Below are 48,863 nucleotides of genomic sequence, written 5' to 3'. Positions count from 1 at the left end.
ACTGAGCTAATGACCCGCTCTTTTTGCCGCATTTTGAGTGGGGTAACCATTCGTTTGCTGCGGGCGCTTATAATACTTATTTATAAAATGAGTGCAACCGAAAATGTCTCTTTTTTTCAGTTTTTATGCCTAGGTGAGCAAAATTAAAGCGTTTGTGCTCAAACTACATGCAAATACAAGATTCGCCGAGTATTTCTATGTAGTTTGAGCTTTAAATACACCGCTTAAATGCGCCCTAATTAGCTAAACGCTCGGTTGCAAGTTTTGCAGCAGTTGTACTTGGATATTGGTTAATTAGATCACCCAATATTTTTTGTGCCTCTTGATTTTGGCCTTGCTCTTGTAAAAGCGTGCCTAATTTTAACATGGCATCTGGTCGTTTGTTTGAGTTAGGAAACTCATTAACCACCACTTTAAAATGCTCACTTGCTTTTACACCATCATTTTTAATGGTTAGCAACTGCCCAAGCCAATAATGTGCATTAGAGGCATACACAGAATTAGGATAGGTTGTTAAAAATGTTTGAAACTCAGGAATAGCTTGGTCGTAGCGTTTATCTTTCATTATTAGCGCTACTGCACGCTCATACGCCTCGTTTTCAGATAAGTCACTGCTATAGGTTTGTGCGTCACTCGATTGCGTGTAATCGGTTGCAGGCGCAGCAGCAGGTTGTGTATACGCTTGGCTTACGCGGTTTTCTATTTCTTGATAAAGCTCACGCTGGCGCTGAAGTACTTTTTCAAGTTTATAACTTTGCTCTTCAGTAACACCGCGAATTTGGCTTACTTCATCTTGAAGCAGGTTAAGTTGTTGCTGTAATTCAACTTGTAATAAGTTTCGCGACTGCATCATGTTTTCTAGTGATGCTAAACGCTTCTCTATGCTCGACTGTGAACTTGCAGCTTCTGAAACAGGAGCGGGAGCAGCCAAAACTTGGGTGCTCCCGCTCAATATCATGGCTGCCAAAATAATTTTCGGCTTCATAATATCTCTTATCTTAGTAAACTAGTACCGCACGGCGGTTTTTAGCGAAAGCTGACTCAGTGCGAGATTTAACCATTGGTTTCTCTTCACCGTAGCTAACTACTGACATTTGGCTAGCAGAAACACCTAAGCTTTGTAGGTATTTTTCTACAGCTTGACCACGATGCTCACCTAGTGCAATGTTGTACTCAGGCGTACCGCGCTCATCAGCGTGACCTTCAATTAATACTTTTACTGAAGGGTTTTGAACTAAAAACTCAGCATGTGCGCGAAGTAATTCTGCGTACTTGTTCTCAACAGTTGCTTTGTCGAAGTCAAAGTAAATGATTTGCTCTTGACGAAGCGCTTCATACTTTTGACGAAGTTGCTCTTCTGCTTGTTGTTCAGGTGAAATTGTTGCTACTTCAACTGTGTCCGTGTTTGTTGATTGCTCAACTGCACTTTGGTTTGATTGGTTAGCTGCGCCTTCATCAATATCTGAAGATGAGCTACAAGCGGCTAATGTCATTACTGGCACAGCGATTAGCAGGCCTTTAAGTACTTTGTTAAGTTGCATTGAGTAGATTCCTATTTTGAGTAAACCAGCAAATATTACTGTAAATATGGCGACCAAGCTGGTGCCTTTACTTGTCCGTCTAGCACGGGTAAACGTGCTTTAAAGCGACCGTCCATCGATACCAGCGCGAGTACCTGTTTATTATTATGAAGCGTGCTATATATGATCATCGAGCCGTTTGGCGCTATGCTCGGAGATTCATCAAGGCGAGTTCGTGTTAATACTTGAAACGCACCTGTAGCCAGCTCTTTCTTAGCAAGATGGTACTGCCCGTTGGTACGGTTAACCATCACTAATTCTTTACTATCTGGCGTTATAGAACCCGCTAGGTTCATATCGCCGTCGAAGGTCAATCGTTGTGACCTACCAGTTCTTAAATTTAACTTATAAATCTGGGCATTACCACCCCTTTCAGATGTAAACACAATATCCTGGCCATTTGGGTACCAAGATGGTTCAGTATCTATACTACGGTGGCGTGTAAGGCGTGTTTCTTTACGTGTTGCTAAATCTAAAACATACACTTCGGTTGCACCTGTTTTGTCTTTAGAAAGCACCAATAACATTTTTTTCCCATCTGGTGAAAACTGCGGTGCACCGTTAATACCACGGTAGCTTGTAATCAGTTCACGCTTACCTGAGTAGAGATCTTGAATGTAAATTTGGCTTTGGCGGTTTTCAAACGTTACATACGCAAGCTTAGTACCATCTGGTGACCAAGCTGGTGACATTAACGGCTCTTTTGAGCGCAATAATACTTGCTCGTTAAAGCCATCGTAGTCGGCAACCACTAACTGGTAAGGTTTTGGTTGATCTTCGCGTACAATTACATACGCAATTTTAGTTAAAAACGCGCCTTTTTCACCGGTTAGCTTTTCGTAGACTACATCGCTTATGCGGTGTGAATAACGGCGAAAGCCACTTTCACCAATTACGCTTTCACGTGCTTCTAAAATGTGGTCTTGGCTTTTTACAAGTTTACCGTTGCTCATCATTTGCGTTTGGCCGCCGGTAATTTGCCCACGTATCACATCTACCAATTCGTAGCGTACTAGGTAACGTCCATCAGTTTGCTGATCAACTTCGCCAACGACAACCGCTTCTACACCTTGGTTTACCCAAGCTGCGTAGTCTATATCGCCATCTTTATTAGGAAGTTGCGGCATTTGTGCTACATCTACCGGTTTAAACTTACCACTGCGCATTAAATCGGCAGCAATAACATCGCTCAATTTTTGCGGAATTGGGCCAACACCATTGTATTTAAAAGGCACGATGGCAATAGGACGTGCGCCGTCTACACCTTCAGTTATTACAATTTCAAGTGCCGCATTTGCCACACCCTGAAACCCTAATAATATAACTACAAAGGCTATTTTAATTTTGCTGAACATATCATTCCTTTAAAATTCTGGCTTGATTGTTAAATTAATATTCTTAAGTTGCTCGAATACATCTTTGTCTTTAGATACAGGTAATGTGTCGGCCATGCGCACAGCTCTAAGTGCTGCTTCACACACTAACTTATCACCCCCTAACGATTTAACCTGCGTGACTAAACCATTAAACCCAAGACGAATATTTACTCGGCACTGTTGATTTTTCATTTTTTCATCAATCAGTAAGTTTTGCTGAATACGCGCCATAATTAAGGCTCTATACTTATCAACTTCGCTTACTACTTGCTGTTGGCGTATTTTACTACGTGCAGCCTGCTCTTTTGCAAGTTGTTCTTGCAGCATTTGCTCTTGCAGCGCTTGCTGACGTTTGCGTTCGGCTTCTTTGGCACGCGCTTTGGCTTCTGCTTCACGTTTTTTACGCTCTGCTTCGGCTTTTTTCAGTGCCTCTTCTTCTGCTTTACGCTTATCTGCAGCCGCTTTGGCTGCATTTTCAGCCTCTTGCTTTTGCTTTTCGGCTTGTTTTGCCTTAGCACGTTCTTTTTGTTCAATTTCACGCGCTTTTTTAGCTTCAGCCTCAGCTTGTGCTTTTTCTTTCTCTTTTGCTTTACGCTGTTGCTCTAGCTTTTTAATATTACGGGCTTCGGCTTCACGTTGTTTACGTGCATTGGCGGCTCTGCGCTCTAAGTCGCGAATGCGCTTATCTTCAGCACGTTTTTTAGCGTCTTCTTTTTTTTGCAACTCGGCAATTTTTTGCTCAACTTGCTTTTGATCTACAGTGACCGCAGACACTGCATTATCAGGCTCAGGAATAGCCGAATTAAGCGTCACTTCCATTACTTTAGGTGCTGGAGGGTGTATATTCGCAGTTGCCCACAAAAAGCCCCCCAAACCTAAATGTAAAAGCACTGACTTGATTATAGAACTATTCATGTTACTACTGTTTCCCCTCAAAGGATTCTGTCATTAAACCCACAGATGGTACGCCAGCATTCTTTAAAAAGTCCATTAATAACAATACTTCTTGGTACGAAACCTTACCAGAGCCTTTAATCATTACTGGTACATCAGGGTTTTTCATTAGCTGAAGCTTAATAACCGCTGCCACATCCAGTGCTTCCATTGGCTCCTCTGGATCAGTTCCTATGCTTACATAGTACTTACCTGCAGAGTCAATAGAGGCAATAATGGGTGGCGTGTCTTTAGTGTCAACTAAATCCGACTCTTCCATTTTTGGTAAATCAACTTTTACACCGTGAGTAATAAGCGGTGCTGTTGCCATAAATATAATTAGCAATACCAACATTACATCAATGTAAGGTACTACATTAATTTCTGCGACCGGACGGCGCTTCTTACGCTGATACATTCGCTTTAGTCTCTATTTGGGTAGCTGCTTGACGGTGTAAAATATTGGCAAATTCTTCCATAAAGTTGATGTAGTGTGATTCTAGTTTTTCAACTTTATTAGCAAAGCGGTTATACGCAATAACAGCCGGAATAGCCGCAAATAAACCCATTGCTGTTGCAATAAGTGCCTCAGCAATACCTGGCGCTACCATTTGTAAAGTTGCTTGTTTAACTTCACCTAGTGCAATAAAGGCATTCATAATACCCCACACCGTACCGAATAAGCCGATATATGGGCTAATTGAACCTACTGTCGCTAAAAACGATAAGCTCGATTCTAGTTTTTCAATTTCACGCGATAGAGCCACACGCATTGAACGATGCGTACCTTCCATAACAATGCCTGCGCTTTGAAATGTGTTCTTTTTATGGCGCGCAAATTCTTTAAAGCCTGATGTAAATAACGCTTCAATACCATGAGATTGGCCACTGCGTGATGAAATTTCGTTGTATAATTTGCTTAAGTCGATACCTGACCAAAATTTTTGTTCGAATTTTTTTGCATCAGACAAGGCATCGCTAATTGCTTTTTTGCGCTGAAAAATAATTGCCCATGACATTACAGACATTGCTACAAGTGCTAGCATAACTAACTGCACAAGCAAACTGGCTTCTAGAATTAGATCTAAAAAGTTAAGCCCTGATCCCACGTTAAACTCCTAAATAATTTCAAAAAACGTCAATTTGGTTATTTTATGTAAATAAGACCATTGTAACGGCCATAAGTTGCATCTAGTGTATCGAGTCAAGAGTTTACTGACAACGGTATTGCTATGAATTGGCAACAAAAAACGTTAAACATACGGTTAATCACTTGTTTGTTTCTAAAACGCGACTGCCACGCTAAGTAAAGTACAACTAAATACAATAAAAGTGCGTAAATATACGCAGAAAACTTGATAAAATGCTGCGTTTATTCATAAAAAGTGCATAAGCACGCAAAAGCTATTCATGTCATTGTGCATGTACTAATTTAACTAATAGTGTAACAATACAGCTCACACCAATTATTTATTAATTTTCAGCAGCTTATAAAGTTAACGAATAATTAACGCACAAGTTTCGAACAACTAAAAAATTCATCAGATTAGTTTTTTTTATCTGAAATTTTAAATTTTCTAGTTTGAACAAAAAGCACATATTCCGTATTATTCTCCCATACCGAGCTTACGCACTGAATGAAAGATTTTTCATTAAGCCAAGTTCTTAGTAATAGGATTTTTAATCGTATTACATTGTTTTACTCTTTTTGGATAAAACCTAATTAAGTAAAACGTAGTTCCCTGGATTACTTCCTTCAACTTGTTGTTTGCCCGCATTATATGCGGGCTTTTTTTTGCCTAAACTTTCGCGCTTCTTACTTAACCTGAATACTGAATAAAAGCGCATTTCTAAAAGCCGCGTTTTCGCTAAAAGCTTCTCACTAAAAAAACTTATATCAGCCTAATTTAAGATGTCAGTAAGTCTCTTTATAAAAATACAATGTACTTAATTTAAATAACCACACTTTTAAGCTCTCAAAAAGTAGCAAATAAGTGCCGTGATAAATTCAATGGTACGCAGCATAGCCACGCCAGTCTTAACGTTAAGTGAATTACAAAATGAATTTAATTTATTGGTTACATTTGCAACAAAGTGGATGAAAGCTGATTAACTATTAAGAAAATTTTACAATTAAGGGTAGGTACAACCCGCTACATTGACTGTAACGGGCTAAATGAGGTTAATCTTGTTTAGGGAGTAAACCAAAGTGATGGTACGCATTGTCTGACACAATTCGCCCGCGCGGTGTGCGCTGTATAAAGCCTTGTTGAATTAAAAACGGCTCAATTACATCTTCAATGGTTTCTTTTTCTTCGCCGATGGCGGCGGCTAAATTATCTAGCCCTACAGGTCCGCCCATAAATTTTTCGATAATGGCAAGTAAGTATTTACGGTCCATGTAATCAAACCCGCTTTTATCTACGTCAATCATATCTAACGCCTGCTCGGCAACCGAGGCATTCACAGTGCCATCAGATTTTACTTGCGTGTAATCGCGTACACGGCGCAATAGACGGTTAGCTATGCGCGGTGTGCCTCGCGAGCGCTTTGCAATTTCGGTGGCTCCATCATCGCACATTTGTAAATCTAAATAATGCGCTGAGCGCCCCACTATATATGATAAATCAGCAATAGAATAAAACTCTAAGCGCTGCACTATGCCAAAACGGTCTCTTAGTGGTGAGGTAAGAGAACCTGCACGTGTGGTTGCGCCAATAAGCGTAAACGGCGGTAAGTCTAATTTAATAGAGCGTGCTGCTGGGCCTTCACCAATCATAATGTCGAGTTGATAATCTTCCATCGCGGGGTAAAGGATTTCTTCAACTTGTGGGCTGAGTCTGTGTATTTCATCAATAAACAGTACATCGCCCTCTTCAAGGTTGGTAAGCAGTGCAGCAAGGTCGCCGGCTTTTTCAAGCACTGGCCCTGAGGTGGTTTTAATACTTACATTAAGCTCGTTGGCGACAATATTAGCAAGCGTGGTTTTACCTAAGCCTGGCGGGCCAAATATTAATAGATGATCGAGCGCTTCACCACGGCTACGGGCAGCCTCTATAAATATTTCCATTTGCTGCTTAACATGCGGCTGACCTTTGTAGTCGGCTAAAAGCTTGGGCCTTATTGCGCGGTCTATGGTGTCTTCGTTGGTTTTTTCGCTCGCGTCAATTAAACGATCAGCTTCAATCATGGGTTACTCACAACATTGATTTTAAAGATTCTTTAATAAGAACCTCAGTAGACATATCGGGTTTGCTTACCGATTTTACTGCTTTTTGCGCTTGTGGCAATTTATAACCTAACGCAACAAGTGCCGATACGGCATCGTCAGCGGCATTATTGGCAATAGTTGCATCGCAAGCAGGCTCTATTACGGCATTATCGCTAAATGGCGTAAATAAATCATTACCCCAATCTTTTAAGCGGTCTTTCATTTCAAGCACTAAACGCTCAGCGGTTTTTTTACCCACACCCGGTAATTTAACCAAGGTTGTGGCATCTTCGTTGTTTACACAACTTACAAATTGTTGCGCCGACATGCCCGACAAAATCGCTAAGCCGAGTTTAGGCCCCACGCCATTTGCCTTTAGTAATTCTCTAAAAAGCGCACGCTCGGTTTTATTATTAAAGCCAAATAATAGTTGTGCGTCTTCGCGTACTACAAAATGCGTGTACACAATGGCGTTTTCGCCAACATTGGGTAAGTCGTAAAAACAGGTCATGGGCATTTGTACTTCGTAGCCTACGCCGCTTACTTCTAATAAAATTTCGGGCGGCTGCTTTTCAACTAAAATGCCATTTAAACGGCCAATCATATTTATTTCCTTAAACGTCCTCTAACGGTTTTGCTGGCGCTACCCGCTAGTTTGATTAAATTTTGTTCTGAGTGAGCATGACATATTGCAATAGCAAGTGCATCGGCCGCATCGGCTTGCGGTGTACCTGGTAATTTTAAAATATTTTTGACCATGTGTTGTACTTGCGACTTATCGGCGCCGCCATTACCTACCACGGCTTGTTTAATTTGCCGTGCTGAGTATTCAAATACGGGTAAGTCGGCCATAGAGGCGCCCACAATAGCCGCGCCTCGGGCTTGGCCTAGCTTTAGCGCTGCATCCGGGTTATGCGCCATAAATACTTTTTCTATTGCAAAGGTTTCGGGCGAGAACTGCTCTATTATTTGTGTGATCCCTTGGTAGATCATTTTTAATCGTATGGGGAACTCATGCTCAGCTAATTTTATACACCCACTGCCTAAATAGGTAAATTTAGCACCTTGGTGAGCAACTACACCATAACCCGTTAAACGTGAACCTGGGTCTATCCCTAAAATAATGGCCAAACAGCACACTCATTATTGTTGTTTTTCAATAACGGTAATAATGCCAGAGCACTGTATAAATTACCAGTGGCGAGTAAAAACAAAAACGCCCGCAACTTAGTGCGGGCGTTTAGCGTTAAAAGTTATGGCTTAGGCTAAAGCACGTACTAAGCCTTGGGTATTTTGTTTAAGTTTACGGGCAATCATTAAGTAGCCAAGCGCCGCCACAAACACCCCGCCCGATACCGGCCCTATTAGCCATATTTCAGGGTGCAGCTTACCAGCTAAGTCAAACATTTGCTGCTGAACAATTAGCAAAGCTACATCACTAAATAATGCGGCTACAAACCCAGCTAAACCACCTAATAGCAAAAACTCATAAAGGGTCGCATTTTTTATTAATCGCCCTTTGGCGCCTAAAGTTCGCAGTATTACAATTTCTTGCATTCGCTCACCTAGGCTCGCTTGCACCTGCGATATAAGCACTAATGCACCACACAACACCACAATAGCAAGCACAAAGCCAATCGCTAACGACACCTGCTCAATGGTTGATTGAATTTGCTTTACAAAGTTATCTACATCAATGGCGGTAATGGTTGGATACGTGCGCAGTAACTGGCTAAACGCTTTCTTTTGCTCAGGCTCTATACGCACAGATGAAATATACGTTGCCGGAAAATCTTTTAGCACGTCGGGGCTTAAAATAATAAAAAAGTTAGGTTTTAGCGTAGCCCAGTTTACTTTACGTACGCTAGTTATTTTAGCGTCAAATGATTGCGCACCAATTAGAAATGTTAAAGTGTCGCCTATTTCTACATCTAAACGCTCCAGCATTGATTCCTCAACCGATGCTTCACCCACCGCGCCTTCGCCAAACCACTGTCCTTGCACAATTTCGTTTTGGGCTGGCACGTTTTCAAGCCACGTTAAGTTAAGCTCACGGCCGATGCCTGAACGTGCTTCTTCATCTTTTTTCTCGTTATCTTGCAACGATACTTTACGCGCAACAAGCTCGCCATTTACCGCATTTACGCGCCCACGAATGGTCGGGTAAAAATCAGATACTAAAATATCGTTTTCTGCTAGGTAATTGTTTACAGGCTCAAGTTCGTTTTGCGTAATATTAACTAAAAATGCATTTGGTGCATCGGCGGGTAATTGAGACTGCCAATCTGAGATCATGTCATTTTTAAGTACAATCAAAAACAGCAGCAATTTTATCGCCAACGAAAAGCTAATAAGCTGCACCGCATTTACGTTGGCACGCTTTTGTATTGAAGCAATAGCTAACGACCAGCTATTACCTGGTTTTAAGCCTAATTTACGGCCACCACCAAAAATTAATTTTGAAATAACAAACAACACCGCAATCAGAGCCAGTGTAGAAACAAACAAAATAAGCGTTATTTTAATGTTGTTACTAAATAACCACATTAATAAAAACACCGTAAGGGCACTTAAACCTAAGTGCACACGGCTTACGGCTAGTCTGTCGCCTAAATTACGGCGCAATACTCTAAGCGGTGGAATATCAAATAAATCAAGCAGTGGCTTAATAGAAAACATAACTGCACATATAACACCTGTGCTAATGGCCACCAGCCAAGGTTTAAAACCCGCTGCAGGTAAACTCATATCCATGCTTTTTGCTAAATACCCGGTGGCAATTTCTTGTAAACCGTAACCTATGGCTAAGCCAATGATAACCGCCATAGTGCAAACCATGAGTAAATGCATAAAGTAAATTTTACGAATTAATGCGCGGCTTCCGCCAAGGGTTTTCATCATAGCTACGGGGTCGTATTGGCGCTCACAATAACGCTTTGCCGACACAGCAATGGCAACTGTGGCTAAAATAATGCCCAGTAAGCCAGCTAGTAATAAAAAACTTTCTGCTCGGTTTAAGCTATTTGATATAGGCGATTGCCTGTCTTTGACGCCGTACCAGCGTTGATTTTCGGCCATTTGTGGCTTTAACCACTCATAAAACCGCGTTATGTCTGACTCATCGCCTGCATACAATTGGCGGTAGTTCACTCGGCTGCCAGGTTGTATCACTTCTGTTTTTGCAACATCAGCAATATTTATGAGTACTCTGCGACTACTCGAAAATACATTAAACGGGGCATCAGGCTCTTCAACTACCACTTTTTCTACATTGAATACGGCAGCACCTAGCTCTACTTGGCTACCAATATCAATATTTAAGCTGTAAAAAACCGATTCACTTAGCCACACATTACCAGGCTTTGGTCCGCCCTGGGCTACTTGCGTTTCGCCAAGCAACGATGATTTAACTTTTAATTCGCCTTTTAACGGGTATTCGTTTGATGCCGCTTTTACCGAGGTAAACTGCATCTCGTCGTTGGCAAATAACATGGTATCAAAGTAGACCATTTGCGCAGTTTGTAAGTTTTCTTGTTTGGCTTTATTAATAAACGCCGTATCTAATTTGTGGGCACTGGCTAGCACTCTATCAGCCGCAATAAACGCACTACTTTTTTGTGCTATGCTTTGTGCTATTCGCTCTGTCACCATAGACAGCGTGAACACTGTTAGTACTGCAAGCGCAATCGCGGCACTAATTACGGTTAGTTCGCCGCGGCGAAATTCGCGGGCAAATAATTTAAGTGCTAACTTAGCCCACATTCGCTACGTCCTCTTTTGAGTTTTTAACTAACTGCCCCGCTTCAATTTGTACAATATGCTGGCACTTTTGCGCGAGTGCTTCATCGTGAGTTACTAAAATTAACGTTGTGCCGTGCTGCTGGTTTAAATCAAACAATAACGACTCCACCATTTTGCCGTTTTTACTGTCTAAATTTGCAGAAGGCTCGTCGGCAAATAAAATTTTAGGTGTGCCAATAAAAGCCCGGGCAATAGCCACACGTTGTTGCTCACCACCCGAGAGTTGCGATGGGTAATGATCTATACGGTGGCTTAGCCCTACTTTTTCTAACAATGCAAGGGCTTGCTCCTTGGCGTCGCTTTCGCCAGCAAGCTCTGCTGGCAGCATCACGTTTTCAAGGGCAGTTAAGCTTTGTACCAACATAAAAGATTGAAATACAAAGCCGACTTTTTCAGCTCGTAATGCCGCGCGTTGCTCTTCATCTAATCTATGAAGTGGCTCGCCATCAAGGATAATTTCACCACTGCTGGCTGTATCTAGGCCCGCTAATAAACTTAATAACGTGGATTTTCCTGAGCCCGATGTGCCCACAATAGCAACTGACTCACCATGCTTGACATTAAAGCTGATGTCGCTGAGGATGGGCAACTCACCTTCGAAGGTAGAAACTACTTTAGACAAACCATTTACTTGAATAATATTTAATTGAGAAAGCGCTGACATATGACTCATTCAATCCTACGTTTTGTATTCGTTTTATTTTTAGTTATCAAACCACTTAGTGCGGCGGCCGACAACACGATTTTAATACTTGGAGACAGTTTAAGTGCAGCCTATGGACTTAAACAAGAGCAAGGCTGGGTTAAATTGTTACAAGATAAATACGATGCAGAGCAGCGTAATATAGAGCTAATTAATGCCAGTATTAGTGGCGAAACAACCGGCGGCGCTTTACGCAGGCTAGATGCCTTACTCGCGCAATACCAACCAAGCCATGTGCTTATTGAGCTAGGTGCTAATGATGGTTTGCGTGGTTTTCCGGTAACAAAAATGCAGGCCAACTTAACGGATTTAATCGAAAAAAGCCAAGCTGAAAATGCTATGGTCGCGCTAATGGAAATTTACATTCCCCCTAATTACGGGCCGCGTTACAGTAAAATGTTCACAGACAGTTTTACACAAGTAAGTGAAAAAACAAATGCTCATTTACTTAACTTTTTTATGCTTAATGTGGCAGATAAGCCAAACTTAATGCAAAGAGATCAATTACATCCAAATAAAGAAGCTCAACCGCTCATACGTGATGAAATGTACGACTCGATCAATCAATGGCTAAATAAAGATTAGGGCCTGTTGTTGTTTGGTGGTTGGATTTGCGGCAGCTTGCTGTTTTGCCAAGACAAAGCCTATGAAGTTGCGCTTTTAAATATAGTTTTTTAGCTTATTTGCGCAATAAACGCGCAAACAAACAATCACTTATTGATTTTTAATAAAATATACGTACTATTGCAAACAACGTCGGTATGTAGCGCAGCTTGGTAGCGCACTGTCATGGGGTGGCAGGGGTCGAGAGTTCGAATCTCTCCATACCGACCATTATTTCCTCTTTAATATCCTGCACTTACACTAAATTGAAATATAACTTCTAAAAGCTCATTTGTATTATTAGTTTTTACTTTCCTCCAAAAATACTCCCTTAAGCATAAGAAATATTTATTCGCCAGATCTAATAAAGATTGAGCAGTAGCTAAAATTGAATTCGCATATTACGATGCTTATGTGATTAGATAATAAAAATACTTAGGGAGAAACGATGTCAGGAGTTCTAAAAATTGTAGATGGGTACTTCTAACAGCATTAACTGCTGTACTGACCATATACGATAACATCACTGGAATATTTTAACGGCCGCTTAAAATGTAAACCAAAGTTTTGAAAATGCCTCATTAAAGGCTCATGACACGACATAGAAAACACTGAAGTTTATAAAATTAATCGCAGAGCATTAATCACTTTATCGAAACTCGGAACGTAAAGCTTTCCTAGATGCTACACTTTAAACTTTAGTGATTTTGCTCTGTTAATAATCAGTTTTTAAAGCCTCAATTATTTTTTTTATCGCTTTTTGAGTTTGCGTTAACATTTCTTTCAACAAAGATAATACTTCACTATCTATTTTATAATTATCAATTTTAAAAATTAGATCTATAGGCCAATTAATCTTTCTTTCATAAATTTTTGCTTCAGCATCTGTTAAAGTACCAAGAAAAGTAAAAAGAAGCTCCGATGGATTAATACTCCACATAACATCAGCTCTACATCCAGATACTGTCAATGAACCAATAGGCGGAAAGTCTGGTATCATTTTACTAATTGTCTCATAACTCATTGTTTTATAATCAGCAACTGGTGTTGGAAACCTATGCTTACCGGTATTATTTAACTCGTGCATTAAATGAAGAATACTATTGCCATTTTCCTTATAAGGCTTTATGGATAAGATGGCTTCCTTGAAATCATCTCCAACCTTATTACCATGACTTCTATTAATTGCATTATGCAAATCATCGACATGATCTCTAAATGGAAATTGAATCTGTCTTTGTTCTTTATCACTAGTAACTAGTGGAGAGACAACTTCCCAGTATATAAGATCAAGAGATGAGCGGAGGTTACTTATAACATCACCGATAATACCTTTGATTTCAGCTAAGTATTCAATATCAGCTTTGGATGCGGTCCACCTTTGCCCCGTTGATGTATTCCGAATGGGCCACTCAGACAGCAAATCAACCAAAGTCTACACCGAATTCGGCAAGCAAATAGAATGGGTTCAAGTACCCAACTTAACCGTAAGTTTGGATTAAAATATAATAGTGATTTTCACTTTAATTATAGTTTACTAATACAACCTTAGTTGTAGGCATGCTCATTAATGTAATTGAAGTTACTTATTTCAAGTGAAATATTTTCTTTAAAATCAATATATTGTTGAGCTACCTCTGGAGATATAATTTTATTAGACTCAGCAAAAATTACACTCAAGTTTTCATTTAGTGTTTCAAGTTTGGTATAGTTGTTACCAACATTTTTAATATTAAACTCTTTAGCTTTTAAAATCTTTTCTCTATATTCGACAGAATAATTCAGGTTAATTTTAGAAACGACATCACCGATATCAATATTAATTTTATCGTTTATTAGATCAAGAAGCTTATTGTTATAATCATTCTGTTTAGAAGAAAAAGGTAAACCTTGATTGTAGCTTTCTTTCATTGATGAAAGGAAACTATCATAATTCAAAAGCAACTCATTTATCTCTTCATACTTTTTGAATTTTTTTTCAAAATCAGACAAAAGGGCTTTTCCACTTAAAATATAATGTTTGAACGCAGAGTCAATGAATCTCGCATAATTCACACAATCTCCAAATGCTGATTCATTGAATCGCTCTAAAATAAGATAGTTGTTACTTCTTGTAAAATTATTAACATCATTGTTCTGAAACGAGATGTATAAATGCTCTAGAATTTCATACCTTTCTATCAAACGCTTATATTTCAGGAATTTAAATCTCTCTTTTTTATTTCGCTTAGCTGAGTTTAATGCCAACAAAAGCACTAGTTCATTTGATAAAAATGATCTAAATATTCGTGAATACTTTCTTTTATCATCTGGGCAGTTTTCATCTACAAACTTTAATACTTGATATGCTACTCGTAAATAACTATTTATCTGAGGGCTTTCATTAATATCAGCTGAAGCCGAATTTTTTTCTTTTACTAACCATTCATTACCTAATTTATTTAAAGTATCATCAACAATAGAAGCTTTACTATCCCCCTTTAAAGTTATTTTATGTGCAATATCATTATGTTGTTCTAACAACAAATTAAAGGTATTTTCAAATGACTGTTGTTTGAAAGTTTTTACAACATAATACAAACATCCTATGGCTAAAAAAGGGGAAAGTAATCCACCTAAATAACTTCCAAACGCTCCCCAATCCTGTGGGTTTTTGGATATAGCATTATTCGAAAAATTTAGTACGTAAGGTGTAACTATAAAAAACAACATAATCAATATATATATTGTTATTTTATAGCTTTCTCTTAATTTGAAATATGACAATTAAAACCTTTTTATATAGTAAGTTAATGAGTGCTTTGTGCCTTAAACGTTTGATAACACTTAAATGAAAGCACTACAGCAAAGAATAAAGCTAAAAGAAATGGAATATAAAAAATGATGGAAAACTTCTCAAATAGCGCGGTAATTACAGTTGTGTGTTCTTTAGTACGGAGGCCATATCCCCAATTAAGTAAATAACCAGTCAGTAACCACAAAAGCATTGAAATAAATGCACCAACTTGCCAAAAATAGCCTGTTATTTCGAAGAGCATATTTATGAATTCTGAAGAGTTATTTTTTCTACGAGCCATGCTGTCCCTGCAACTAAAAATATGATTTGTCTAAATTTAAGACACTCTGCCACCTAAAGCAAGAGCTAATAGATGACATAATGATCAAAAGTGCTAACAGCAAAACTATTAGTGCAATAACTTAAAAGCCCGAAAATTTATAGTGGGATTCAAAGATCATTCAATATAAAATTAAAATACCTGTAATTAATACCCACACTTAAGGCTTTAGACTTAATTGTTTGTGCGGTTTTTTGAACTTATCTTGTAATTGAAGTGCTACCTTTTCAATTTCAGGTTCTATGTGTTTTCGCCTGAATATATCGAGTACCACTTCAAACACTTTGTATGAGTCTAATAAGTCATCTTCAGTTATTTTATCAGCATGCGTCGCTTCATTCCCTACAAGCCGAAGTGATTGAAGCCAGCGCGCCTCTAAAGGGAATTCATCAGCCATAGCCTCAATGTTTTGATAGAGATTTCTCTCTTGTGTATAACCTAACTCTAAGCATAGCTTTTCAACCGCCCTTCTTAGCCTATTACCCGAAGAACAAGTGTCAGAAAAAAAATGATTAAACGAACTTAATAACTCTTCATTTATAGAGGTCGGTGTTGTATCGCTCAATGGAAACAAGGGTAAAGGCGGGTTGAAGCTTTCAACTTTAATTTGTCTAACCGATGTATCATTATTTGGTATTTTAGCCAAGCCAGTAGATGACACATTTTCATTACACATACCACACTTGAAAAATGCAATAAATTGCGAAGGTTGGTACATTGCCCCATCAGCGGCAGTGAGAACAAGTGCTGCTAACTTAAAGAAGCTATTATCTTCTTTATTTGCGAAATCCATTAACTCATTGTCTTTAAACTGTTCCTGATAAGCTCTTCTTGCTTGCCAAGATAATTTCCTAGCAGTAAAGCTTTCAGTATCTAATTTAAGATTCATACTTTTACAGTATGGGCATGGTAAAGCGGGATAGCTCTCTAGAAAATGTAGTTTGGACACGTTAGCCCATAATTGCTTATTAAACATAGAGTTTCCTAAAATATTTTAATTTACCAGCCATGCTACCTATTATCTACTTGGAACACCCAATATTCTTAATATTTCATTTTTAACGCTTCGTAGCTCATGAGCTGGTAACGAATCAGGCGCTTTGTTAAATATACTATACCCTTTAGCATATCTTTCTCTATAGCTATCATAAGCATCTGAGGTATAGCTATTCATCAAGTACATATTAGGCTTACCCGATAAACTATTAAATAATCTCAATAGCTCCTCTTGATCTAATTCGTTTTCTTCTTGCTGTTTAAAATAAATATCTCTCTCTTCTTCATAATCATCTGCACTTTCATCAAACAAACCGTAGTAACCAGGACTGAATGCATAATGGGTTGATACTGCAACCATCAATAACGCGAGTTTAGTTTTTTCATTTTTTTTCTCTGAAAAGCTTTTAGCTAAATTTCTCAAGTTATAAAAAGCTCTTACATTGCGATCTTTAATTTCATTAATTTTCGCAGGCCCTATTATCAAATCAGGCTCTAAAACATCAAAGTACTTTTCAGCCATCATAAAACCAATATCGATAAATACGAAATCATAGTTATCTATTATCGGCTTTAAGCCATTAGGAGAAGTAGAGTAAGGTATATTTACCAAGTCATTCGTAGAATTCAAATTATTTGAGCTTTCAATTTCTATTGTTCTGGGGAATGGGTAGTTATGTTTAATAGACATTTCACCAAACATCGCACAGCCATTACGATCAGATATAACAAGCACTTCATAGCCATCAGCCATTAGCGCGGTGCTAATATCAATAGTAAGCAATGTATGCCCAGCTCCTCCTTGGCCACCATAAAAACTAACAAGTTTCCCTAATTTACCTTGCTTGTTAGGTGGGTAAGGTAATCCGTGCTTCAAACAAAACAACTCAAGTGTTGCTGGCGGTATGTTCAAACTGCTACTAGCAGTCACCGGCGCTTCATACCTTTGCCATAATCGCTGGTTTTTATAAACACTATCTGCTGCTTGTTGACTCGATAAACCTAATTTTTTACGTAACTCTCTTAAATTTTCGGGGGTTATTCGCTCCATTTAATACGTCCTTTTTAATATAAAATACAAAATACGAACTTCAAGACGCAGTTTGTACCATAGGACGTATATTTTGTCACTTTGTAATGAACAAAATTACTTGTATCTTTTCCTCAACAAAACAGCAGGAAATACCAAATGCAAAACAACAAAGCGCTACAACTTAAAAACGAACTAGATAAAAGCATCTACCAAGCAGAAGCCGCAATTAACGCGCTATGTATTGAAGATCACTTTGAAGCAATGGATAAAGACACCCTAGCAGGGATGTTATGGGTGTTATCAGATAACCTTGAAAAGATAAAACGAAGTGTGAGAGGTATTACAATATATAAAAACTCGCTTAATTAGCGGGTTTTTGATTCTTTTACTTTCATTAAATTAGAAAGAGCTACTATTGCATCATTTAGCTCTTTTTCTATTACCTGAGTGTCTCGATTTGTATTACTAGCCTCTAAGAGCTCTTTTTTCAAAAATTTAATACTTTTTTTCAAAGTTCCCCTTGCTCTCATTGTTTCAGCACTTTGAATATCGAGTAAAGCAAATAACCAATCCCCAGCATAAATAATAGGTGTTATTACTAAAGGTGTACAACTAGTAGCAAAATCTAAATAAGACTCCCCTGCGCAAACTTTTTGTATGATTATCAACCCAAGCGTGTTAGCGCCAGCTATAACAGAGGCTAACATTCCCTTAGAAGTTTTCATTAAAGTTACTCTTAGCTCTTAATAGTTTTTTAATTAGCTCTTGGTTGTCTTCCAAATCAATTTTTTCAATTCGAACTAAACCTTCTTCATCAGTAATTTCGATAAACAAATACTTTGGAGGGAATAACTTCGCTGTTATCAACTTACCTATGTTGTAAAACACATACCCGCAGTAAGGTAGACATAATAAAATGCCTACCATCGCAATTAATTGTATATATGCTTCAGTTTCACTCATTATCTTTTATGATCTTCGCTTCTGGCCTAGTTCTATGACGTAAAATACGTTTTACTTCTTTGCTATAAATTGGGCTATTACCTGTTCTGTGTTTTTTAGTCGTCTTAATAATCGCGCTGAATAAATCATCTTTGACAAAGTTTTGTTCATTACCTTTAATTCTAGCTAAAATTTGATCAACGTTATCCGTTTTAAAGTCGCTGCCAGTTGTGTAGTTAGCAGTAGCGCAAGCAGTAAGAAATAAAGCACATAATATTAAAAATCCATATTTCATAATTTTTCCCTTTTATTTGAATGAACCATAAAAATATACAAGCATGTGAATATTTACAACTATTTAATTAGTTAAGCTACACCCTATTGTTTACTAGGTTTAAAACATCGACTATCAAATTATAAGAAGGTGTTAAATAGAATCGCTAACCACACCTAGAGGAATAGCAACCGCTCTCATAAGTAATGAGTTACAAACTTTGGTATTCCCAATTATTTATTTTACGCCTGGTAAAGCATGATAGTGAATACTACTAGAGGGCAATCCATACCGACCATTTAATCCCCTATTTTCTCTTTTTCACTGTCATTTTTCTGTATTACCTTGTATACCTAGCATTAAATACTATGTGTTTAAGGATGACTTATGAAAAAACGTATTGTGTTTCCTCTGCTTTTATCTCTTTTTATTTCAAGCTTTGCGTTTGCCCAAGGTAGTTTTCGACTAAAAAACGGAAACCTATTAAGTGTGGGTAAAACTAAATCCGACATTGTAGCTCTGGTGGGTGCACCACTTTATAAAGATGTGCTTAATGAAGCTGTTGATATCGGCAAAGGTGACAATTTAGTTAAAACAGAAGAGTTTACTTATAAGCTAAAAGGCTCGATTGGAGGGATGTACATCGTATTGATCCGCTTTGAAAATAATATTGTGACCAGTATTAGCTCAAAACAAGTTGGCAGGCTTTAAATATTTTAGAGTTCGTTATAAAAAGTTAAAAGCGCCATACGGCGCTTTTAAGGTTTTAGTGTGAACGCCCTACGCCGTTGCGCACCATGTCTTTGCCGTTTTCGAACACTTCAGCTGTAACGCCTCGCGCTAGTAATAACTGTTGCTTATCGTCAAAGACCGCAACAAAATGGCTGCCGTCTTTGTTACTTGTGGCCATACCTACACCAGCCACCCCTTTTAAACCTAAGCCGCCGTTTTCTACCATAACTAAAAAGTTCTCTAGTTCTGCTAGGTTGTCGATTATGTCGTGCTCGTTATTCATAAATTGCTCTTTATAAAATCTGCTTGGTTAATACCTATTCGTAGAATATAACTAAGTGAATAGGTAATAAATTTCTTGGGCGCTATTTTAAAGCTCATTACATTAAACTTAAACCTTTATATAAAGCTTATGTGTGTAGCGCTTATGGTTAAAAGCGTTCTACATTTAATAATAAATTACTTAGCGCGCAGCCATACGGCTGGGTATTAACGCGGTAATAGTGGGTGTTTTTTGTGGCCGTTAAATTTATTAAAAGGTCATCTTGTTGCCCTACCGCACTTTGCTCTTGACTTAAGCACATGGCTTGTGTGAGCGAGCGTAGTTTTGAATCGGTTAAAATATTGGCAAAACGCTGCACCGGTAAAGGCGGTATTTTAACAGGTGCTAATGCTTGGCTAATGGTGCGCTCGCTAAGCTTAAAGCCCGCATTAGTAATATCTATTACACTACGAGCAGGCCAGTACGAGTAGTTATAGTTGTTTGCTTTTTGCTGCGTACTTAAATGCACCACGCCACTTTGCCCTATTACCGTCATTAAATTTCCTTTTTGGGATTTTATAACGACTAAGGCTGTGTTTTCATCAATGCCAAAACCGTGCTTAATAACAGCGTTTTGCTTAACGTTATTTAATGTACTCGCTAGGTTTAGCGTTTGATTTTGCTCACTAAAGCGAGTGCTCAGTGACCCATAGGTAAACGTGTTTAACCCCTTAATTACAGTAGGCTGCGGGGCACTTTTTGCTTTTAATACCGTTTCGCTTTGATGCTGTGAAAGATAGACATTTTCACTTTGTATTTTGCTTCCTGCACCTAGCCCTACAATAACAGGGCGAGTTTTAATCGCGTTCGTCCAAGGGTAGGCAATATTATTTTCATCATACAGTGCTTTTAAAGCATTTTTAGCCGTGCCGTCGCTAAATAAAACACCGGTGCTGGTGTTTATTAAATTAACTAACGCCTCAACCCCTTTATTACACAGTGTATGCTCAGCCTTTGTAAGCTCAGGGTAAACATTACTGCGATTATACAGGTTCATTTGTGAGTGACGCAGCGCCGGTAAATCACTACAGGTATTGTTAGTAATTGCTTTAGCAAGTGCAGGTGTAAGCGGTAACCATTGGCTGGTTACACCTTTTGGTAAAAGCGTTTTAAGCGCCTCTACCTGTGCGTATGGGTCGCGCTGGGCTGCGCTAATAATTAATAAGGTGGGTGTTGGGTTAGCAACCTTTAAGCTCCCCGCTATAAATTGCAATATGCCGTTGCTTGGTGGCTCAGCTTTTGGGGTGGTGTTTGCATGAGGTTGTTCGAGCATATCAAACACAAAGTTAAACTCTTGCTTTGTTAGGCTATTGAGTTGCTCGTTATTGATATCTCGCCATTGCCAAAGCAGCTCACTTTTAGAGACTACGTTTGCATTTTTGCTTATAAGGGCGTCTAAGGTCGTTAATACGTCTGCTTTTTTAGTGGTATGACTCGAAGGCCAATTTAGCCTTATTTGTTTAATATTTGCCTTCGATACCCGAAACACAGCTTTATTTTGCGCGCTGCAACCGAGCGCCGTTTTTTCACTACAACTATTAACTGCGCTACCGGCCAAAATTAGGGTTTGATCTTGCTGCTGGGCAGCCCCTTTGAATGAAAATAAAGTAAAGAAAACGAATATAAAGCTCATTCGCTTAATTAAAAAAGCACAGGTACGCATAACGCTCTCAAAGAAATCTAAATAGGCGTTAAGTTTAACAGCATGTAATAGCAGGCTAAATAGTAAATATGAGTGCTCAGTGATTGTTACACTTTAAAGTGATGTTGCATACACACTGACTGTTAATCACGAAGTCAATTTAGGTAATTAAAGTATGGCCTTGCGCGCAAACACTAAACCATGTTTAGTAACGTGAGCTACAAACTCTTTTGCAGGCATTGGCTTTGCAAAATAAAAGCCCTGAAACTCTGTGCAACCCATGTGCGCCATTACATCAACCTGTTTTTGTGTTTCTACGCCTTCGGCCACACACGCAATATCAAGCTCTTTACACATAACATGCACCGCTTTTACTAAACTTTTTTGTCTAGTAGAGCTGGTAACTTGGCTAATTAAAGAGCGGTCGAGTTTCAATTTATTGATAGGGTAATCGGCAAGACGTGCAATGTTAGAGTACCCAACACCAAAATCATCGACCGATACAGTAAAGCCCCACGACTGCAATGTTTTAATTAGCGTTAGCGAGTGCGCATGATTTGCCTCTAAAGAGGTTTCGGTCAGCTCTAATTCTATTTGGTGTGGCTTTACATTAAAGTCAGCTAAATATTTTACGAGCTTGGCTATAAAATCAGTTTGGCTAAAGTCTAGCAACGAAATATTAATAGATACTGGCACAGTCGGTAAGCCTTGCAGACTCCAATCAGCAAGTTGCGAGCATACTTTTTGAATAACTAAATCTGTTAGGCGGCTAACCATTCTGTGCTCTTCAGCAATGGGGATAAATACTCCTGGCGATACAGTGCCAAGAATTTTGCTATCCCAACGAGCAAGCGCCTCTAGACCTATGCATTTACCACTGGCAGTCACTTTAGGCTGGTAATGTACACTCAAATCGTTTTGCGTTAGCGCTTCATCTAATAGCATAGAAATTTCGTGTTTTCTAAAAAGGCCTGCGAGCGTTTTTCGTCGTAACCACTTATCGGTTCGCACTTATTTGCGTGTTTAAGGGCACTTTCTGCATTTGCTAGTACCTCGGCACTTGAATGGCCTTGATCTGGGTAGCGCGCATAACCAAACAAAAAGTCTTGCTGGCTTCGCCCACTTTGCAATGCATATGTTTTGTCCAAGGTGTACTTTATGGCTGGTAGCACCTTATTTTTAACCTCACCTTCGCCTTGCACGCCTATTATAAAAGCGAGTTTACCAGTAGCCACATGAGCACATAAAAATGGCCCCTCAGGTATGGCTTTTAGGCGCTTGTATGCACTAATTAATAGCGCTTGAGCACTTTGCTGAGAAAGTTTTAATTTTAAGTATTCACTGTTTGCGGTTTGGGTCACCACAATATAAAAACCGTGGCTATACTTGCTAATTAGTCGCTCGCATTGCAACTCAAACCAGTGCTCGTTAGGTAACTTGGTATGGGGGTTTGAGTACTTTAAACGTTTGTTTTCTTGTTCAGCCGTGAGTAAATTTTGCTTTATAACATGCTCTTCAGTGCAATCGTAAAATTCATATATGCGATAGTTTTTATTGATTGCCACAGAGTAACTAGCCCTTAAAAAGCGCTCTTTAAATTCAACAACTTGGCTTATCTCATTTAAATAAGGTGCCATTGAGGGCAATAAAGCAGTTATTTTTATGTCCTTTTTACGTGGCATTGTGCTTAAGCCAAATAAGGCGTCGGCACATTTATTGGTATCGGTAATATTAAACTGCTCATCTACAATGACTTTGGCTTTATCTGACTCGGTAAAAAAAGTTTTATATAACTCGTTTTTATTTCTTAGCAATGTATTCGCTACGTTCATCGATTTATTTAAGCGCTTTGCAGCAACTATGGTGCGCGCTACTGCTAAAGGGATGCAAATATTAAAAAATAAAAAAATTAATCCCGTTATGTATAAATCTGCGCTGGGTAATTGCTGGGCTATACCTGTGACGTTTGATAAATCAACGTTATTCACAATCATATAAAACGGCACAATGTTTAGTATTGAATAGGCTATTGCTGTTCTGTAGCCAAGCAGCATAAGCGCAATAATTGGGCAAGAATACATATACATAGAACCGACTTTAGCTAACTCTAAATCTGTTAGAAAAAGGTTCATACACAGGCTTGCTATAACAATAGCAATCAATAAAGCGTGTGCACTTTGTTTATAAAACCGCTTACTTGCTAAAAGCAAGCCACCAGCAATTGTTAAAAAGCCAAAGGTAAGTACAAGTATATAGCTAAGCTTAAGTGCTAATGCGGAGCTAAACGTATGACAAGCTACAAAAAAGCACAACAGTAATACGAGGCTTGAAATAATGCGCAGAGCACTAATTCGCCAATGTGCCACTTCGTTGTCATGAGTATGTTGATCTGAAAGCAAAAAGTACGAATTAAAAAAGCGCATAGTTCATAAAGGTAAGATCACGATAATTTATTAAACATTTAAAAAAAGTTAATATCAAACAATTGCGTTATAAAATATGCTTTACGCAACTAATCCCCTTACATTTAAGCATTATCCTTACTTATCCTGCTGTTAGTCTGTTTTGTAAACAAGTTAGAGGCTATTTCAATTGGGTAACTATCGTTTATTAGCTCACTAATAAATTCAGAATACCCAGATGGCGGCGCTATTAAATAGCTTTTATGCTTAGCACGCGTGATCCCTACGTACAATAAGCGTCGCTCCTCAGAATGCTTAAAAGTATCTTGCGTGGGTAATAATGCCTCAACAAGTAAATTGCCAGGGTTGTTGCTAGGAAAGCCTAACTTACCCTGCTCGAAACCTATAATAATACAGTAATCAGCCTCAAGTCCTTTTGCGCCATGCAGTGTCCAAAAATGCAATGGATTAGCAAAATTGTTACCTACTAAATGTAGCTCTACCTCATTAAGCATAAATCGATATCGGCTCAATACGGCAATACTGGCCGTACTATTATTTTTATTAATTGTGGCTATGATTTGCTGCACTTTTAGCGCTACTGACTTTTTACCTTGATGTAAATCGTCAAGTAACACAACTTGAGGGGTGCCTACTTGCGTATGTGTAGTGATGTGCTTTTTATATTGTTCAGGGTTTTGCATTACAAACCGCCCTGCCACTTCACTAATACTGTTGTTATATCTAAACGTTTTTTGCAATAACGTGAGTGAGTGACTGCCTATTAAATCGTTAAACTGCGTGGTGAGTGCCAAATTACCGCCTGAAAACCGATAAATAGCCTGCCAATCATCGCCAACCGCAGTAAGGCAAGGTTGCGGACCACTCTTTATTAATGTATTTAGAAGCGCCATACGTGCGCATGAAATATCTTGAAATTCATCCACTAAAATATGACGCCAAGGTACACTTACCTTACCCGATTTAACCGCCAATTCTGCGCTTGTAATCATGTCGTCAAAGTCTATAGCGCCTTGCTCTTTAAGTTTTTCAGCGTATGCACGCTGCATAGCCACTAACAATGTTGTATAACGCTTATGATTTATAATGCCACTTTTAGCAATTCGCGCTGCTATTTGCGAGCTGGATAAATGCTCTCCCCGTATTGCGCTTAGGCAGTTTAAGTATTTATTTATATTTTGCTTTAACAGCCCGGTTGCAGATAACCGCTCGTACACTGCATGGTTATCTAAGGGTTTAATGTTCACGTTATGTTTTTGTAGTTGCGTTTTTAAACGCTGCTCAAGCTGGCTTTCTTGCCAGTTATAGTGAAATGTTTGTACCAACAGTTGGCCGTGTTTTTTATGGTGCGCCCGTACTGATTTAACATGCCCACTATTGTGCGATTTAGTAATGTTCTGAGCTGAATTACCTTGTCTATCTATCGCAAAATGTACCAAATAAATGTTGTGCTGTGGCAAGTAAAAGTCGGCGGTGTCATCATTTTGGTAAGTGTGTTCAATTCCATACATATAAAGCCAATTGGCAATTAATAAGTGCTGATAACTGCTTACCTTTAACCCCGATAGGGTGTGATAGATTTGTGCTTTTATAGCGGTTTTAGTTGCGGTATTGGGGCTATCATTAGGTTCGTACAGGGTCTCAACAAAGGTTTTACAAAACCGAGAGTCTGTTTTTAGGGTGTTGCTAAGCCACTGGGTAAACCATTTATTAAGCGCCAACGCATCCTTTGCAAAAGGCGATAAGTTAAGTGTTTTATTATCGCTTTTAAGTAACTTCAGCCCCAGCGCATGAAACGTTAAAATAGTAGGCGGCATAACATTTAAGTTTGCTTGCTGCACCCTTAAATTAAAGCGCTCAGTTAACTCGTTTGCCGCATTTTTATTATAAGCAAGTATTAATATGTGCTCGGGCTTTACACCCTCTTGGACTATTAAATCCAGAGCCTTTGCAACTATTACCGATGTTTTGCCAGTCCCTGCAGCCGCTAGCACTAAATTTTTATCGTTATTGCGTATAACGCCAAGGCGCTGCTCCTGGGTAAGTGGGTTAGATTCAATCACATTATAAAAATCGGCTCTTGCCGCTAGCGTTTTTTGCTCATAGGCTTTGCGCAGTTGCTCTGTGGCATGCGCTGTTGTTGGTGAGCTACTTAAAATAGTTAAAAACTTAATATCAGTGATCGATAAATACTGCTGCCAGAGTGAAGGTGAAGCCCCATACTGCTGTACCAGTGAAAACACCGCCGATTTTAGTACAGGCACATTTGAGTCGCGCAGGTACTCGTTTGTTGCATAGCGTTTTACAAGCGTTTTTGCTGTATTCACTTTTTCTTCTAGGTAATTGGCAAACACGCTGTTTAACTGCTCACTAAGTGTTTGAACCTGCTGTTTATTTAAAAAGCTAATTACCGTTTTTGTACCATGGTTGAGGGTTATTTTCCCGCTAAAGAGGCCTTTTTTAAAGTGTGTAAAATTAGTAAAGTCGCTTATTAAATACGCGCGTGAAGTATTATTTTTAAAATGTATAACGAGTGAATTTTGCTTAATAGTAACGGTGCTAATACGTGTAAAAAAACGCCCTAACCCGCTTGGAGTGGCAATAAACTGCGCCATAAAACCTTGAATAGACTGAAATTAAAAATAAATTTTACCATAGTTTAAATACCAAAGCGCGTTGCGCTTTAAAAGTGAGGGGGTTAGCCAAGCAAGTATAAACGCTTATTATAAAGTGCCTGTATGCTGCGAACATTTAATGTTTATACGATGGTAAATAATCCCTAAAAAATAAACACACCTTATTTACTCCTAAGCAGGTGTTTAAATTTGCTTAAATTTCACGTTTGAATATTGAAGAAAGTGCACTATTGGTTTAATGTGAAGTTTTTATTAAACGAGAAATAATATGGATTTAACTAAGGAAGAGTTAAGTTTTATTTCGTCTGTTGTAGGCAGTAACAAGGACAATACAAACGATAACTCACAGCTTAGCTTAAGAACCACCTTACCCGATACACTAAAAGGTTTGCTGTCTCATGCTAAATTAACTATGTTAGCTGAAGTTGGGCATTATCAATTGTGGTTTCCGCTTGAGTTTAAACTCAACGATGATGGTTACTTAAACCCCGTACTAAGTGCGCCAGAGGTTATTGATACCGAAGGTGTAGAAAGAAGCTGGCGTTATTCTGATCTTAACCTACAAAGTGAGCGCTTTTATGTACTTTCGCTCTCTAGTAGTGGCGTGCTACTAAAACCCCGCGACCATCGCTACAGCCTTGCCCACGCGCAACATATTACATTTAAACTACCCAATAAGAAAAAAGTCACCCTACTTGTAGATTTAGTCCGTAAAACTAACTTAGGCTATGCTGCTAAAATTGTCAGTATTAAAAGTGGTAAAGAAGCACTGCGTGAGTATTTATTCGAAAAACATAAACGCGAAAACGCCACCTTATATGAAAATACGTCTGACGTAACCGAGCATTTCTAGTTGCAGGCTTTTTCTAGCAACGATAAGCTAATGCCTTTGTAAAGCGATAAATTAAAGGCACACAATGAGCGACTCTTTATACCCAATCGGTACCCCCAATACACCTTGGAACAGCAGTGATAAAGCAGCATGGTTACAACTTCAACAAAAAAAGCGTGATTACAACCAGCTCGTTGTGAGTAAAATCAAGCAACCTAACGCGTTTTTACATGTTGAGCAGTACGGCGAGTTAGACTATTCACCACTTAAGTTTCCTCTTTATGCATATAAAAGTAAAAATTGGCAAAGTGATCGCCCAACCATCTTAATTACTGGCGGGGTGCACGGCTACGAAACAAGTGGCGTTATGGGGGCGCTGGCATTTGCTCATACTGACGTTCAAAAATATATAAATAATTTTAACTTTGTTATTGCGCCGTGTATTAGCCCCTGGGGCTTTGAAACCATAAACCGTTGGAACCCTGAGGCCATTGACCCTAACCGCTCTTTTTACGATAACAGCCCAGCCCAAGAATCAGCTGCTATTATGAAATATGTAACCTCGCTTAACACTGAGTTAGTTGCGCACATTGACTTACACGAAACCACAGACACAGACAACAGTGAGTTTAGGCCGGCCTTAGCTGCCCGCGATGGTAAAATTAACACTAACTGGAATATACCAGATGGCTTTTATTTAGTGGCAGATAGCAAAAAACCAGCCCCTGAGTTTCAAAAGGCCATTTTAAATAGTGTTGAGAAGGTAACCCACATCGCCCCTAGTGACGAAAATAATCAATTAATTGGTGTACCGCAGGAACAATTTGGCGTTATAAACTACGCAGCTCGCGAATTGGGCTTATGCATGGGCTTTACTGACGCCCCGTATGTAACAACAACCGAAGTATACCCTGATAGCCCAAGCGCCTCAGATGAGCAATGTACTCAAGCGCAAGTAGCTGTTATTACCGGTGCGTTAGATTATTTAAAGTCACTTTAATTTTGAACTAATTTAAATTAGGAGCCTGCCATGAAATACAAAAATAAACATGCAGAGGTTACTCTATCCGTTGAGGGCAATATCGTGATTGCCCAGTTTAGCGGAAATTTAGACCTTGAAGTGTTAGCTAGCTTTAAAGCCGCTCTTTATGAAACAGTGGCTGAATTTGAAGGTAAGCAATGGGGTTACATAAGCGACTCATCGTGTATACTTGCGGCTACACCCGATGCAGAGCAAGAAATGGTTGCCATAAGTACACATATGCAACAGACTAACTGCTTAATAAGTGCATTTGTTCTCACCTCCCCTATTGCTATAAGCCAAATGCAGCGAATAATGCAAAACGCTAAACGCGATATAGATTTTAACCAATGTTTATTTGATAACCTAGATGCTGCAAAACGTTTTATTTCATCGCAATTAAATAATGGCGTGAGCTAACTTTAGCCCAAGCCATTGCTAGTTTTTATAAAACTGACTTGTTTTAGTAATGGCTATGTCTGGATTTTCATTGGCTGAAATAATAAAGCTCACTGGCGTTACTTTTTTTTCAATATCGTAACCATCGGCAGTGACTGTAACCGGGATTTTCTTCATGAGTCCTGGTAATACCAAAATAGAGCTTGGCGCACTAAGCATAGCCTTTGGTAGCCCTTCTATAGCTATGGCGTAATGCATTGGCTGCTGAGTTTTATTGATAATAGTGAGTGTATATGGGTTTTCTACTAAACCTTCATAATTTACACGGTACAAGGCGTTTCTGTCGCGTAGTACCGATGCCTCTATTGGCGTACGTTGCAACCCCCATGCAACCATAGAAATAATTAACACCCCTGTTAATACGCCATACCCCACTAATTTAAGCCTAAATGGATTAGTTTTTTTACCTTCGAGCTGTTTTTCGCTGGCGTATTTAATTAACCCTTTTTGATAACCAAATTTATCCATAGTGTCGTCACAGGCATCAATACATAACCCACAATTTATACACTCATACTGCAAGCCGTTACGAATATCTATGCCCGCAGGACATACCTCTACACATAAATTACAGTCTACACAGTCGCCTAAATCAAGTGCTTTAGGGTCTGCTTTACGTTTACGAGGGCCGCGGTTTTCGCCGCGCTTTGGATCGTAGCTTACTACCAATGTATCTTTATCAAACATCACCGATTGAAAGCGAGAATACGGGCATGCCACGTTACACATTTTTTCGCGTAAAAAGCCAGCATTTCCATAAGTACAAAATGCAAATAAAAACACCCAAAAGCTGGTAATGCCCGACCACTGTAAGGTAAACATTTCAAGGTATAAGCTTTTAGCGGGAATAAAATACGCCATAAACGAGGTGGCCGTAAGCAGTGATATAACAAGCCACGCAGCATGTTTTGTTATTTTTTTACGCCACTTTAAAGCACTCCATGGCGATTTATCTAACTTTATACGCTGATTACGCGTACCTTCTATACGTTGCTCTACCCAACTAAACATTAACATCCAGATTGTTTGGGGGCAGGTATATCCACACCACACGCGGCCAAGCCAATTCGTGACAAAAAACAATGCAAAGGCGCCTACCATAAATAGCAGCGCTAAAATCATAAAGTCTTGCGGCAGTAAGGTTAAGCCAAAAATTGTAAATTTTTGCGTTGCTACATCTAGTAGCACCGCTTGCTCTCCTTTATATTGTATCCATGGTATGGCTATAAATGTGAGCATAAGTAGCCAACCTAAGTTACGCCTTATACGCTGAAAAAAGCCTTTTTGTTCGCGAATGTAAATCGGGCCCTCTGTTTTGTAGGGCTTAATGATCATGTCTTCTTCTTTAATATCAAACTTCATAGTACTTACTTAATAGTGACGGTATTAAGTAAACTTTTGCAACTTTCAGACCAAGCTGAAACTTAACTTAAGCATTTGATATAAAAGAATATATATTTATACTTATGAATTTGATTCGTGATATTTAACGAAACCCGTTAAATATCACGAATTTTTAGCAATACCTAGTTTACGCATTTTAGAACGAAGCGTGCTCTCTGGTAGCCCTAACTTACTTGCTGCACCTTTATCACCCGATATTTGCCAATTAGATAGTTCAAGCACGGCAATAATATGCTGCTTTTGTGCTTCAGCAAGTGTAAAAGAGGCATTAACCACATTGCTTGTACCCGCTTGTAACGGCTGGCTTAGCTTAAGTATGTCGTGCTTTGATAAAATAGCTTCGCGTTCGAGTACGTTTTGGAGCTCGCGAATATTACCGGGCCAATCATAAGCTTGTAGTTGGCTAATCGCTTTTTTACTGAGACCTTTTAACTGCTTACCTAAACGCTTATTAAGTTGAGTAATTAAATTAGTACACAAATAAGGGATATCTTCTTTGCGTTCTCTTAATGCCGGTACTTTAATAGGAAATACATTAAGCCGATAATATAAATCAATTCTAAAACTGCCTTTTTGCACCATTTGCCATAAGTCACGATTTGTTGCCGCCAATACTCTAATATTTACCTTTAATGTAGTGCTACCGCCTACGCGCTCAAACTCTTGTTCTTGTAATACGCGTAGCAATTTACTTTGCGCCTCTAATGGCAACTCAGCCACTTCATCTAAAAACAACGTGCCCTTGTCGGCCAGTTCAAAGCGGCCTTTACGTCGCTCGTTTGCACCAGTAAACGCACCGCGCTCGTGGCCAAATAATTCCGACTCTAACAAACTGGGAGTAAACGCTGCGCAGTTCACTTTTATAAATGCTTGATTACTGCGCTTACTTAATCGGTGTAAGTTACGCGCCACCAGCTCTTTTCCCGTGCCGTTTTCACCGAGTATAAGTACGGTGCTGTCGGTTTCACTAACAAGTTTGATCTGTGCCAACATAGCTTGAAAAACATGGCTTTGGCCCACTAAACCTGAGCCTTGCCAATCTTGGTTAAGCTCTTCAATTAAGTAGTTGTTTTCATCTTGTAGTTGCTCACTTAAGTGCTTAACTTGCTCAAGTGCTTGTTTTAGATCATTTTGTGTTTTTTTCTGCGCTGATATATCGCGAAATACCGCGACTGCACCTATTAACTCACCCTGCCTGTAAACTGGGGTAGATGTGTATTCTACTGCAAACGAGGTGCCGTCTTTTCGCCAAAATACTTCGTTTTTAACCTCGCGGCGTTTGCCATCAAACATGGTGCAATATATTTTGCACTCATCGGCCGGATAAGGGGAGCCGTCGGCATGGCTGTGATGGTGATATTGATGTATTTTTTTTCCTAATAACTCATCGGCTTTCCAGCCGGTCATGCGCTCAGCAGCGGGGTTTACAAACACCGCGTTACCCGATAAATCAAAGCCGTAAATACCCTCTCCTACCGCATTAAGTAAAAGTTTAGGGTCGTTTAAAAACTGTTTTATCATTGCATCATCCTCGCGAAATACCACGATTATTATGTCATAAAGTCACGCGCTAAACAGTTAAATAAAGTCGCTTTTAATATAAGGCTTAAATAAAGTATTAATATCTATTTTTGCATTTAACTTAGTCGCAATTAAATAAAGCCCAGCCAGCTTACGATGAATAAACAACGCATCGACCGGTGGTGTATGCCATTGCTGCGACTGTGCGCTCAGCTCAAGCCCTGCATTTTTAATATTTGTTGCTAAGGGACTGTTTTTAAAATCAAACTCACCCGTGTCTCTTAGCGGCTCACACGCCATTAAAAACAAATCAATAACATGGCTTTTGTAAGAATCGAGTATGGAGTCTTGAAAGTAACCTATTTCGCGTGCTGCATTTAACACGCCCGCCCTATTGTTTTCGGTGCCTGCAATAAATAGTGACAGGTAGGCCTTGCTCAACTCACTCGAAATCTCTCGGGTTGCCCCAAAATCAAATAACACAATTTGCTTACTCTGAGTCTGATAATGAAAATTAGCAAAGTTGGGATCCGTTTGAATTAGCTTAAACTCAAACATTTCTTTAAAAAATAAATCTATGAGGTTCGCTGCAATGTTATTTTGCTCACCTTGGGGTAAATTGCTAAGCGCTTCTATAGGCGTGGCTTGTACATACTCCATTGCCAAAATGCGTTTAGTGTTATGAGCGGCATATACCTTAGGCACTTTAAACTCAACATGCTGGCTTAGCAATTTACCCACTTTTTTAAGGTAATGTGCTTCGCGTTCATAATCAGCCTCGGCAAGTAGCTGCGCTTTAGCCTCATTTATTAGTGGCTGTATATCAAGCTCTTTAGGGATTAAACGAGTAATGTTTAAAAGTGCAATAACATTATCTACATCGCTGTGCACACTTTGCGCTATACCAGGGTATTGAATTTTTACCGCCAGCTTTTCGCCATTTTCTTGATAAGCTAAGTGCACTTGACCAATAGAAGCCGCTGCAAAGGGGCTAAGTTCAATATGTGACAAACGTTCAAGCCAATCATCACCCCATTCATTTTTTAGTACCTTAATTAACTGCTTATGCGGCATTGGGTTTGCATCAGCACGAAGCAATGCGAGTAGTTGGGCGAGCTCTGGGCTTAATAGCTCGCCCGCATCCATAGATAGTAATTGCCCTAGCTTCATGGCCGCCCCACGCAGGTGTGAAAGCTGTTCAGCTAGCTTTGCTATGTTTTTAGGTTGTAAAAGTAAAGCTTTATTATCCCAACCATTACCAGAGAGCGCACTTTTGGTGCCATCTATAAGCATGTTGGTTGCTACACCCCCGGCTAAAGAGCCAAGCTTTGCAAATCGTGAGAGTCTTGAGGTGGGTATGCTGCGAGAAGCTGCCATTATAAAAACCTAATTAGCCTGGGAAACAGGCTAATTAGTACGTACGTTTTACTGTGCTCGATCTAATTAAAAGCACCGTTTAGGGGTAAAGCTACCGTAATCGGTGTGCTGTTCATTAAAGTCGCGGAACTAATTTAATGGCCCCTTTTACTACTTTCATATCTAGGGGCAATTTACTTAACAACATCATTTTAGGGTCATCCATATTTAATGTATAAACAGGGTTAACCGCTAAAAAGGCGTTTATAACGTCCATAGCCTCATTATCAAGTGCCGCTAAATTACCTTTAAAACCCCCTGCATCCACGCTTGAATCTAGTAGTTTAATATTGCGTAAAAACACGGCTTTTTTTTCACTGTCGTAAAACGGGCTCCCTTCTATTTGCAACTTTAAGCGTACTGGGTATTTTAGGGCAAAAGCATTTACCTCAGCACTTGAATCAGCGCCTAGCACCACAACATCACGGTTATCGGGGCCTATATCTACACTTAAATCGTTTACATCAAACTGCACGGGCAAGCCCATTAAGCTCACCTTTTCGCTTAACTTAGGCAGTTGATTACCTAGTACACTTTCTACCTCTGAGCTGGTAAATGAATAAACAGACACGCCTTGTGTAGAATTACACGCGCTTAAAAGTAATGTGGTTAAAAACAGTAATAAAATTCTCATGCTCACCTTTATCCTCGTTTTAATTATAAAAAAGCCGCTTAAACAGCGGCTTTTATCATGCAATACCCGTATTTAATACAGGCAAATTACATATTATGCTGCGAAAATCGTTTTAATTTTAGCAAGTGTGTCAGGCTCAACTGAACCCTTACTGAGCGCTAATAACTGCTTTAAATAATAGTTTAAATCAGCATGCTCACCACGGTGTTTATCATCAAGCATGGCGACTTGCTCTGCCATTCTAAGCGCTGCATTTTGCGAGCTTACATTAGCAAGAATTTCCATTCTTGTAATAAGTTGCTCACTACTTAGCGACGTTGCAAGTGGCGCTTGAAACTGACTTGGTAATACATCGTTATTTTCAAGTGCATCAATAAGTGCTTCAAAATTAGCGCGTTGTGCTTGGCTTGTAAGTAAAGCGAGCTTTTCTTCAATCGCACTTAATAATGCTGCAACTTTTGGCGCCAGCGATTTATATTGTGCGTAGCCTTTTACTTTGGTTTCAAGATCATGCAATTGGGCTTTTTGATTTACTTGCTCAAGGGCATTTTCTAGCTCGGCCAGCTCTATTGCTGCTTGTTTATCTGTTTCGTTTTGAGCCAGCTTTTGCTGCTCAAACTCACTGCTACGTTTGCTAAAGGTTTCATCGTTATACTGACGAAACTTTTGCCATAGCGCATTTTCAGCTTTTAAACCTGCAAAACCTATACTTTGCCATTGCTGTTGTAATTGCTTTAGCTCTTGGCATGCTGCTGCTAAATCTTCACTTTGCGAAAGCACTGAGGCACGCTCCACTAAGGCACTTTTTTGTGTAGCGTTATCTTTATGATACGCATTTAATATAGCAAATACAGTTTGTTGCTGTGCTTTAAAGCTTTCATTTAATACGCGGTATGTTTTAGGGTCAACTTTACCTACGCTGCGCCACGCTTTATTTAAACGGTTGTATTGGCTTTCAAATTGCTTCCAGTCAAAGCTTTCGATAGCGGTGTCTTGCTCGCTTAGTGTTTGCATGTCGTTTATCAGGGTCTGACGCTGAGCTTTTGCCGCTTCACGCGCCACTTCTTGCTCAGCAAAGTAACTACGACACGGTGCAAACAACAGCTCTATGTTGCTATCAAACTGCTCACCTTGTTGCTTTTCTTGCTCTGTATCTAAACGGCCAAGCTCGTTCCAACGCTTACGAAACGCTTTAACTTGTTCAGCACGCTGCTGTGGGTCGTCACACGGTTGGTCGACTAACGCTGCCACTTCTTCAAGTAAGGCTTCACGTTTTGGTGCTGCCGCGTATTTTTGCCAATCTTTTGCTTCTGCAAGTTGCGCTTCTAAATCGGCTTTTAAGTTTACAAGTGGCTGCTGAAATTGCGGTGTTAATTTATCAAACAACTCTTCAAAGCCTTTAAATACACCAAATGCAACATTAAAGCGACCTTGTTCAATAAGGCGTTTTACATCGCGGGCTTTTCGTTTAGCGGTGCTTTGATTTTTTTCAAGCGGTTTTGTCAGCTCACTCATTTGCGCTAAAAACTGTTTTTTGTGCGCATTTAATTGCGATTTAAAGTTTTGCTGCAATGCCCCATCTAGCACATTTAGGTGGCTACGAGTTTCTTTAAATGCGTTATTAAAACGAGTTAAAACATCGTCGTAATCGGCTAGCTGCTGCGCTGGCTCTATGGCTTTTAGCTCATCAAACGCAATTTTAAATTGCGCAATTGCGCTACTAAGCTCGGGTAATTTAGCTACTTGGTTGAATAGTTTTTCAAGCTTAATAATAACCTGTTTAGTTTGGGCATTATCGCCGTGCTGCGCATCGGTTAACGTCTGCTTAGCCTGTGCTACCTTTGCCTCTAGCCAATCTTGCTGAATTTGCTCAGGGGTTTCTAAACCTAACTGTAATGCATTTTCAATTTCTTCACTTAGCGCCTCTAACGTTGCCAGTGCAAGCAGTTGGCGCTGTTGCTCTGCTAAACGCTGCTGCTGTTGTTCGTGCTGTGCTTTTAGTGTTGCAATATGTGCATCGAGTTTATCAGTAATGCTGATGTATTTTTTATCTAGCTCTTTAACGTGATCTTCGCTTAACCATTTAAGCTCAAGCGCTTGCCACTGCGCCATTAATTCACCGGCTTGTGGGTTTACTATGGCGTAATCGTTTTTATCTCGCAGTGCGTTTAGCTTTGCTAAAATAACGCGCGTTGCGCTTTCTACCTGAGCAGGCATTTCTATCGCTAAACGCTCGTTCTCACTATGTTGCTCTAGCTGCTGCTTTGCATCACCCTTAGCATGTTTTACTAATGACTTAACAAGTTGATGCGTTATAACTAGCTCTACAAGTTGGCTTTGAAGCTCTTCGCTACCTTCTTTAAATGCTTTTTCAATTAATTTAGGATTTGCTAAGCGCTTTAAAAGTTTAACGCGTACTTGCAGCTCTTTCTCAGCAAAGGCGAGTTTTTCAAGCGTTTTAACTGGCGCAAAACGGTCTATATACTCACTTTTAATTTGTGTGCTCAGTGCGCTTTCGTTATTTAACACAGCATTTGAAATTTGTATTTCAGCTACATCTTTTAGCACCTGATCTTGTTTATAAGCTTTCCACCACAGTGCTAAGTTATTTACTTTTTGCAGTGCTTTACGGCGTATTTCGGCTGAATTATCTTCCAGTGCTAATGAACTTAAAATTGATGCGTCGCGCTCTACATCAAGTTTTTCAATCGCGTCTAGACGAACCTGTTGCTTTGGGTGTTTCCACTTAGGTGTAAAAAGGTGTTTAAAGATCATGTTCACTAAACCTAGCTATTTCGTTTTCAGATTTAAATTCTTTTTGTAATTGTGCTTTTGTTTTTTGGATCATTTCGCCATTAGCGCCAATAGTAAATTGCTCGTTCGATTGCGCTATTTTAGCTTGGTAAAGCATAACAAGTTGCACCGTTTGTTGCTTTTGCTCATCAGAAAGCCGCGTGCCATCGGGCCATTTACCCGTTGAAGCACCATACTGTAAACGCTCAAATAATTCGGGGGTGATATTTTGTACAAGGTTGTCAATATTCATGTCATCTTTTCTTTTTTAGAGTCACTAAAATAACGCGGTTTACTAAATACCAAATACAGCCAATACCAATTGCAACTGTATAAGCGTACCACTCAAGGGTTTCTTTTGCGGGTTGTAAAAAGTACAAGCAAAAAAAGCCACCTAAAAATAGTATGAGTGCCAAGAAAGAATGGTTCATAAACATTTGCTGTTTTTTAATTCGCTGTTCGCGCTGAAGCTGTTGTACCTGCTCAGAGTTAAGTGCGCCAATGTTACTATTGCAATGTGGACATTGCTGATGTTTATCTGAAATTGATTTTGCACATTTGGGGCAATGAATAATCGCCATACTACTCTCCATACTACGCATAAAAAAAGCGCCTTGCGGCGCCCTTTATTGTACTTGTTTTATTGCTCGTTGTCTTTTTTGAATTTAACCCAGTAGTCATCTACGGATTGTTTCATTTCTTTACGCAATAACATAATGCCAAATAAGTTGGGCAAGGTCATAACGACAATTGCAACGGCAGCTAATTTCCACACTAAAGTAGTATCGGCAAACGACGCCCAAAAGAACGCCGCAACGTAAAATACGCGATACGGCATAACAGAGCGATTACCGAGTAAATAAATCATGGCACGGTCACCGTAGTACGACCATGCAATAGCTGTAGAAAACGCGAATAACAATAAGCCTATCGATACTATGTATTGGCCACTATCGCCAAAGAAGCCACGTGTAAAGGCTTTAGTAGTCAGCTCTGCTGAATGCACTAACGATTTACCAATTAAACTTATGCTGTCATCCGTTGGCATACCGTTTTTAACCTCAACAATACCTGTGTATTTATGTTTTTCGGTAAGGCCAAAACGGATGTCTTCACCAATTGAGCGAGAATGTAATACGGTAAAACCATTACTTGCCGGCTCGCCATTAACCACATTAATATTGCCGTTAAATAGCTCTACCTTGCTCTCGTTACCATTTAGGTAATTGTACAGCTCTTGGCGCTGGGCTTCGTTAGTTTCTGAGTAGTCACCTTTAATAATGCTCATTGACGATCGTTCAAAATGCGTTTCGAATTTTTCGTTCCATACGCCAGACGATAAAATAACTAAGCCTGTTAATGTACAAATAATGATTGTATCGATAAACGGCTCTAAAATTGACACCATACCTTCAGACACTGGCTCATCTGCCTTTGCCGATGCGTGAGCAATGGGTGCTGAGCCTTGACCCGCCTCATTCGAGAACAAACCACGGTTAACACCTCTGTTAAATGCATACGCAAAAGATGCGCCTAAAAAGCCACCCGCTGCAGCAGAGCCAGTGAAAGCATCAACAAATATTGAGGCAAACGAAGGTCCAATGTTTTCTACATTGTAAAAAATAACCCCTAACGCACCCACAATGTAAATAACAGCCATAATGGGCACTACACGTGATGTAATTGCAGCAATACGTTTAATACCGCCTAAAATAACCAACGCAAGTAAAATAGATAACACAGCACCGGTTGCCATAGGGGCAAAACCAAATGTAGCTTCCATACCCTGCGCAATATTATTAATTTGTGGCAAGCTGCCTGTACCAAATGAACTAATTACAGTAGCAACAGCAAATAAAATAGCTAGCCACTTCATATTTAGGCGTTTATCCATGTAATACATGGGACCGCCCGCCATGGTGCCGTCTTGTGTTTTTTCGCGGTATTTATGTGAAAGCGTAACTTCTACAAATTTGGTGGTCATACCAAAAAAAGCCGTCATCCACATCCAAAATAATGCTGCAGGGCCACCAATAGAAATAGCCAATGCTACCCCACCAATGTTACCTGTACCTACGGTACCAGAGAGCGCAGTAGCAAGTGCTTGAAAATGGGTTGTATCACCCTCGGTGCCTTTTTTATCAAACTTACCAGTAACCACCTTACACGCATGTTTGAAATAACGAATTTGTGGGAACTTTAAATAAATAGTAAAAAATAGACCAACACCTAAAAGCACGTAGGGGAACCACACTGCGCCCCCTAACATGCCATCTAGGCTATCTAAAAGTTGTCCGAATGCATCCACGCTAAATACCTCTTATTATTTTATTTGAGACTGTTGATTGTTTATTACTTATTGAGAGTTACGTAATACGATAACTAAGCTATTGCACACTTTTATTATTTGTTAATTTTGTAATAAAAAAGGGCAACATTTAATGTTGCCCCTACCTTATACTAATTTATCTTAATTTATCAACGACATTTACGATAGCCGCTAAAGTATCTTGACCAAATTGATACGAGCGGCGGTCTGACCAGCCGTAATCTGGGTCTGGTAAGTCGTTATTATCTTTAAACGGCATTTCAATTGTGTAAGTAAGTGCTTTAAACTCTTCTGCTGTTGCAGATGAGCCAACCGTTAAATTAGCTTTGCCCGGCTCGTCTTTATCGTAACCGTGCTCATCTTGAAACTCTGGCGTTATAGTAAGTAGCGCTGCTTTGAAGCTATCTTCTAGGTCTTTTAAGCGGTCATCGTAGCTTGGAATACCTTCACTGCCTGCCACAAAGTTATAAGGGATTGCTTCGTCACCGTGTATATCTAAATGCATGTCTAGGCCAGTTTCGCGCATTTTATTAAGCACTAAATACACTTCTGGGCTATTTTCCATGCTAGGCGTTTGCCATTCACGGTTTAAGTTAACGCCTTTTGCGTTAGTACGAAGGTGGCCACGTACGCTGCCATCTGGGTTCATGTTTGGTACTACATAAAACACAGCCTTTGATAATAGTGCTGCGGCATGCGGGTCTTCGTCATCTAGCAATTTGTGTAATAACCCTTCTACAAACCACTCTGCCATTGTTTCGCCTGGGTGTTGACGTGCTGTGATCCAGATTGTTTTTTTATCTTCGCTAGGCTGACCAATTTTAAGCACGCTCATATCACGGCCATCAAGTGTTTCGCCTAATGTTTGTAGTTGGCAAAGCTCTTCGCTTTGTGCCCACGCTAATAAATCTAAATGACGCTCGTAGCTGTAAGGCGCAAAGTAAGCAAAGTAAACACTGCCGCACTCAGGCTCTAGCTCAAACGTAAGTGTGCCATTTTCGTAATTTGAAGGCACACGGAACCAGGTTTGACGGTCGTACGAGGCAACCGCTTGGTAACCTTCCCAGCCATCGGGGTAAGCTGATTTATCTAAATTATTAATGTTTAACTTATGCAATTGATAAGGTGTTGTTTCAAGGCGAAAGTGAAACCATTGATAAAATTCAGACTGGTGATCATTGTTAATTTCTAATTGAATATTTAGCGGATCGGTGGCTTCGATAACCTTTATGTTACCACTATCAAAATTGCTGCTGATTTTCATGAAAAAACCTTAAGGTAGAATAAGTTTATCTGCTTCACTTGCAGAACTGACACTATTTTATAAATAGTAAAATGCATAATTACGGGATAACCGCAGTACACATCTCAATAATTAAAGCCTACCACACAGGGTACACTTTAAAAATATTACGCGACTAAAAAAGCCAGCAAAAAAGCTGGCTTAGTATAATTGCGTTTATATTAGCGAGGTAAGCTTGGGAAAGCCACTTCAGCCATATCGCGCATACAGCGTACTACTTGGCAGCTGTAACCAAATTCATTGTCGTACCATACGTATAATACAACGCGGTTACCTTCAACAATGGTAGCTTGCGAATCAACCACACCCGCATAGCGGCTACCCACTAAATCGGTCGATACAATTTCAGTTGATGCGGTGTAGTCGATTTGGTCGCGCAATTCTGAGTGCAATGCTGTTTCACGTAAAAACGCATTTAGCTCTTCTGTCGTTGTGCTGCTATCAAGGTTCAAGTTTAATATAGCTAGCGATACATTCGGTGTAGGCACACGAATCGCATTACCTGTTAGTTTACCTTCCAATTCTGGTAAGGCTTTAGATACTGCTTTAGCTGCACCTGTTTCGGTAATTACCATATTAAGCGCTGCGGCACGTCCACGGCGCTCTGCTTTGTGATAGTTATCAATAAGGTTTTGATCGTTTGTGTAAGAGTGCACGGTTTCTACGTGGCCGTTATTAATACCAAACTTATCGTTCAATGCTTTTAAAGTTGGCGTAATCGCATTGGTGGTACAGCTTGCTGCACATACAATTTTATCTTCAGGCTTAATGTCTTGGTTATTTACACCGTAAACAATATTTTTAATGTTGCCTTTAGCCGGTGCTGTTAATAATACTTTTGCAGCGCCTTTAGACTCTAAATGCTGACCAAGGCCCGCTTCGTCTTTCCAAATACCAGTGTTATCTACAACAAGTGCATTTTCGATACCGTAAGCAGTGTAATCAACTTCGCTTGGCGAGTTAGCATAAATCACTTGGATGTAGCTACCATTGGCTTTAATTGCATTACGCTCTTTATCAATGGTAATTGAGCCATTAAATGGGCCATGAATTGAATCGCGACGTAATAAGCTTGCACGTTTTTCAAGGTCACCTTCTTTACCACCACGTACTACAATTGCACGTAAACGTAAGTCGGCATAAGGTCCTGATTTTTCAATTAATAAGCGCGCTAGTAGACGCCCAATACGACCAAAACCGTAAAGCACTACATCACGCGGCTCTTTGGCTGGTGAGTCGGCTATCTCAGCTAATTCGTCTTTTACAAACTCATCAACTGTGCGGCCATTAGCAGCATCACTGTACAAATAGCTATAAGCCAGTTTACCAATATCAATACGTGCTGAATTTAACTCCATTTTGCTAATCGCTTCTAAAAACGGAAAGCTTTCGCGTAAACGTAATTTAGTGCCTTCAAATTGAGCTACAGTTTTATGTGATTTGATAATATCGATAGTACTGGCATTAACGAGAGGACGGCCATATACAGCGATTTCTATGCCACGGTTACGATAAAGCTTACCAATAATAGGTTGCATGCTTTCAGCGTAATCTTGACGTTCTTGCCAACTATTTGTGTATTCTAATTCGTGAGATGAGGTCATTTTATTTACCTAATTTAATCATTTTGAACGGATAGCCTATAAAAATGCATTCGATTTTGAGAGTAATGCACTTCAGGCAGGGCTATTCTAAGGTAATCTAAAGTTATTCTCTACTGTTAGCGGACAAATGATTGCGCTAGAATGGTAATGTATATATTCATTTGAGGTTAAGGAATGGTTTTAAGAGCAGGCGCAATACTCACATTGCTCGCGTTAACAGGATGCGAAGAGCCACTGACTCTCGCTCAGGTATGTAAGGAAACACCTGGCTTTTGTAGTGATTTAAATAAAGATAGCCATTGTAAAAATGAGCGTTCTGAGGTTATTTTAAAACGCTATATTGAATATAAAAAACCCACAGATGAAAACAAATACCAATTACTAAAAGGGTTTGAATCGTATAATCAATGTATTACTTTAGCCGCAAAAATTGAGCATATTAAACTAAAGTCTAAAACGACGTCGCGCATAGAAGGCCAACTTACTAGTATTAAAGAAATGACCCGCCTTTATCAAGACACAAAAAACACAAACCACCCTGGTTTGCTTTACTATCATTGGTCGCGTAACAATGAGCAAAATGCACTAACACGTTTGCTTGCAATGGAAAATGACGAAAGCGTCACCAATAGCGCAGAGATGCAGTTTTATCTTGCCTCTTATTACATTAAATTTGATGATGAAAAAACGATTGATTTGCTCTACAAAACGCTTGAGCTAAATAAACAAGGTCAACAACCAAACCCTGAAGTGTATACCTCGTTAATTAGCTTGTTTTATAAGCATGATAAATATAAACACGCTTACATTTTTTCAAAAGTGGCGCAAAGCGCTGGTATAGAAAATATAGATTTATTACCAATAGAGCACCAACTAATGAGTGATGGTAAAAATTTAGATGCACTCGATACACTTGCCCAACAAACGTATGAGCAAATACAAAACGGTGAGTTTGTATCACCGCGAGAGTTTTAGGTAAGCAAAACCCTGGCATTAATCATGTTTTTAAAACATGAAACCCTAAGGTTTTAAATAAAAAAGGCAGCTTTCGCTGCCCTTTTTTATTTTGCTTTGCTTGTACCCACTTCTACACGGGTTTTAAGCTTTTGACCTGGTCTAAAGGTCACCACGCGGCGCGCCGAAATAGGGATGTCTTCTCCTGTTTTCGGGTTTCGGCCTGGTCTTTCTTTTTTATCACGAAGATCAAAGTTACCAAATCCAGAGAGCTTAACCTGCTCGCCTTTTTCAAGCGCTGAGCGGATTTCTTCAAAAAACGCTTCAACTAAATCTTTGGCATCTTTTTTATTGATCCCGAGCTTTTCAAATAGGTGTTCAGCTATGTCGGCTTTAGTAAGCGCCATATCTAGTCCCTCAACGATGCATTAAACTTTTCGGCCAATGTGGCCACCACGTTATCAACTACCAGATTGATATCTTTCTCTTCGAGTGTTCTATCAACCGCCTGCAGTGTTAGAGCAATCGCCAAACTCTTATAATTTGGCTCAATACCTTTGCCCTTATACACATCGAATAAGTTTAGGTCAACCAATTGATTTCCGCCAACTTTTTCTATTGTGCTTAAAATATCACCTGAATTAACGCTGTCAGCCACTAAAATCGCGATGTCGCGGCGATTTGAAGGGAATTTTGAAACCCCTACAGCTTGCGGTAAATTTCTTTTTTCTATTGCAGACATTTCTATTTCAAATACAAAAGTTGCGTTATTGATATCTAACGATTTTTGCACCTGAGGGTGAAGAGCACCAAAAAATCCTACCTTTTTACCATCAACATAAATTACCGCTGATTGGCCCGGGTGTAAACCATCTGACTGCTCTGCTTTAATTTCAAAACGGCTTGTATCGTTGGTGATTGCTAATAAGGCTTCAACATCACCTTTTAAATCGTAAAAATCAACGTTGCGTTTTTGCTCAACCCAATGCTCACCATGTGCAAGGCCTGTGATCACACCGCCAATCACAGGGATTTGTTGCAAGCCATTTTCTGCACTGTCGTCGCTAATAAATTTAAGGCCATGTTCAAATAAACGAATACGTGGTTGTTGACGGTTTTGATTATACGCAACCGATGCTAAAAGCCCTGGCATTAAGCTTACACGCATAGCCGACATTTCAATTGAAATTGGGTGCGGCAATATAAGCGGTGCACTTTGCGGGTGTATAATAGCTTGTGCTTTAGGGTCTACAAAGCTGTACGTGATTGCTTCTTGGTAACCACGTGTCACTAACGTATTACGAAACTTACTTAGCGCAATGGTTGACTCATCATGCGTAGTCATTTTTAACTTTGCAGTTGGGGCAACATTTGGAATACTGTTGTAACCATAAACACGCGCAACTTCTTCAATTAAGTCTTCTTCAATAGATATATCGAAACGGTAACTTGGTATATCAGCGCTCCAGCTATCGTTTTCAAACTTAACGTCTAACCCTAAACGAGTCAAAATATCAGTCACTTTTGCATCGTCAATATGATGACCAATTACACGGTCTAAACGTGCACGACGTAGACGTACTTCAGTCACTTTTGGTAGTTTATCAGCAGCCACAGCTTCTACAACCGGTCCTGCTTCACCGCCAACAATATCAAGTAATAAAGCGGTTGCGCGCTCCATTGCATCATGTTGAAGGGTAAAATCAACACCACGCTCATAGCGGTGTGATGCATCGGTATGTAAGCCATAACTACGGGCTTGGCCTGCAATTGCTACCGGATTAAAAAACGCGCTTTCTAATAAAATATCAGAGGTTTTTTCTGTTACACCTGATTGCTCGCCACCAAAAACACCAGCAATCGCCAGCGCTTTATTATCATCAGCTATCACAAGTGTTGATTCATTCAGTTTTGCAGTATTGCCATCAAGTAATACGAGTTCTTCGTCTGCACGAGCATTACGTACTTTAATACCCCCTTCAATTGCATTTAAATCAAATGCATGCATTGGGTGGCCAAGTTCTAGTAATACATAATTAGTAACATCAACAACAGGGTCGATTGAGCGAATACCACTACGGCGTAGTTTTTCAACCATCCAAAGTGGTGTTTCTGCATCAAGGTTAATACCCTTTATCACGCGACCAAGGTAGCGAGGGCATGCATCTTCGTTCACAAGCTCAATAGATACTTTATCGTCAATTGTGCCGCTAACAACTGGAATTTGTAGCTCGTTTACATCAACACTGTTTAATACACCGACCTCGCGTGCAAGGCCTTTTATACCTAGGCAATCACCACGGTTTGGCGTTAAGTCAACATCAATTATGTTGTCATCTAGGCCTAAGTATTCGCGCAAGTCTGTACCAATTGGCGCATCGCTTGGCAATTCCATAATGCCATCGCCTTCTTCGCTAATACCTAGCTCTACAAAAGCACACAACATGCCATGAGATGGCTGACCGCGTAATTTGGCTTTTTTAATTTTAAAGTCGCCCGGTAAAACAGCGCCCACTGTTGCAACTGCTACTTTAATGCCTTGGCGACAGTTTGGCGCACCACACACAATATCAAGTAGCTCATCGCCACCTACATTGATTTTAGTAACGCGAAGTTTATCTGCATCTGGGTGCTGTGCACACTCTACTACTTCACCAACGACTACGCCGTTAAAATCCGCTGCGGCGCTCTCAACTGCGTCAACCTCAAGGCCAGCCATAGAAAGCTGTTCCGAAAGAGCTTGCGTATCAATAGCAGGGTTTACCCACTCTCTTAACCACTTTTCACTAAATTTCATTTTATATTTTCACTCTTAACGGAACTGGTTTAGGAATTTTAAGTCATTTTCAAAAAATGCACGTAAGTCATTTACGCCATAGCGCAGCATGGTCAAGCGCTCTACGCCCATACCAAAAGCAAAACCGGTGTATTTTTCTGGGTCAATACCCACTGACTTAAGTACATTAGGGTGGACCATGCCACAACCTAATACTTCAAGCCATTTACCGTCTTTACCCATAACATCTACTTCAGCTGAAGGCTCTGTAAATGGGAAGAATGAAGGACGGAAACGAATTTCCATGTCTTCTTCAAAAAAGTTACGCAAGAAGTCGTGTAAAATACCTTTAAGCTCTGTGAAGCTTACGTCAGTATCAACCATTAAACCTTCTACCTGATGAAACATTGGGGTATGCGTTTGGTCGTAATCGTTACGATATACTCGACCAGGCGAGATAATTCGCAGTGGTGGCTGCTCTGTTTCCATAGTACGGATTTGCACACCACTTGTTTGCGTTCGCAGCACTAATTTAGGGTTGAAATAAAAGGTATCGTGATCAGCACGTGCGGGGTGATGCTCAGGAATATTTAGCGCATCAAAGTTATGAAAATCGTCTTCTACTTCTGGGCCTGATTTAACAGCAAAACCTAGTTCACCAAAAAAGCTTTCTATACGCTCGATTGTGCGCGTTACTGGGTGTAATCCACCGGTTGGCATTATGCGCCCTGGTAAAGTTACATCAATTGTTTCAGCCGCTAGCTTTTCTTCAAGCGCTTTACTTGCTAAAAGCTCACGCTTTTCGTTAATTGCTTGTTGTACATCTTGCTTTGCTTGGTTAATTACTTGGCCTGCTTCTTTGCGTTCTTCAGGCGCAATTTTACCCAGTGTTTTAAGTAAGCTTGTGATTTCGCCTTTTTTACCAAGGTAATTAACCCTGATCTCTTCTAGTTGCGCGATTTCACTGGCACTGGCAACAGCCTCAAGTGCTTGCGCTAAAATATTTTCTAAGTTCATTCGATACCTGATCTTTCAAAGAAGGTGATTACAATTTTGTTGAGTAATGATAACTGAAAGCAGGGTCTAGATTCTAGACCTACTACAGCTTTAACGTTGATTTTATGAAGGGAATTGTTAATTTTCGTTGTGCGGCCATTGATGCGTGATCTAATTTGTCTAATACGTCTAATAAAGCACGCATATCGCGGCTCAAGCGCGTTAATAAAAAGCGCGCGCATTCATCGCTTAGTTCAAGCCCACGCATATGCGCACGCTTAACAAGTGCTTGTGCTTTATCATCGTCGCTCATTGAACGAATTTGAAAAGTGGTTCCCCACTTTAAGCGAGACTCTAAGTCAGGTAAGCTAATATTTAACATATCGGGTAGTAAATCAGCCGTTACTACCAACATTTTACCTGGCTCGTTAAAGCGATTAAAAAAGTTAAAAAGGGCTTTTTCCCACGCATCATTACCAGCAACTAAGTGCACATCATCAATACATAATACGTCTAGGGCTTCTAAACCGTCTAGTACCATAGGGCCAAAGTCGATAACTTCGCGCATAGATAAAAGCATGTTCGACCAACCACGCTCTTGGGCTTGAATGCAGGTTGCGTACAACAAGTGGGACTTACCAGAGTCACCCAACCCGCACAAATAGGTGTATTGAAATTTATTGGCAACCTTTGAAAAGCTCGCCTTGAGATGATTTACCTCTAATGAGTCTTCCCCTCCAAAGTAAGAAGCAAATGTTTCATCGTCAGGCAGGGTGACCGGCAGCGCCATTTGCATTGGCTCAGCGCTTAACATTACTCACCGACCCATTGATACTCAAGACTATTTTTATCTACAACGTGGTAAAATGCACGTGGGTCAACATAGTCTTTAAATGCACTATCAAGCCCAAGGCCTTTTTTCAGATCTGCCACACTGCCAGTATGGTTAAGCTTAAACTCAACAAACTCAGGAGTTTTACGCATAATCGTTGCTTGCGTTACGACACTCAAATTTTGTAAACGGCGTTTTGCAAGTTCAATGTCGACAAAGCTCTGAGTGCCTTTTAAGGTAAGCGTAGCCGCAGCTTGTTCATAATACGCATTAGGGTCGATAGCGTATTCATTGGCTAAACCCAACGCTAAACTATCTATCATCTCGCCTACAATTTGTTGTTTATCACCCTCAAGTCGGTTTGAATCGAATAAATCATCATTAGTGAAACGCCAGTCTAAAATCCAAGTTTCACTGTCAGGCTCTTGATACATTCTTGCTGTGATACTTCGCTCTGCACTATAACGTCGAGACGCCTCTTCAACAGGCCCTGAAAAGTTGCCCCACACCTCGGGGATCCCAACTAAACGTCTGTCTTGTAGATCCAATAGCGGTACCACCACGGGCAAACCACGCCGTCCAGCTTTGTCATATATAAGTTGCTCTAACTGAGGGTAACTTTCTTGGGTTACGAGTTCTCTACGCCTGTTGTCTTCAATGCCTAACCAAATGGCAACCAGTGGTCGCTGAACACCCCAAAGAGGTAAATTTAATTCTTTAATTAGCTCATTAATTTTACGCGCTTCAAATTTAACGACTAAATTAAGTTGACCATTTGCTTTTTCATCATATTCAAATTTAAGCATGTAATTTGAAATATTTTTGGTACGCTGCTGAGCAAGCTTATTTTGATCAGCAGACTCATCACCGCTTACCTTTACTAAAACATTAAGTAATGCTTTACGGCTAGCGGCCAAACGCGTGTCTCGGCTTTTATCGTCTACTTTTAATATATCTTGATACAGATCAGTTACTTCAACTGCCGATACAGAGAAACAAAATATAAATGATATGACACTAATTAATAATCTATACACTGGCTATTAGTTCTTGGTTTTAAACTATTTTGATCCTAAATCAAAGCCACTAACAAAGCAAAATTATATTTGTAATCTAGCTATGTTGAATAAATATTGTTTATCTTAAAGCTTAAATACAGAAACAAACTGCTACTTAGCTATATGTAAAATGGATAGTTATTGGTGAGGCGAATAAAGAACTAGTCGGGTTTTCTTGTATTTGAGCCTGGCGAGGTCGTAGAGCCTATAGCGGTATAAAGCCAAAGTGAAATGGAATGTCATCATTGTTAAATGCAGTTGATAGCCAAAACACGGTTCACAAAGAGGCGCTGCGCTTAGGAGACGCTACGCTTTAGAGAAGAAAGTGCTAAATATTACTTTTCTGCAACCGTAAAAAAAACCAACTATTACTAGTCGGGCTTGCTTGTATTTGGCGCCTGGCGATGTCGTGGTGCCCACAGAGGTAGTGAGCCACATAGCAAAGTATTCTTAATGTTTTTTAATGGGATTCACTGAGCACTGAGGTGGTCGTCGCGTTCTTTTACCCGTGGGTTTCGTGATACTCAACCCACGCTACAAAGTACAGGTTGACGCTGTGCAGCTGATAACTGACGGCTGATAGCTAATATTTTCACTTTCTTACAGAC

General features: G+C 39.7%; 44 protein-coding genes, 1 tRNA gene and 1 pseudogene. 8 read left to right on the top strand and 38 right to left on the bottom strand.

Going from position 1 to position 48,863, the window contains the following annotated elements:
• Positions 1 to 235: 235 nt before the first annotated feature.
• The 11 genes from ybgF to CWC17_RS13015 form a co-directional block, all read right to left on the bottom strand.
• Positions 236 to 985: a tol-pal system protein YbgF gene (gene ybgF, locus CWC17_RS13065; protein ID WP_138542506.1), complete on the bottom strand. Its 750-nt coding sequence runs from the start codon at positions 983 to 985 to the stop codon at positions 236 to 238.
• A 13-nt stretch (positions 986 to 998) separates the two neighbouring features.
• Positions 999 to 1,541, bottom strand: coding sequence for a peptidoglycan-associated lipoprotein Pal (gene pal, locus CWC17_RS13060; protein WP_004587277.1), 543 nt, complete (start codon positions 1,539 to 1,541; stop codon positions 999 to 1,001).
• A 35-nt stretch (positions 1,542 to 1,576) separates the two neighbouring features.
• Entirely contained in the window at positions 1,577 to 2,935 is a 1,359-nt protein-coding gene (gene tolB / locus CWC17_RS13055; protein WP_055016262.1) for a Tol-Pal system beta propeller repeat protein TolB, read from the bottom strand.
• Between the two features lie 9 nt (positions 2,936 to 2,944).
• On the bottom strand, positions 2,945 to 3,871 hold the full coding sequence (gene tolA, locus CWC17_RS13050) for a cell envelope integrity protein TolA (protein ID WP_055016261.1): 927 nt from the start codon (positions 3,869 to 3,871) through the stop codon (positions 2,945 to 2,947).
• Between the two features lie 4 nt (positions 3,872 to 3,875).
• On the bottom strand, positions 3,876 to 4,307 hold the full coding sequence (gene tolR / locus CWC17_RS13045) for a protein TolR (protein ID WP_055016260.1): 432 nt from the start codon (positions 4,305 to 4,307) through the stop codon (positions 3,876 to 3,878).
• Positions 4,294 to 4,998, bottom strand: a complete 705-nt coding sequence (gene tolQ / locus CWC17_RS13040) for a protein TolQ (RefSeq protein WP_138613286.1) — start codon at positions 4,996 to 4,998, stop codon at positions 4,294 to 4,296. The genes tolR and tolQ overlap by 14 nt, the downstream gene beginning before the upstream one ends.
• A 1,073-nt stretch (positions 4,999 to 6,071) precedes the next feature.
• Positions 6,072 to 7,079, bottom strand: a complete 1,008-nt coding sequence (gene ruvB / locus CWC17_RS13035) for a Holliday junction branch migration DNA helicase RuvB (protein WP_055016259.1) — start codon at positions 7,077 to 7,079, stop codon at positions 6,072 to 6,074.
• Between the two features lie 7 nt (positions 7,080 to 7,086).
• Positions 7,087 to 7,704: a Holliday junction branch migration protein RuvA gene (gene ruvA / locus CWC17_RS13030; protein WP_055016258.1), complete on the bottom strand. Its 618-nt coding sequence runs from the start codon at positions 7,702 to 7,704 to the stop codon at positions 7,087 to 7,089.
• A 2-nt stretch (positions 7,705 to 7,706) separates the two neighbouring features.
• Positions 7,707 to 8,231: a crossover junction endodeoxyribonuclease RuvC gene (ruvC, locus tag CWC17_RS13025; protein WP_004587270.1), complete on the bottom strand. Its 525-nt coding sequence runs from the start codon at positions 8,229 to 8,231 to the stop codon at positions 7,707 to 7,709.
• Between the two features lie 129 nt (positions 8,232 to 8,360).
• Positions 8,361 to 10,862, bottom strand: coding sequence for an ABC transporter permease (locus CWC17_RS13020; protein WP_138613285.1), 2,502 nt, complete (start codon positions 10,860 to 10,862; stop codon positions 8,361 to 8,363).
• The gene (locus CWC17_RS13015) at positions 10,852 to 11,565 is read right to left on the bottom strand and encodes an ABC transporter ATP-binding protein (RefSeq protein WP_138613288.1); all 714 of its coding nucleotides are present in this window, start codon (positions 11,563 to 11,565) and stop codon (positions 10,852 to 10,854) included. Before CWC17_RS13015 ends, CWC17_RS13020 begins: the two co-directional genes overlap by 11 nt.
• Here CWC17_RS13015 and CWC17_RS13010 point away from each other — a divergent pair, their 5' ends adjacent.
• Together CWC17_RS13010 and CWC17_RS13005 are read left to right on the top strand one after the other, a co-directional pair.
• Positions 11,566 to 12,189 (top strand): arylesterase, encoded by a 624-nt coding sequence (locus CWC17_RS13010; protein ID WP_024032180.1) that lies wholly within the window; start codon positions 11,566 to 11,568, stop codon positions 12,187 to 12,189.
• A gap of 172 nt (positions 12,190 to 12,361) precedes the next feature.
• Positions 12,362 to 12,438 (top strand) — tRNA-Pro (locus CWC17_RS13005).
• 484 nt (positions 12,439 to 12,922) lie between these two features.
• On the opposite strand, the gene CWC17_RS13000 is transcribed toward CWC17_RS13005, so the two are convergent.
• From CWC17_RS13000 to CWC17_RS12980, 5 genes are all read right to left on the bottom strand, one after another.
• On the bottom strand, positions 12,923 to 13,639 hold the full coding sequence (locus tag CWC17_RS13000) for a hypothetical protein (RefSeq protein ID WP_138613284.1): 717 nt from the start codon (positions 13,637 to 13,639) through the stop codon (positions 12,923 to 12,925).
• A gap of 116 nt (positions 13,640 to 13,755) precedes the next feature.
• Positions 13,756 to 14,973: a putative phage abortive infection protein gene (locus CWC17_RS12995; protein WP_138613283.1), complete on the bottom strand. Its 1,218-nt coding sequence runs from the start codon at positions 14,971 to 14,973 to the stop codon at positions 13,756 to 13,758.
• 23 nt (positions 14,974 to 14,996) lie between these two features.
• A complete protein-coding gene (locus tag CWC17_RS12990) occupies positions 14,997 to 15,284 on the bottom strand; it encodes a hypothetical protein (RefSeq protein WP_138613282.1) in 288 nt (95 codons plus the stop codon).
• 199 nt (positions 15,285 to 15,483) lie between these two features.
• Positions 15,484 to 16,299: a DUF4145 domain-containing protein gene (locus tag CWC17_RS12985; RefSeq protein ID WP_138613280.1), complete on the bottom strand. Its 816-nt coding sequence runs from the start codon at positions 16,297 to 16,299 to the stop codon at positions 15,484 to 15,486.
• 42 nt (positions 16,300 to 16,341) lie between these two features.
• On the bottom strand, positions 16,342 to 17,370 hold the full coding sequence (locus CWC17_RS12980) for a P-loop NTPase family protein (protein ID WP_138613278.1): 1,029 nt from the start codon (positions 17,368 to 17,370) through the stop codon (positions 16,342 to 16,344).
• Positions 17,371 to 17,508: 138 nt separating this feature from the next.
• Here CWC17_RS12980 and CWC17_RS12975 point away from each other — a divergent pair, with 138 nt between their 5' ends.
• Complete coding sequence (locus tag CWC17_RS12975; RefSeq protein ID WP_138613276.1) at positions 17,509 to 17,721, top strand: hypothetical protein; 213 nt, start codon at positions 17,509 to 17,511, stop codon at positions 17,719 to 17,721.
• Here CWC17_RS12975 and CWC17_RS12970 read toward each other — a convergent pair.
• The 3 genes from CWC17_RS12970 to CWC17_RS12960 are packed head-to-tail and all read right to left on the bottom strand — an operon-like array spanning position 17,718 to position 18,589.
• On the bottom strand, positions 17,718 to 18,077 hold the full coding sequence (locus CWC17_RS12970; protein WP_138613274.1) for a hypothetical protein: 360 nt from the start codon (positions 18,075 to 18,077) through the stop codon (positions 17,718 to 17,720). The two genes, CWC17_RS12975 and CWC17_RS12970, sit on opposite strands and share 4 nt — an antisense overlap.
• Complete coding sequence (locus CWC17_RS12965; RefSeq protein WP_138613272.1) at positions 18,064 to 18,315, bottom strand: hypothetical protein; 252 nt, start codon at positions 18,313 to 18,315, stop codon at positions 18,064 to 18,066. The genes CWC17_RS12970 and CWC17_RS12965 overlap by 14 nt, the downstream gene beginning before the upstream one ends.
• A complete protein-coding gene (locus CWC17_RS12960; protein ID WP_138613270.1) occupies positions 18,308 to 18,589 on the bottom strand; it encodes a hypothetical protein in 282 nt (93 codons plus the stop codon). The genes CWC17_RS12965 and CWC17_RS12960 overlap by 8 nt, the downstream gene beginning before the upstream one ends.
• A 366-nt stretch (positions 18,590 to 18,955) precedes the next feature.
• Between CWC17_RS12960 and CWC17_RS12955 the strand changes: the two genes are divergently transcribed.
• Positions 18,956 to 19,279: a DUF2845 domain-containing protein gene (locus CWC17_RS12955; RefSeq protein WP_138613268.1), complete on the top strand. Its 324-nt coding sequence runs from the start codon at positions 18,956 to 18,958 to the stop codon at positions 19,277 to 19,279.
• Between the two features lie 55 nt (positions 19,280 to 19,334).
• Here CWC17_RS12955 and CWC17_RS12950 read toward each other — a convergent pair whose 3' ends face one another.
• From CWC17_RS12950 to CWC17_RS12935, 4 genes and pseudogenes are all read right to left on the bottom strand, one after another.
• On the bottom strand, positions 19,335 to 19,583 hold the full coding sequence (locus tag CWC17_RS12950) for a hypothetical protein (RefSeq protein ID WP_138542511.1): 249 nt from the start codon (positions 19,581 to 19,583) through the stop codon (positions 19,335 to 19,337).
• 148 nt (positions 19,584 to 19,731) lie between these two features.
• The gene (locus CWC17_RS12945) at positions 19,732 to 21,285 is read right to left on the bottom strand and encodes a type 1 glutamine amidotransferase family protein (protein ID WP_138613266.1); all 1,554 of its coding nucleotides are present in this window, start codon (positions 21,283 to 21,285) and stop codon (positions 19,732 to 19,734) included.
• A gap of 147 nt (positions 21,286 to 21,432) precedes the next feature.
• Positions 21,433 to 23,687 (bottom strand): annotated as a pseudogene (locus CWC17_RS12940) (putative bifunctional diguanylate cyclase/phosphodiesterase).
• A gap of 104 nt (positions 23,688 to 23,791) precedes the next feature.
• Positions 23,792 to 26,302 carry a UvrD-helicase domain-containing protein gene (locus CWC17_RS12935; RefSeq protein WP_138613264.1) on the bottom strand — a complete coding sequence of 837 codons (2,511 nt, stop codon included), beginning with the start codon at positions 26,300 to 26,302 and terminating at the stop codon, positions 23,792 to 23,794.
• Positions 26,303 to 26,591: 289 nt separating this feature from the next.
• On the opposite strand from CWC17_RS12935, the gene CWC17_RS12930 reads away from it, so the two are divergent.
• From CWC17_RS12930 to CWC17_RS12920, 3 genes are all read left to right on the top strand, one after another.
• A complete protein-coding gene (locus CWC17_RS12930) occupies positions 26,592 to 27,176 on the top strand; it encodes a hypothetical protein (RefSeq protein WP_138542514.1) in 585 nt (194 codons plus the stop codon).
• A gap of 64 nt (positions 27,177 to 27,240) precedes the next feature.
• The gene (locus tag CWC17_RS12925; RefSeq protein ID WP_138613262.1) at positions 27,241 to 28,155 is read left to right on the top strand and encodes a M14 family metallopeptidase; all 915 of its coding nucleotides are present in this window, start codon (positions 27,241 to 27,243) and stop codon (positions 28,153 to 28,155) included.
• A 30-nt stretch (positions 28,156 to 28,185) separates the two neighbouring features.
• A complete protein-coding gene (locus CWC17_RS12920; protein ID WP_138613260.1) occupies positions 28,186 to 28,596 on the top strand; it encodes a hypothetical protein in 411 nt (136 codons plus the stop codon).
• A gap of 18 nt (positions 28,597 to 28,614) precedes the next feature.
• On the opposite strand, the gene ccoG is transcribed toward CWC17_RS12920, so the two are convergent.
• The 10 genes from ccoG to CWC17_RS12870 all read right to left on the bottom strand — a co-directional run bounded on the left by ccoG (position 28,615) and on the right by CWC17_RS12870 (position 41,639).
• Positions 28,615 to 29,997 carry a cytochrome c oxidase accessory protein CcoG gene (gene ccoG / locus CWC17_RS12915; RefSeq protein ID WP_138613258.1) on the bottom strand — a complete coding sequence of 461 codons (1,383 nt, stop codon included), beginning with the start codon at positions 29,995 to 29,997 and terminating at the stop codon, positions 28,615 to 28,617.
• Positions 29,998 to 30,141: 144 nt separating this feature from the next.
• Positions 30,142 to 31,560: a sigma-54 interaction domain-containing protein gene (locus CWC17_RS12910; protein WP_138613256.1), complete on the bottom strand. Its 1,419-nt coding sequence runs from the start codon at positions 31,558 to 31,560 to the stop codon at positions 30,142 to 30,144.
• Positions 31,561 to 31,617: 57 nt separating this feature from the next.
• Entirely contained in the window at positions 31,618 to 32,937 is a 1,320-nt protein-coding gene (locus CWC17_RS12905) for an ABC1 kinase family protein (protein ID WP_138613254.1), read from the bottom strand.
• 115 nt (positions 32,938 to 33,052) lie between these two features.
• Positions 33,053 to 33,610, bottom strand: coding sequence for a YceB family lipoprotein (locus tag CWC17_RS12900; protein ID WP_138542520.1), 558 nt, complete (start codon positions 33,608 to 33,610; stop codon positions 33,053 to 33,055).
• A 93-nt stretch (positions 33,611 to 33,703) separates the two neighbouring features.
• Positions 33,704 to 36,385 carry a DUF349 domain-containing protein gene (locus CWC17_RS12895; RefSeq protein WP_138613252.1) on the bottom strand — a complete coding sequence of 894 codons (2,682 nt, stop codon included), beginning with the start codon at positions 36,383 to 36,385 and terminating at the stop codon, positions 33,704 to 33,706.
• Positions 36,375 to 36,656: a YeaC family protein gene (locus CWC17_RS12890; RefSeq protein WP_138542522.1), complete on the bottom strand. Its 282-nt coding sequence runs from the start codon at positions 36,654 to 36,656 to the stop codon at positions 36,375 to 36,377. Before CWC17_RS12890 ends, CWC17_RS12895 begins: the two co-directional genes overlap by 11 nt.
• 1 nt (position 36,657) lies before the next feature.
• Positions 36,658 to 36,984: a hypothetical protein gene (locus tag CWC17_RS12885; protein WP_055016234.1), complete on the bottom strand. Its 327-nt coding sequence runs from the start codon at positions 36,982 to 36,984 to the stop codon at positions 36,658 to 36,660.
• A 59-nt stretch (positions 36,985 to 37,043) separates the two neighbouring features.
• A complete protein-coding gene (locus tag CWC17_RS12880; protein ID WP_138542523.1) occupies positions 37,044 to 38,711 on the bottom strand; it encodes an alanine/glycine:cation symporter family protein in 1,668 nt (555 codons plus the stop codon).
• A 157-nt stretch (positions 38,712 to 38,868) separates the two neighbouring features.
• The gene (locus CWC17_RS12875) at positions 38,869 to 39,996 is read right to left on the bottom strand and encodes a M14 family metallopeptidase (RefSeq protein ID WP_055020318.1); all 1,128 of its coding nucleotides are present in this window, start codon (positions 39,994 to 39,996) and stop codon (positions 38,869 to 38,871) included.
• A 200-nt stretch (positions 39,997 to 40,196) separates the two neighbouring features.
• Positions 40,197 to 41,639, bottom strand: a complete 1,443-nt coding sequence (locus tag CWC17_RS12870) for a glyceraldehyde-3-phosphate dehydrogenase (RefSeq protein ID WP_055016231.1) — start codon at positions 41,637 to 41,639, stop codon at positions 40,197 to 40,199.
• A 174-nt stretch (positions 41,640 to 41,813) separates the two neighbouring features.
• Between CWC17_RS12870 and CWC17_RS12865 the strand changes: the two genes are divergently transcribed.
• Complete coding sequence (locus CWC17_RS12865) at positions 41,814 to 42,614, top strand: DUF2989 domain-containing protein (RefSeq protein ID WP_055016230.1); 801 nt, start codon at positions 41,814 to 41,816, stop codon at positions 42,612 to 42,614.
• 86 nt (positions 42,615 to 42,700) lie between these two features.
• Here the strand turns inward: CWC17_RS12865 and ihfA are convergent, their stop codons facing one another.
• The 5 genes from ihfA to CWC17_RS12840 form a co-directional block, all read right to left on the bottom strand.
• Positions 42,701 to 43,000 (bottom strand): integration host factor subunit alpha, encoded by a 300-nt coding sequence (gene ihfA, locus CWC17_RS12860; protein ID WP_002960690.1) that lies wholly within the window; start codon positions 42,998 to 43,000, stop codon positions 42,701 to 42,703.
• Between the two features lie 2 nt (positions 43,001 to 43,002).
• Positions 43,003 to 45,390 (bottom strand): phenylalanine--tRNA ligase subunit beta, encoded by a 2,388-nt coding sequence (gene pheT / locus CWC17_RS12855; protein ID WP_138613250.1) that lies wholly within the window; start codon positions 45,388 to 45,390, stop codon positions 43,003 to 43,005.
• 15 nt (positions 45,391 to 45,405) lie between these two features.
• Positions 45,406 to 46,386, bottom strand: coding sequence for a phenylalanine--tRNA ligase subunit alpha (gene pheS, locus CWC17_RS12850; protein WP_138613248.1), 981 nt, complete (start codon positions 46,384 to 46,386; stop codon positions 45,406 to 45,408).
• Positions 46,387 to 46,468: 82 nt separating this feature from the next.
• On the bottom strand, positions 46,469 to 47,179 hold the full coding sequence (gene hda / locus CWC17_RS12845) for a DnaA regulatory inactivator Hda (RefSeq protein ID WP_171037686.1): 711 nt from the start codon (positions 47,177 to 47,179) through the stop codon (positions 46,469 to 46,471).
• The gene (locus tag CWC17_RS12840) at positions 47,179 to 48,234 is read right to left on the bottom strand and encodes a DUF2066 domain-containing protein (protein WP_138613246.1); all 1,056 of its coding nucleotides are present in this window, start codon (positions 48,232 to 48,234) and stop codon (positions 47,179 to 47,181) included. The genes hda and CWC17_RS12840 overlap by 1 nt, the downstream gene beginning before the upstream one ends.
• Positions 48,235 to 48,863: the final 629 nt, after the last annotated feature.

Source organism: Pseudoalteromonas sp. S3785, from assembly GCF_005887365.1.
In the GTDB taxonomy this organism is placed as follows: Bacteria; Pseudomonadota; Gammaproteobacteria; order Enterobacterales; family Alteromonadaceae; genus Pseudoalteromonas.
The sequence above is the reverse complement of the archived record's forward strand: the minus strand, read 5'-3'. Positions and strand labels throughout refer to the sequence as shown.

Coding starts and splice junctions, on each gene's coding strand:
- ybgF (WP_138542506.1), bottom strand. CDS start 985: ATGAAGCCGAAAATTATTTTGGCAGCCATGATATTGAGCGGGAGCACC.
- pal (WP_004587277.1), bottom strand. CDS start 1,541: ATGCAACTTAACAAAGTACTTAAAGGCCTGCTAATCGCTGTGCCAGTA.
- tolB (WP_055016262.1), bottom strand. CDS start 2,935: ATGTTCAGCAAAATTAAAATAGCCTTTGTAGTTATATTATTAGGGTTT.
- tolA (WP_055016261.1), bottom strand. CDS start 3,871: ATGAATAGTTCTATAATCAAGTCAGTGCTTTTACATTTAGGTTTGGGG.
- tolR (WP_055016260.1), bottom strand. CDS start 4,307: ATGTATCAGCGTAAGAAGCGCCGTCCGGTCGCAGAAATTAATGTAGTA.
- ruvB (WP_055016259.1), bottom strand. CDS start 7,079: ATGATTGAAGCTGATCGTTTAATTGACGCGAGCGAAAAAACCAACGAA.
- ruvA (WP_055016258.1), bottom strand. CDS start 7,704: ATGATTGGCCGTTTAAATGGCATTTTAGTTGAAAAGCAGCCGCCCGAA.
- CWC17_RS13020 (WP_138613285.1), bottom strand. CDS start 10,862: ATGTGGGCTAAGTTAGCACTTAAATTATTTGCCCGCGAATTTCGCCGC.
- CWC17_RS13015 (WP_138613288.1), bottom strand. CDS start 11,565: ATGTCAGCGCTTTCTCAATTAAATATTATTCAAGTAAATGGTTTGTCT.
- CWC17_RS13010 (WP_024032180.1), top strand. CDS start 11,566: ATGACTCATTCAATCCTACGTTTTGTATTCGTTTTATTTTTAGTTATC.
- CWC17_RS12990 (WP_138613282.1), bottom strand. CDS start 15,284: ATGGCTCGTAGAAAAAATAACTCTTCAGAATTCATAAATATGCTCTTC.
- CWC17_RS12985 (WP_138613280.1), bottom strand. CDS start 16,299: ATGTTTAATAAGCAATTATGGGCTAACGTGTCCAAACTACATTTTCTA.
- CWC17_RS12980 (WP_138613278.1), bottom strand. CDS start 17,370: ATGGAGCGAATAACCCCCGAAAATTTAAGAGAGTTACGTAAAAAATTA.
- CWC17_RS12975 (WP_138613276.1), top strand. CDS start 17,509: ATGCAAAACAACAAAGCGCTACAACTTAAAAACGAACTAGATAAAAGC.
- CWC17_RS12970 (WP_138613274.1), bottom strand. CDS start 18,077: ATGAAAACTTCTAAGGGAATGTTAGCCTCTGTTATAGCTGGCGCTAAC.
- CWC17_RS12965 (WP_138613272.1), bottom strand. CDS start 18,315: ATGAGTGAAACTGAAGCATATATACAATTAATTGCGATGGTAGGCATT.
- CWC17_RS12960 (WP_138613270.1), bottom strand. CDS start 18,589: ATGAAATATGGATTTTTAATATTATGTGCTTTATTTCTTACTGCTTGC.
- CWC17_RS12955 (WP_138613268.1), top strand. CDS start 18,956: ATGAAAAAACGTATTGTGTTTCCTCTGCTTTTATCTCTTTTTATTTCA.
- CWC17_RS12950 (WP_138542511.1), bottom strand. CDS start 19,583: ATGAATAACGAGCACGACATAATCGACAACCTAGCAGAACTAGAGAAC.
- CWC17_RS12945 (WP_138613266.1), bottom strand. CDS start 21,285: ATGCGTACCTGTGCTTTTTTAATTAAGCGAATGAGCTTTATATTCGTT.
- CWC17_RS12935 (WP_138613264.1), bottom strand. CDS start 26,302: ATGGCGCAGTTTATTGCCACTCCAAGCGGGTTAGGGCGTTTTTTTACA.
- CWC17_RS12930 (WP_138542514.1), top strand. CDS start 26,592: ATGGATTTAACTAAGGAAGAGTTAAGTTTTATTTCGTCTGTTGTAGGC.
- CWC17_RS12925 (WP_138613262.1), top strand. CDS start 27,241: ATGAGCGACTCTTTATACCCAATCGGTACCCCCAATACACCTTGGAAC.
- CWC17_RS12920 (WP_138613260.1), top strand. CDS start 28,186: ATGAAATACAAAAATAAACATGCAGAGGTTACTCTATCCGTTGAGGGC.
- ccoG (WP_138613258.1), bottom strand. CDS start 29,997: ATGAAGTTTGATATTAAAGAAGAAGACATGATCATTAAGCCCTACAAA.
- CWC17_RS12910 (WP_138613256.1), bottom strand. CDS start 31,560: ATGATAAAACAGTTTTTAAACGACCCTAAACTTTTACTTAATGCGGTA.
- CWC17_RS12905 (WP_138613254.1), bottom strand. CDS start 32,937: ATGGCAGCTTCTCGCAGCATACCCACCTCAAGACTCTCACGATTTGCA.
- CWC17_RS12900 (WP_138542520.1), bottom strand. CDS start 33,610: ATGAGAATTTTATTACTGTTTTTAACCACATTACTTTTAAGCGCGTGT.
- CWC17_RS12895 (WP_138613252.1), bottom strand. CDS start 36,385: ATGATCTTTAAACACCTTTTTACACCTAAGTGGAAACACCCAAAGCAA.
- CWC17_RS12890 (WP_138542522.1), bottom strand. CDS start 36,656: ATGAATATTGACAACCTTGTACAAAATATCACCCCCGAATTATTTGAG.
- CWC17_RS12885 (WP_055016234.1), bottom strand. CDS start 36,984: ATGGCGATTATTCATTGCCCCAAATGTGCAAAATCAATTTCAGATAAA.
- CWC17_RS12875 (WP_055020318.1), bottom strand. CDS start 39,996: ATGAAAATCAGCAGCAATTTTGATAGTGGTAACATAAAGGTTATCGAA.
- CWC17_RS12870 (WP_055016231.1), bottom strand. CDS start 41,639: ATGACCTCATCTCACGAATTAGAATACACAAATAGTTGGCAAGAACGT.
- CWC17_RS12865 (WP_055016230.1), top strand. CDS start 41,814: ATGGTTTTAAGAGCAGGCGCAATACTCACATTGCTCGCGTTAACAGGA.
- ihfA (WP_002960690.1), bottom strand. CDS start 43,000: ATGGCGCTTACTAAAGCCGACATAGCTGAACACCTATTTGAAAAGCTC.
- pheT (WP_138613250.1), bottom strand. CDS start 45,390: ATGAAATTTAGTGAAAAGTGGTTAAGAGAGTGGGTAAACCCTGCTATT.
- pheS (WP_138613248.1), bottom strand. CDS start 46,386: ATGAACTTAGAAAATATTTTAGCGCAAGCACTTGAGGCTGTTGCCAGT.
- hda (WP_171037686.1), bottom strand. CDS start 47,179: ATGTTAAGCGCTGAGCCAATGCAAATGGCGCTGCCGGTCACCCTGCCT.